Consider the following 40,677-nt stretch of genomic DNA (forward strand, 5'->3'; position numbering starts at 1 on the left):
CGAATTTAGGGCTTGTTAAAAAATCGGCCTCATTGACGGCAGCACAGCCTTCAGCTACAGCCCCTGTAGCCTATGACGCTGCATATATTAAGGGTATGCGTGACAGAACGGAAGATTTGATACAAAAGTTAAAGGATGCCGGAATACTGGCATAATAATTAATAAAAAATATTATGGATAACAATTATACAGACGGATTCTTAATTGGATTGCTTGAGTTCTTTATTTGGGCGAAATGGCTTCTAGTATTGGCTTTTCTTTTGACAATGGCAGATTTGAAGTTTGGTATATCGGCAGCTAAATATCGCAACGAAATAGTTAAGCGATCGAGAGCTGTAAGGCGTACACTCGATAAGATAACAAACTATTGCCTTTGGATAATACTTGCCTATACTTTCGGGCAGGCATTCGGACAACCTTTCGGGATTGATCTAATGCCTCTTATTATCTTACTTGTTATTTATGGAGTTGAGCTTGAAAGTATCTATGTAAACTATTTTGCAACTAAAGGCAAAAAGGTAAAAGTAAATGTCTTTAAATTCTTTGGAAAGAAAGCAGATATCATAGAAGTAGAAGAAAAGGAGGACGATAATGGCTGATATAAATAAATTAATTCCTTTTATTTTCAAATGGGAGGGTGGTTTCGTCGATGATCCTGCTGATTTTGGCGGCGCAACAAATATGGGTGTTACGATTGGCACCTGGCGAAAAGTGGGATATGACAAAGACGGCGACGGTGATATCGATGTAGACGATCTCAAGCTACTCACAAGAGAGGATGTTGTAAATCGAGTACTAAAGCCTCACTATTGGGGTAGATGGAAAGCTGATAAGATAAACAACCAATCCATAGCAAATATCCTTGTGGATTGGGTGTGGGCTTCGGGTGCATGGGGAATAAAATATCCTCAAAGAATACTGAGGGTTACGGATGATGGAGTTGTAGGTACTAAGACATTGGAGGCCATCAACAACTATCCGGATCAGTCAGAGTTGTTTAAAAAACTTTGGCTCAGACGAAAACAACACTTCGAAGATATTGTAGCTGCGAAGCCATCACAAAAAGAATTTATCAAAGGATGGCTGAATAGATTGAATGATTTTAAATATATCTCATGAAATATTATGTTATTGTATTTTTTATTTTGTGTTTTCTTGCTTGCCGTTCTAATCGGAATGTTGATCGCACAATACAGGAAGGATCGAAAACAGAGACTTCAAAATCGATTGATCGCAAAGACAGTTCTACCGTGGATACAGAATACCAGGAATCGAGAACTAAGGTATCGAATGAAGTCCGATTTATCCGCACTACCGCATACCGACCCGATGGAACAATACGATCTATACAAGAAGAATGGTGGGGTTCTGGATCTACTGAGTTGGTTGATAGCCGAGGACGATCATCTGAGAATACCGTAACAGAAATAAAGAACGATAGTACCGCCGTTACCGAATCAAAAAAAGATCTTAAAGAAAAGATACAATCGAGCTCAGATAGTCGTCCTGTTCAGGGCGTAGAATGGTTTTATATTGCACTCGGTTTCGGTGCGCTAGTATTAGTTGCTTTAGCCGTGAGTTTGATTATAAAATACAGAAGTAAAATATTTTCATTCTTCAGAAAATTAGTTTTTAGAATATAGATGTTTTTCATGGTATTAGAATTTAGGTTATTTGAATCGCCTTGCTTGTGAAAGTCGGGCGATTGTTTTATAATATACCTTCATGCTTAGCTATTATTTTGTTTGCTTCTTGTATGTCATGCGGTGTATATTTGTCTGTCATATCTATTGTAGAGTGCCGTGCCTGGTCTCTTACCGTTAGAACATCGTATTGTCGCAGCATACTTGTGATGCCTGTATCTTTTAGAGAATAGAACTGATAACTTGCCGGAAAACCTATTTTCTTTCTTACTGTGTTCGCCCAGTAGTCGGTAAATTGTTTTTCGTGTTTATGCTTATTACCCGGCATAAATTTATCCGAAAACAGATAATAGTGTCCCGGATAATTGAATATCTTCAGGTCTAACATAAGATGTATCACTCTTTCGGGAATAGTTACAGTACCGCCTTTACCGTTTTTCGAATGTTCCGGCTTTATATATAAGGTTTGCTTTTGTATCGATATGTCCGATATCTTGATAAAACTCATTTCTTTTCTTCTTACAAACGTGTAATGTATGATATAGCATGCCAGTAGAAAATATATATTTTCGGTTTTCAGATACTCATATAGCCTCTTTATATCCTTATCGGGTATTGTTGTCCTTATCTTCTTCTGATTGCGTTTGCTGATAGATGCTACGCCTTCCGACGGTTTTACTTTCACGTATTGATGTTCTGTCAGAAAGGAACTGAATATACGTATAAAAGCAAGGTAGTTGTTTCTTGTCTGTACCGAGTTCTTTCTACCTATATATATTTCTTCCAAAAAATCAGAGATAAACGCCCTGTCGAACTGATAAATGTAAACGATCGGTGTTTTTCTCAATTTATTCCACTCTTCTATATTCTTCAGCTTCGATATATAGTCTCTGTAAGTATCTTCTCTGAGTACTCCATCGTTTAAGTATTTAAGAATGATTTTTCGATAATGATTGCATGTATCAGTAAAGGTATGATATGCTTTTTCGTTTTCCGATTCTATCCACGGGTTCCATCCATCTTCGAGTTTTTGTATTAGCCGTTTCATCAGGCCGTCTGCGTAACGTCGTCTTTGCCCTATTTTTTCAATGTGGTTTAGTTTGATTTTTTTTCGGCGCATCTTCTGTTGTGCCGGATCGTATGCATAAAACTTTATATACCAGTCTACACCTTCAACTAGTGAAGGGACAGTATATTTTTTTATAGCATCGATATCTGTTGTTGATTTTATATTGTCAGGTTTCATGTCTTATAGATATTTTACAAAATCTAATTAAAACATACTGACCCGCTACTGACCCGCTAGTGTTATATAAAAAGAAAGGAAACTGTTTGCATAAAACAGTTTCCGCTTATTTTAGTTGCGGAGACCGGATTCGAACCGATGACCTCCAGGTTATGAGCCTGGCGAGCTACCACTGCTCCACCCCGCGATCTTGTGAGTGCAAAAGTATAGAAATAATCATAACATTCCAAATAAAAATGGGTAAATAAATAAATTATTTCTATACTTGTAAGTTACTTATTGATTACAAGGATGTTAAAAAAGAAATATATTACCACGTATAAGTAAGTCCAAAACCTACCATCTCATTATATTGAAAATATCCCCAATCTCCTTTTTTAGTCGGAGGTACACCATCGTCATAGCGCAAGTAGAAATAAATAGAAGTTGATAAAAATCTATTTAGGTTCATTGTGTATTTATTTTCACATTCAAATAGTATTTTCTCATAGTTTGTAAAATACATAATTCGACTTGTGAATTTGTTATATCGGTTAAATGAGTATGATATATCTGCCTTAACAGTAGACCCTAAATCCAGTTTACTTTTCTTCCCTTCATCTACTCCATATCTCGACTTGTCCACCATTGTATCAGCTACTAAAGTGTAGTTAATAGAGGCTGGAGATAGTTCTAACGACAAGTTTAATCGCTTGTATTTATCTTTAGGTGATATGTTTTCTGTAGTGTATCGCATACCAATACCCGAATTGACAACTAAAGGAGAAAATAAAGATCTTACTCTTGATTCACTGTTTACAGGATAACCTCTGAATATTGGTGTTTCTACCTTTAAGTTGACATTGTATGACCATTTTTTAAATGCAGTTATTCCAAAAAGACTACTGTTTCTTACATAATCTTCAATGATACTAATTTTATGGAATTTGTCGGCAGGTGTTCTCTGAACATTTAAACGCCATTCGAAAGTGTTTTCAAAACTAGTCTTGTTTTTCTTATACTTTACATTCAGCTTGTGATAATTAATTATGCTAAAGTTGCTATTCCCTCCATTGTACCAATTGTCTGAAAGCTCATTCTGATTTATCTGCAATGAATGTTCTCCTGTTCTGATCCAATACACCGGTTTTATTCGTATTTTCTCTACTTCCGGTTTATTGATGCCTATCGGATCATCAGTTGTAAGTAAATCTTGGAATATACTCTTTTTCTCGACTATAGTCTCCTTTAAGAGAGGAATGTCTTTAAAATGAAACGCATTCAATTTAACCCTTTGTGGGTTATTCATGTAGTATTGTCTTCTTTCAGCCTCTATCTCCTTAATCCGTGCAAGTTTAGGGGCAAATGTACTATCCGGAGATATCAAATGAAACTCGCTTGTAGTATCATTTTCTGATTTTTTTGATAAGAAGTCCATATCTGATGGTAATATCTTTCCATCAAAAACAACAGGTAAGAATACCGGATCAAAAATCACCGTATCTCTAAATGATACATGATCATCAAATGGCATCCAATCATTTTTTAGAATAAGCAGTCCTTTTTCATCTCTTAAAGGTTGCAGATTACTCGCATTTAATCCTTTTGCATAAGCAGAGTCGATTCTTAACGGAGCCGAAAATCCTTTGGTTGTATCTCGTGTTGAAATCTTCTTGAGTTGCCTGTCTATATTTGTTATATCTTTCAAAATACTATCTTTCTGTTGCCTTACAAGACCTGTATTCTGTGCATTTACAGATGTAGAAAATATAAACAAACATATAATAAAACAGAGGTAGACTTTATTTACTCTCATTTTACTTATCTTTTTCAGAGAAAGTTATCCTTAATAATTTTCATTTTATAAGATGCAAATTTAGTAATTAAATCCTATATTTAATGCTTTAAGTAATCTAAAACGTTTATTGTCGTATGTCGTCCAGGCTGAAAGATGTATTACAAAAAGCTGATGAAAAGAGGTGGATATTATCTTAAGTATGACACACAGTTTTTTTATTGGTATATTATCATTAGCTTTGAGTAAAGTTTATTAAATAAATATTGTAGATATATCTTTTAGAATTTCACAGCATTTACAAAACACTCTACTAGATTCTTCAATTTTAAATTGCAAAAGATTAATATACATTATATTAATTTAATGTTAAACCGAAATATTACAAACTTAAAAACTCATTATCATGAAAAAAATATTTTTATTCTTATTGTGTGCCTTTTTTTTTATTTTCCTGTAGTCAAGAAAATATAGATCAGCTATCAGAATCAGAAAATTATAATGCTCGAAAAAGTGAAAATATTTATGTTTGTACCGCTGACTTTTATGAAGGTAATGATTTTCCTTCAAATCAAAAAGCAGCGATTCTAAAAACGAAGAAATGGGAAGATGAAAGTATTATTACTATAAAGTTTTTAAATGGTAGTCCTTCTCTTGAAGATAAGGTTATGAAATATGTATTGGAATGGGGGAAACTTATTAATCTTGAATTTAGGAAAAATCCTAGAGGAAATGCTGATATCAAAGTGGCTTTTAAATGGAATGGAGATAAGACATCATGGTCTTATCATGGGACTGACAGCAAAACAATACTTCAGGATCAGCCGAGTATGAACTTTGGATGGCTTGATGAAAGTACTTCTGAAGAAGAGTTTAGACGTGTAGTTCTTCATGAATTTGGACATGCATTAGGTTTAGTTCATGAACATTTACATCCAATAAATAATATTCAATGGAATAAAGGCGTTGTATATGCATATTATGCACAGCAAGGATGGAATAAAGCTACTGTTGATCGCAACATTTTTAATAAATTTACGACTACGCAGACAAATTATAGTACATATGATAAATATTCAATTATGCACTATGATATACCTTCAAGTCATACTTTAAATAATTACTCTGTTGGCATAAATAATGTACTATCCCAAAAAGATATTGAGTTCATATCCCAGCAATATCCCATAAAAACGGCAAAGAATGCACTATTCTATGGGAAAGATCATATAAAAGTAGGTGAATCTAGAACATCTGAGAATGGAGTATATTCCCTGACCCTTGAAAATACAGGAGATCTAATTCTAAGAAAGAATAACAATACTATTCTTTGGTCAATTGAAACTGGTTATAATAATGTCACAGCAGTATCTATATCAATTGTTAGGTTTCAAATAAATTTAGATTTTAAACTGAGTTCTATCAGTAGACCTCTATCAGTACCTCTTTATATTGGAGATCGAATTTCATATGATTCATCGTTAAATCTTCGGATAGAAAATAATGGAAATCTTGTACTCGATACTGGGAATAAAATTATATGGAAGTCCAATACGGATGGGAAATAGTAATTTCTTATGGCATACCTTTTTAATTCAAATCTCCAAAATATTATATGAATATAATATTTTGGAGATTTTCTCTTTATATTGTTCATTATATGTTATACCATTATGTCCTTCATTCGTTAATATGACTAACGAATCTTCTTTTTTGAACAAGGAGCTAAGCATTATCGAATTCTTATAATTTATAACCATGTCTGCGTCTCCATGAAAAATAACAATGGGCATTTTACAATTAGTAATATATTTATATGTCTCTAATTTATATTTTACCAAAAAGCGAGGGATGACGGGGCAGATACCATGAATGATATCAGTCATAGAATAGTACGGAGCTTGTAGGATTAATAAGTGAGGATTATTGACTGATGCCAGCCAAGTTGCGGGGCATGTACCTATCGAATAGCCTAATACAATAATGTTATCTTCATCATACAATTCTTTCATTTTATTATAGGCCGTTTGTACATCTTCGAATAATCTTCTCTGACTACGAATTTCTCCTTCACTTTTGCCAAAACCTCTATAATCCAATAAAAATACATCGTATCCTAACTCTGTATAAAGAGAAGCCACACTTCCCCATGAATCTAAAGCTCCGGCGTTGCCATGCAGATAGAAAATTAACCCTTTAGATTCATGTGCTCTGAAAAGTAGTCCATTCAGCTTTAATCCATCGTCTGTTTGTATATATAGCCCCTCAAAATTTTCTTTAAAATTGAATTTATAATCTTTGCCTAACTTATCAGGATAGAACAAGAACCTTTCTTGGTAAAAGTAGAAAGCACCGCAAAATATTATATAAAAAGCTAATGCTATAGCAAGAAACCGAATCGCAATTTTTACCATTATATCGTATTCGTTATGTAATCAATAGGTAATAAAAAAGCATACATGGATAATTCATGTATGCTAAGTTAATATTAAATATAGAAAAGAATAAGCAGATATTACAAATTAAACTCTACACTTACAAATAAATATCTTTGTGATTTTGAATGATCAGGATTCAGATTTCTAAAGTTAGGAGCAATTTTCAATTGCTTTACCGGTTGAAATTCTACTCCGATCATCATCAACTGACCATCAAGACTATTCCATTCTGTATTAAAACTATTCGGAGCCGAAGAGTCTACAAGATCGTAACGAGCAAATGTTCTCCATTTAGGAGCCAGTGCGATTGATGTATAGACAGAATACCCGAAATAATCTTTCTTCTCAACAAATCCTTTGTTAAAAACGCGGTTGTATTCAGCACCGGCAGAAATATTTTTGTCTTTGTATCCTGCTAACACAGCCATTGTATATTGATCTTTAAAGTTTACATCTGTAACTCCTTCGGGTAAAGCATCTCTCAAGTTTTCACTTTCATTATAAACATCTCCGTATATGCGGAGTATCGTATTTTTTGTAGGATGAAGGCTCAGCCCGGCAGCATATTTCATACTATTATCCTTTTTGATCTTCTTATATCCTTCTCCGTTAGTGATCCCTAAATCTGCCGATATATACGGATTGAACGCATATTCTGCCGTTACTCCCATATCTACACTTGGTCCCATTTTGTTTAAGTCCTGAAATGATTTCATCACATAACGGTGCATCCAGTATGTTTCTTGTACGCTAAAGCCCATTAGCCCAATTAATCCGGCATTAACACTAAAGCCTTTATCACTCCAGTTTACAAAAGCATTTCGTAGATATACTTCGAGTCCATCGGAAGATGTTTTTCCTGCAGCGCCATCAATAACGACTTGAGCCTGTAACGTACGTGTGAATTTATAATTATATCCAAGGAGAGCTCTTGTGATATCAAACCCTGACTTATCATCATCACCAAAGCCTTTACTAAAATCAAGAAAGCTTCGAGCAATAACCTTCCCCGATGGCTTAAAGGCTAAAGAATCCTGAGCATAAGAGGTGGCACTACAAAGTATAGAAAATAGAAAGAAAATAGAAAAATATCGTTTCATACTCACAGTTTATAATTTCTCACAAAGTAAAATGAAAAGATTTGAAAATATAATCTTCACATTATTAATGTTTTGTTAAGATAATATGACGAAAAATATACAGAATGTGTATATTTGTGTATTGCGCTGTATTCTAAGTGAATAGTAAGTGCTTTTTATTTTATTTAAAATCACAGAAAGATTATTTGTCGCTGTGTAAAACTAAATTTAAAAAGCAAAGACGACTTCATTATAAAACACTACTTTTGCAACAACGCAAATTAATATTAATATGAAATATACAGAAGTAACTTTTACGTGCTCTCCCAACGACGAGATAGTTAACAGTATTCTATCTGCAACTATTGCTGATATAGGCTTCGAGAGCTTTGTTGAGAACGAACTGGGGACTACGGCATACATTCAAAGCGATTTGTTTGATGAGGCTCAATTGAACGAAATTTTAGAAAATTTTCCTTACGAAGCAAAGATAACTTATACCTATAAGGAGATTGAAGAGAAAAATTGGAACGAAGAATGGGAAAAAAACTATTTTCAGCCTTTGATTATCGATGATAAATGTATAATACAAAGCACCTTTCATAATGCTCCGGCGATATATGACTATAACATATATATAGATCCTAAAATGGCATTTGGAACCGGTCATCATCAAACTACCGAGCTGATGATAAGAGAAATATTGAAAGAAGACTTCACCGGAAGATCTTTGCTTGATATGGGTACCGGGACAGCTATCCTGGCTATCTTAGCCTCAATGCGTGGAGCCGGACCGATTGAAGCAATAGATATTGATCAGTGGGCATACGACAATGCGATGGAGAATATAAAATTGAATGGCATAGATAATATTACGGTTAGGATAGGAGGGGCAGACCTGCTCGCGGATATGGCTTTTGATGTTATATTAGCCAATATTAATCGAAATATCCTGCTGAATGATATTCATGCTTATGCATCTGTTTTAAATAACGGTGGATGCTTGTATATGAGCGGATTCTATATTGATGATATCCCCGTTATAACCGAAGAATGCAAAAAACATGGGTTAACATTCTGTCACAATACACAAAAAGACAATTGGACTGCAGTGAAATTCCAAAAGGCCTAAAACGACATACGAGGAGGCTTCTGAATGAAACCTCCTCGTATGTTTGAGTTAATTAGGTATTAGGCTTTAAGGTAAATAAAGATTGTTTGGTTATCATTACAAAGGAACTACATTTATGAGTCCTCGCCAAAAAAAAAAACATATTATAAAACATATTTTTTATAAATTTTGCTAACCATACATGCCGATCTCTTTAATATTTTAACATTTAAAATAGCCTAGTTCCCATAGATACTTGTTTCCAAATAACTAAGAACAAGATTATTATAAATAATTTAACAAAAGGGCTAGTTCATATAATCCCACATTGGTAACTGTATCGGTTTTTGAGTCAAACAACTTTGAGCCTTAGCATCCAAATACTTCTTATGTACCACTATACGAAACATATACTCGCTAAACCATTTATCTGTAAAGGTTAAGTATCCCTTGTTTCCTGATGCTGCACCCCAACTATTTTCAAACTCCCATTTAATAGGCTGATCGCTCATATCCGTATCACATCCAACAAGAGTCATGGCATGCGTGGATCCACTTTGACGGGTTAAAATGCGCGCTTTTTTGTCCATCGACAAGTTTACACCCAGCAATGATTCATAATCATACATTTCGGGATCTAATATACCTGATTCTCTATTCATTTGTTTGCCAACATCGCATGAAGCGTACATCGGCTCATTGCTTTTTATAGAGGCTAATGCTGCTTTCTTAATATCTTCATTTGGCAAGTTCAGATATATCCAGTTTATACCTTCTATTGTGTTTTTATAATTCTGGATCTCATACAACTTGTAATATTCGCGTGTAGGATCATTCATTATCATTATATAGTTGCTCGGAGAATAATCTTCCGGTGTAATCTCTTTATAAAACTGTTGAGGCGTATAGCTGCTGAGTTCTTTTACGCTTCCGTTTTTATCCTTATATCTCCATGTAAACTGTTTTGGGGGCTCGCCAAGGCAAAGAACCAGAATTCGGTATACATCTTTCAGTATAGTTGCTTTTTCGTTTCTTAACTCCTGTATCTTTTTTCCTGAAGCTGCTTGTTCACGAAGATTATATCCTCCTCGACGCAGTTTTTCGTTTACAAGGTTAATCATCTGTCTCGTGTTATTCGAGTGTGCTGTTTCCGGCATTACTTCTTGAGGTACAACACCATATTTTGGTCCAAGATTGTAATATAGATTCCAAACCCCACCATCACTTACAGGTGACTTGAAGAGATATTCTACGGTGCGATCATCGAAAGAATCTTTGCTTGTTGCGATTATATTTTCTAAAAATAAATTTGATTTTTCAAATATATCCCAGAAATATAGATAATTGTGAGAGAAGTCAAATTCACTCAGATTGTATTTTTCGATGATGGAAGGGCGCAATACATTCATGGACGTAAACATCCAGCATCGTCCCGAACTTTTTTGATCAGTGATACCTTTAACATTTACCCGATATTTAAAGTAATGGTCTATTTTCCCTTGAAGGCTGTTGTTTAACGCATTTGCAGTAATGTTGGCATTTGATGTCAGAACGTTTTGGATAGCCTTAGTAGCGGGGTCTTCTTTAAAGCTAGACTGTATTTCCTGTAATTCTTTCTCGGTGATACTTTGAGAAGAAACAGCAAGAGAAAAACATAGCAAAAATCCCGTGAATAGATGTTTTTTCATAAAATATGTCTTTTATATTTGAATGTATAATAACTAATTATGCAAAAATACGAAATATTGATAGATATTTGTTCTACATACTGATTATAATAAATATTTGTTTAAACATAATGCTTAATCTTCATCAAAGACTTTTATCTTTGCATCGTTAAAAAAAATATCTAAGAAATGACTTCAGAAATACAACCGGCATATTCGAAACAAAGAATTAGATATGCTGTTTTATCTATTTTTATTGCTCAAGGATTATGCTTTGCCAGTTGGGCTAGCCGCCTTCCGGATATAAAGAAAGATTTTAATGTCGAAAGTTATCTACATTACGGACTATTAATGTTTCTGCTTCCGATGGGAAAGTTTATCGCTATTCCTGCAGTTGGTTTTCTGCTTCCTCGTTTAGGTAGCAAAAAAACTGTTTTAATTAGCATTATCGGATATGCGCTGTCCTTGTTTTTGGTTAGTATTGTACCCGGAATTACAGGATTAGGGATAACATTGTTCTTATTCGGTATATTTTGGAATATGACTGATATTTCGTTGAATACGCAGGCTATTGAAGTTGAACGTATTTACGGAAAGCCCATAATTGCTACATTTCATGCGAGTTGGAGCTTATCTGCGTGTATCGGAGCTATTATTGGTTATTCGATGATCAATCTGAATGTTATTACTTTCTATCATTTTCTAGGTATGACTTTGCTTGCTATAGCTATTGTTATGCTTAATTACAAATATCTTCAAGAACCTGCTAAAGCTGTTGAAAAGGAAGAGAATTTAAATGTTGCACAAGGTTCCAAAGCGAAAACAGGCAAATTGCATCTTCCTGAGTCGCTTCTCATACAGCTTGGATTGGTATGGTTATTGGCTCTTATCGTTGAAAATACAATGTTTGAATGGAGCGATGTGTATTTTCAGTCTGTGATCAAGGCACCGGAATCATTGCAAGTTGGATTTCTTGTATTTATGGTGATGATGTTTGCGGGGCGTATGCTCACTAACTTTGCATATACTATTTGGCAGAAAAAGACCGTATTGCAAATAGCAGGGGCACTTATTTTTGCAGGATTTATTATTTCCTCCCTTTTCATCGGATATTCCGACGCTTTAATCACCAAAGTAATTATTACGTCTATAGGGTTTATGCTCATCGGTTTAGGGATTTCTTGTGTTGTGCCTACTATCTACAGTATTGTAGGAGATAAGGCTAAAACTCCGGTGGGAACGGCGTTAACTATCATGTCGAGTATTAGTTTCGTTGGTCCATTTATCTCTCCATTGCTTGTAGGTTCTGTATCCGATGCTTACGGACCCAAATGGGCATATCTTATTATGAGTGTAGTTGGATTACTGATAATAGCGGCAGTATCGTTCGTGAAGAATTTAAGAAAATAGATAATTCGGTCTTATAAATAGAAAAAGGCTTTTAGTTGTTATCTAAAAGCCTTTTTTATGTATTATAAATTCAGAATAATTAAAATTCAGGTATAATCTGTTCGGCATTCTTAATCCGATCTTCAACATCTTCTTTTGTTCCGTTGAAAGGGCCCGATCCTTCTATTTTTATGGTCGCCATAGCTGCCGCAAACTTTCCGGCATCTTCTATTGTTGCTCCTTTAGCTCTCTGATATAAGTAGCCTGTAACGTAAGTATCGCCACATCCTGTTGCGTCCACTATATCTTTCGGCTTATAAGCAGGTATTTTATAGAAGTTGTTTCCATCATAGATAACAGATCCCAGACTGCCTAAAGTAACCAAAACTTCTTTTACTCCCCAAGCGTGAAGCTGTTTTGATGCCTGTTTAATGTCTTTCATGCCTGTAAGAACTTCCATTTCCAGGTCATTCACTTTCAGAACATGAACATGTTTTAGTATCTCTTCTTTATTAGCCCAGTCTATAGGGTAGACATTTTGGTCTCTCACCTCTCTTAAATACCCTTGAGAGTCTATCGCTATCAAGCCTTTTTTAGAAAGATATTCTACCAGCTCCAATGAGAAATCATCGGCAAGTAAAGCACCTAAAAGGAATATGTTGGCATCTATATCTTTTAGTGCATCAACAGAAAAAGGATCAGCTTTTGCCAACACTCGTTGAGTTCGGTTATTCTGATTCTCTTCATAGATGTTTTCAAAATAGACAGAGTGCTTACTCGGTACTACATGCACATCTACGTCTTTTGAACGTAAATCGTCCACTACAGACATTTCTGACTGAGCCAGCGATGCTACCAATGTATAATTTATATCGGTAAAATGACGAATAGCGTGTGAAAAATAAAAAGCCGTACCGCCGGGCATATGCACTGTGCTTTTGGGTGTAACTACTTTATCTAAAGTAATATGCCCAATGCAACAAAGATCATGTTTTTGCATTACTTATTTTTTTGAAATGCAAAAGTAGTAAAATTAAGTTATACCGAAGTTCTCATTTCAATTTTATTCTCTTTTTTGATAATACTAAGAGTCAGCAAAAAATGTATTTTATCTTCAATTTTTTTTGATAAGTTCAGATTATTTCCATCCTGTTAAACGATTTTCACTAGACTAATAAAGCCAATTATATTTTATTTATTCATACTTTTTTCTTTTCTTTGTTTTTGGCTTGGATACAATATCTGAACCGATACGCAATAATAGGAAATGAAAAAGTATTTATTTATAATATTAGGCTTAATCTCATTAGGCCTTGGACTATTGGGAATAGTAACTCCGGGACTTCCAACCACACCATTTATCCTTCTTACCGGCGTCTTATTTGCTAAGAGCTCGCCTCGTCTTCATCAGAAATTGTTAGATCATAAGATCACAGGACCATATATAAGGCGCGTCAATAATGGCTTTAGTACAAAAGGGTTGATTATATCTATTAGTATCATGTGGACTATGATAATCCTTACTACATTAGTTGTGTTTAAAAGTAATCAGACAATGCAATTCGTAATGTTGGGATTAGGTTTTGTCGGTACTGTTTCTCAAATAATTGTTTTACGTAAGAGAAAAAAGAAAGAAAAGGTTCTGTTAACACTTGATAACGAAGAAAAAGATAATAATAAGCTGAAGGCCTCTTAATGGGCACAAAAGAGAGTATTTATATTATAAAAATGTTGATGTTATATTTTGTTATTTTATGATATTTATTTTCCTTTGTATATGAAGGGTTATAGACTAAAAAAACAATCTAATTAAATTATGGAGAACAACGATCAGAACAATCAAATTCAAATAGAACTGCCAGATGATATTGCACAAGGCATATATTCTAATCTGGCTATTATAGCCCATTCGTCATCAGAATTTGTTATCGATTTTGTACGTATTTTGCCCGGTATGCCCAAAGCCAAAGTACAATCGAGAATAGTAATTACCCCTGAACATGCTAAACGTCTGTTGTATGCTCTGAATGAAAACATTAACCGATTTGAATCTCAAAATGGATCCATACAAGTTGATAATTCGGCAGGTTTTTTACCACCGATAAACGGTCCTATTGGAGAAGCTTAAATCAGGTATTTTATAAATAAATACAAAAAGCAAGAGAAATGAAAATTGGTATTCCTAAAGAGCTGAAAGCATTTGAAAATCGCGTTGCCGTTACGCCGGCAGGTGTGCATGAGTTGGTTGTCTGTGGACATGAGGTATATATAGAAGCCGGAGCCGGACTTGGCAGCGGAATCAATGATACTGATTACACAGCTTCCGGTGCTAAAATATTAACTACGGCAGAAGAAATTTATGCCATTTCGGATATGATTGTGAAGGTTAAGGAACCTATCCCGCAAGAATATCATCTTATCCGCGAGAATCAAATAGTGTTTACGTATTTCCATTTTGCATCTAGTCTTGAGCTAACAGAAGCTATGATAAAGAGCAAAGCTATCTGTATAGCATACGAGACCGTTGAATTGCCCGACCGCTCCTTACCGCTACTTATACCGATGAGTGAAGTGGCCGGACGTATGGCTATTCAAGAAGGAGCTCGTTTCCTTGAAAAGCCGCATCTGGGAAAAGGCGTCTTGCTTGGTGGTGTTCCGGGTGTGAAACCTGCGCACGTAATTGTAATAGGTGGTGGTATTGTTGGAGCCCAGTCGGCTAAAATAGCTGCCGGAATAGGTGCAAAAGTAACCATTCTGGATAAGAGTCTTCCGCGTCTTCGCTATTTGAGCGATATTATGCCGGCCAATGTTACAACAAGATATTCTGATACGCATACAATAAAAGAGCTGATAAAGGATGCTGACCTTATAGTGGGTGCTGTGCTTATTGCTGGCGATAAGGCTCCTCAGGTAATATCTAGAGCGATGCTTAAAGATATGCAGCCGGGAACCGTTATGGTGGATGTGGCTATCGACCAAGGAGGCTGTTTTGAGACATCAAAACCAACAACGCATTTAGATCCTGTGTTTGTTATTGATGATGTAGTGCATTACTGTGTTGCCAATATACCGGGAGCTGTTCCGATGACTTCAACGTTAGCTTTGACTAATGCTACTTTGCCGTATGCATTAAATCTGGCTAATATGGGCTGGGAGGCAGCATGCCGTGAGCATAAAGATCTACGCAAAGGATTGAATATTGTAAAAGGAGACGTTGTATATAAGGCCGTTGCTCAAAACTTCGGACTAGAATATAAAGAGTTTCAATTTTAAAAAAATAAACAGACATAATAGAGCAGATATCTGAATTCAATTTTTCCTAACTTTTTGGCAAGCTAACTTATAAATAAGGTAAGGCTGATTGTGTAAGTGAAACGTTGATCAAGATATCGACAATAAACGAGTAAAATAAAATCCTCATATATTTACTAATATAAAATTATTATTTATGGAACTACTAAATGCATCGTTAATAGACTGGTCTAGAGGTCAGTTTGCTATGACAGCAATGTATCACTGGTTGTTTGTTCCTTTGACATTGGGTCTGGGGGTCATTATGGCAATCATGGAGACAATGTATGTGCGTACAGGCAATGAAGAGTGGAAAAAAACTGCGAAATTTTGGATGACTATTTTTGGTATCAACTTTGCTATCGGAGTTGCTACAGGGATTATCATGGAATTTCAGTTTGGTACCAACTGGTCAAACTACAGCTGGTTTGTAGGAGATATTTTTGGTGCGCCATTGGCTATTGAAGCTATTGTTGCATTCTTTATGGAGGCAACATTTATTTCCATCATGTTCTTTGGATGGAAACGTGTAAGCAAGAAGGTGCACTTGGCTGCCACTTGGTTAACTATTACAGGTGCAACCCTGTCTGCTGTATGGATATTGGTGGCTAATGCTTGGATGCAATTTCCTGTTGGCATGGAATTTAATCCGGACACAACTCGTAACGAAATGGTTGACTTCTGGGCTGTAGCCTTGTCGCCGGTAGCTATAAACAAATTTTTCCATACAGTCCTTTCCAGCTGGATCTTGGGAGCTGTATTTGTGATGGGTATAGCAGCATGGTATATGCTTAAGAAAAGGGACACAGAGTTTGCTCAACAAAGTATGAAGGTTGCTACAGTTTTCGGATTGATAGCATCGTTACTTACTATTTATACAGGTCACGGTTCGGCTGTACAAGTAGCAGAAAAACAACCGATGAAACTGGCTGTAATGGAAGGTCTCTATGAAGGGGGCACAAACGAAGGATTGGTACTTTTTGGTATTCCGAATCCTTCTAAAAAATCATTCAATGACGGAGAAGATGCGTTCTTATTTCCTCCAATTAAACTTCCGGGTGCACTCTCTCTAATCGCATTCTATGATACGGAGGCATACGTGCCGGGTATTAAAGATATCATAGATGGGGGGTATCCAAAACCGGATGGAACAACTGCCTTGTCTTTTGCCGAAATGCAATCTAAAGGTAAAGCTGCTATACAGGCATTGGCAGACTATAAGAAGGCTAAAAAAGACGGAGATGATGCTTCGGCAACACAATATAAAGAAACATTGAAAGCTAACTTTGCTTACTTCGGGTATGGCTATCTTGATAGCCCCGAGCAGTTAGTTCCTAACTTATCTAAAACCGTATATTGGAGTTTCCACATTATGGTTTATCTGGGTGGATATTTTATCCTATTGTTCATGGTTATGACATTCTTTGTTTATCGAAGAAAAGATCTTGAGCAGAAAAAGTGGCTTTTGTGGATTTGTCTTTGGACCATCCCATTGGTATATGTTGCAAGTCAGGCGGGATGGTTAGTTGCCGAAGTGGGGCGTCAGCCTTGGGCTATACAAGATGTACTTCCTCTACAAGCTGCAGTGTCTGCGGTATCTACTCAATCTGTAGTGATAACATTCTGTTTGTTTTTGGCATTGTTTACCGCACTGCTTATTGCAGAGATACGTATTATGCTGAACCAAATTAAAAAAGGACCGGCAGGCTCACACTAAAACTTGATTTTTTAACTAAAAAAAGATATAACTATGGATTATTCATTTTTACAACATTATTGGTGGTTCCTTATATGCCTGATCGGGGGGATATTTGCATTCCTCTTGTTTGTTCAGGGTGGACAGTCGATGCTTTTCTCATTAGCTAAAGACGAAAAGGAACGCATGATATTGGTAAATGCATTAGGCCGTAAATGGGAATATACATTTACTACCCTTGTGACATTTGGAGGTGCATTGTTTGCATCCTTTCCATTGTTCTACTCTACCAGCTTTGGTGGTGCATATTGGGTATGGATGGCTATTTTATTCTGCTTTGTATTGCAGGCTGTATCATACGAATTTCAGTCGAAACCGGGCAATGTGTTTGGGCGTAATACTTACAGATGGTTCTTGTTTTGCAACGGACTATTAGGTACTTTTCTTGTAGGTGCGGCATTAGCCACATTCTTTACAGGATCAGATTTCACGGTGAATAAAGGAAATATGACAGATGTTTTGAATCCTGTTATCAGCCGTTGGGGTACTGAATGGCACGGACTTGAGGCTCTTGCTGACGCTCGTTGCTGGTTGCTAGGATTGACAGTGTTTTTCCTTGCCCGTACATTGGCTTGTTTGTTCTTTATCAACCGTCTTCAAGATGCTACTTTAGTAAGTCGTTCCAGAAAATATTTATTACTTAATGCAATTCCTTTTGTCGTGTTCTTCCTTGCATTTGTTATATGGACGTTTTTAGCAAAAGGTTATGCTGTAGATCCTGTGACGAAAGTAGTGGAGCTTGTACAATACAAATACTTCTTAAACATGATAGAAATGCCAATCGTAGGAGTTGTATTCCTTGTTGGGGTTCTGCTGGTATTGTTTGGTATTGGTAAAACATTATTAAGTAAGGAATATCATTCCGGTATTTGGTTTAGTGGCGTGGGTACAGTGCTAACAGTGTGTATGTTGTTGCTTATTACAGGCTTTAACAATACTGCTTACTATCCATCTTCTACAGATCTTCAGAGTTCTCTGACTATCGAAAATTCTTCATCGAGTGAGTTTACCCTTACTGTGATGAGTGTAGTTTCTTTATTTGTTCCATTTGTATTAGGATATATTATCTATGCTTGGAACTCTTTAGAGAAGAAAAAATTCGATGTCAAAGATTTGAAAGACGACGGACACGTGTATTAATATTGTATAGATATAATATAGATAAAATGGATGCCATTATAAATGGCATCCATTTTTTTTATAAAGCTGAAGGAGATTAGCCCTATAAAAAAGAGAATTTGTAAGCTTTTATATATTTTATTTATCTTAAAATTGAAATTATATTTTCAATTTTCTATCAATCTATTGAATATTTTATCAAAATATTCAATTTGTCTAAAATGTGTAAATATTCAGATACTTATAACTATTCGTAAATATTAGGTTGAATGAACATTTGATCTGATTATTTTGTTTATAATATCGAATCAAATAGTGAACATGTTTACACTCCGTCAAATAGAAGACGCTCATTCTAAAGTTAAGAGTGGTGCTGATTTTCCTCAGTATATCCGCGATCTTATTGCCATGGGGGTATCAAGGTATTCTATTTATGTGAATGATGGTCATGCCGAATACATCAGCAATGATGGACGCATAGTTTTGTCGGAGGCTGAGTATGAAAAATTACATATAATATCTGATACTGATATTATAAAATTTAAGCAGTATCTGAGAGCACATCAACAAGGTAAGACTAATTACTTTACTTTTTGTGAGAATTCGGCAGAAACAGGTATTTATAAATGGGAAATAGATACAGCAAATAAGACTTGTATTTACTATGATTCATTTGGGAACTTTGTCCTAGAAGAAAAAATACCGATATGAGAATTATTCTGAGCTCTGTTACTCTTATTAGGTCTTAAAGAAGAACTAAAACTTATAACGACTAAAAGAACAAAAATAATGATATAAATCTATTTATCTATTTCATTCTTAGATATTATGCGTAATTAAAAAACTGGAGAATGAAATTCAGGTATTCTATACTATGTATTAACAGATCGCAGTAGTACCCTTACTCATCAAAATAATTTATTCAAAAAAAATAATTATTCAAAGTGAGAATTGAGAAGAATATCTATAATAGTCGGACTTTCCAACCTTTTCAATTTGACTCCGTATTCTTCTATTTACCTATTAGAATACGGAGATTTAATATCTACACCTTTCTTATAATTAACTAAAAACATTAACTTATATACTTTTTAGGTAGTAGGATCGTTTATATTACGTAATTTGCCGAATAAAACTTGTTAAATGTTTCTTATTGCTAGAATTTTAAAGTATTGTAAATTTATATTTCTTCTAATATTTTTATTAACTCCTTTTATAATCCGGGCTCAGGTAGATAGTACATACATTCAACCGTATGAACATGAGCTGTCTCTGAAACCTCATGTATATTATAAATATACTTCACTAACTCATGAGATAGATGATAATAATGAAATAACCTATATGCCCAATAGTCCTGTGAGTTTGGGACTAGGCATCACGTACAAAAATTATTCTATAAGTGGGGGATATGGGTTTGGATTTATGCGCGATAAGGATCGGGGAAAGACGGCGATATTTGATTTTCAATATCACTATTATGGACGAAAATTTATCGCTGATGTTTTTTTTCAACAATATAAAGGTTTTTATACTGAGCAAAATGATGAGGTGTTTACTCTGTATCCCGATATAAGTATAATCCAATATGGAGTGTTTGGACAGTATGTATTCAATAATAAGAAATTTTCTTATAAAGCAGCATTTAACCAAAGTGAAAAGCAACTCAAATCTGCCGGAAGCTGGCAATTGGGTGGAGGAATATACTACAATCAAGTACGCTCTGATAGTACATTACAGCTAAACCAATATAAGAGATTAAGAAACTATCAATTGAGTGTTAGTGGAGGATATGTTTATAATTGGATAATCAGTAAAAACTTCTATTTATCGGGAGGCGTCTCAGTGGGTTTGAATATAGGAAGCGAGAATCTGAGCTCTTTCAAAAAAGTTGAAATCTCCCCATCCGTATTTCCTCGTATATCTATGGGGTATAATGCGGAGGATTGGTCTATTTGTTTGTCTGTGGTTGTGAATCAGATATATGTTGCTAATTCTAAGCTGTTGAAAATGACTTTAAATACGGGAACTATGCAGATGAGCTACACTAAACGATTTAGTGTTACTCCTAAATTTGTGAAGAAAATAAAATATATCAATTAATATCTGAAACTATAATATATAAAAAAGCTCCTTAGTAATAAGGAGCTTTTTTAATATCTAAAAGTTGTTTTTTTCTTAATAGCGAGCTTCTACTGCATTCCAGTCGATAATCTTCCAAAGCTCAGCAAGATGGTCTGCGCGACGGTTTTGATAGTCTAGATAATATGCATGTTCCCATACATCAAAGCCCAATAGTGGAGTTAATCCTTTTGTAATCGGATTTCCTGCATTAGGTTCTTTTGTTATTTGTAGTTTTCCTGCATTATCTTTTGCAAGCCATACCCATCCTGAACCAAATACTCCTGTACCGGCTGTTACAAATTCTTTCTTGAAGTTTTCGAAAGATCCCCACTCAGCATTGATCGCTTCGGCAAGTTTACCTTTAGGTTCGCCGCCACCGTTAGGACTGAATGAAAGGAAATATATGTTGTGGTTCAATGTCTGGCCGGCATTGTTAAAAATAGCTCCATCGCTTTCTTTTACAATTGTTTCTAGGTCTGCATTTTCAAACTTAGTACCTTGAATCAGATTGTTCAGATTTGTAATATAAGTCTGAAGGTGTTTACCATAATGTAATTCAATTGTTTGTTGACCAATTACAGGTTCTAGAGCATTTGTTGCATACGGCAACTTTGGTAATTCAAATTTCATAGTTCTTGTTTTTTGATTGTTATTATTTATATTTTGTGCGTTTACAGAGCTGATTATCAGTCCTGAGAGCATTATACACGTGAATAAAATCTTTTTCATATATAGTGTTCTTTATCTTTGTATATAATATGTAAACAATTGTCCTCCGTATTTGTTTATTACAGAACTCTAGATTTGCTATCGATTGTTTTTAACAGATTATTGTTAAAATCTATAAGCATTGAGTAATAATAGGTTTAATATAAAATTACTGGTATAAAATAGAAATATGTTTTCAGAATTAATCTGTACTTTTGCTTACGGAAAAAACGAAAACCTAAAGTTATGCTTTTTTTAGAATCATCATCCATTTTATCGGAAGTAATAGAAGATAATCATCAGCTGATACCTGTTGTTAATCGTTTTGGAATCAAGCTCGGACTTGGTGATAAAAGTATAGGCGAGATATGCGATTCGGTTGGAGTAAATACAGAATTTTTTCTTGTAATACTGAATACTTTTCTTAACGAAGATTATTTTCCTCAAAAGAAGCTTCAGAAGTTCGATATCCAGCTTGTTATTAAGTATTTGAAGCAGACAGATGCATATCTGATTCATGGGCAGTTATACAACTTTGAGAAGCATCTGAAAGCTTTCATCGGTATGAGCGACCCCAACAATGCTCAAATGAAACTCATCAGTAGACTGTTTTCCGAATTTAAAGAGGAATTAATGGTTCAGATAGAGCAGGGAATGGTAAATGGAGATGCTCCTCTTGCCTTGTTGACCGATCTCAAGAGCATCATAATAAGGCATATATCGGGTAATTTTAATGAGAATATGTGTTATGCTGTTATATTTACAATAGACAGCTTTCAGAAAGATCTGGAGAAGCATAATCGCATAAGAGAAAAGGTGCTGAAACCAATGATTGACGAATTGTCCGAATCGGGAATTGAAGACCTGCAAGAACTTTTTGTTAGTGGCCGCATTACGCGTGATAACAAGAGGCAGCCTCTATCTGAAAGAGAACTGGATGTCCTTCGTCTTATTGCATTAGGCTTTTTAAATAAAGAGGTGGCAGATAAATTAAATATAAGTTTGAACACAGTGCTTTCGCACAGAAAAAATATAACAGCTAAGCTCGGAATAAAAACAGTTTCTGGACTTATCTTTTATTGTATAACACATGGCTATATTTCAGCCGATGAAATTGAATTATAGAGAATCGTATGGAAAAGAAAAACAGGTATTTGTCGTTTGAGCTTATTTTTGCTCTGCTTTTTATTATAGCTTTCTTTCTTCCCTGGCTCGATAAGTGGGGTGTTAAAATTGTAGGGTGGGATGTGCCCGATTTACAAAAAAAGATAACGAAGGCTACCAACTTTATTAAGTTCTTTTCCAAGAATAAAGAGTGGGTATATAGTACTCATGTGGTCTATTTAGTACCTTTGTTTAGTGTAATTACAATTGGTTTTTGGATTATGCTAAGACAAAAAACGGCAAGAGTTCTTTTACTAATAACAAGTATATTTGCTTTCATTGTTTCTCTGAACTTGTTCTACAAACTGCCGGGAGCGGGTAGTGGCGTATATTTGTTGTGTGCTGCTTCTATCTTGTCGATAATTTATCTGGTTGTTGTTTTCCGAAGCAAGAAAGAGAATAAGAAAGACTTGATTGAGACTACTCCTGAGATTGATGGAAAAGAAATAGAATAAACAATACTCTCATATATTATAAAATCACCCCGATCATACAATATGACCGGGGTGATTGTTTATATATAATTTTATAATTCCTACTTTGTTATACGTTCAAGCCATTTCAGCATTGCAAACATAATAATCATTGAGACAAAACATGCTGCGATAAATACAGCCCATGTAGACCATAATGGAGTACTTGTATATAAAACAGCTCCGATCCAAAGGAATGAATTGGCTAGAGCTGTTGCGCCAAGCCAACAACCTTGCATAAGTCCCTGATATTTAGGTGGTGCGACTTTCGATACGAATGAGATTCCAAGTGGACTGATAAATAATTCAGCTATTGTAAGAATAAGATATGTAACAATTAACAATAATGGAGTTATTTTCATTGTTGCAGGCAATCCTCCAGCCATAGCTTTAACTTCTGAAGCTTCGGGCATACTTATGGTTCCTATTAATAGAACAGCGTATGCTATAGCAGCAATACCCATACCTATCGCAATTTTTTTAGGAGTTGAAGGTTCCTTCCCTTTTGATCGTAACCAACCAAATACAGCAAGTATAATCGGGGTTAGGAATACAACGAAGAAAGGATTTATTGATTGAAATAATTCAGCTCCTTCAAGAACGAAAATACCAAGGTCAATTCTAATACTTTCTAAATTAATATAATCTTTTGCAAAGTAGGTGAGGGTTGCGCCATTTTGATGGAATGAAAGCCAAAAGAAGACAACTACAGCAAATACAGCGAACAATGCATATAGACGTTGTTTAATTTCTTTTATATCCATTTCTTTTTCGGATATGGATTCAACTGTATTAGCAGCCTCTTTTTTCTGAGCTGGATCTGGAAATCTTTTTTTGTTTATCATATAAACAGTAAGAGAGATTAACATAGCTAAAATAGCTACGCCAAACGCATAGTGAAATCCAGTCGTAAAAACATTCAAGTACTCATTTGAGAAACTTGTTAAATCAGCAGGCAGAGTATTATTTACTGTGGCACTAGAAACTAATTTTTCAAAATCAGCAATTTTATCTGATCCAATATTGCCATTTAAGTATTCGTGACAACGTTCAGGTAAAGCTCCATTATATAGGAATCCATGGGCTTTTAGCCACCAGTTTCTCATACCTACGGCTATAACAGGTGCAAAAATGGCTCCAACATTAATAAACATATAAAACAATGAAAATCCTGAATCGCGCATTTTCCCATATTCTGGATTGTCATACATCTGACCGACTAGAGCTTGTAAATTACCTTTAAATAAGCCGTTTCCAAAAGCAATAGCAAGGAGACCCAAACACGTTATAACCAAAAATAAAGGCATATTTGAAACAGGAGTCGGGGTTGGTATGGCTATTATTAAATAGCCAATGGCCATAATGATGATCCCCATTTGTATGGTACTTTTATATTTTTTTGTTCTATCTGCAATGATACCACCAACAAGTGCTAGCCCATAGATAGAACCATAGAATATAGAGTAAACTACAGTTGCGGTTGTTTCATTTAATCCGAACTTCGACATCAGGAACAGAGTTAATATAGCCATCATAATATAGAAGCCGAAACGTTCTCCCATATTTGATAATGATGCTGCTAATAAACCTTTAGGATGATTTTTAAACATACGATCGTATTTAAGATTAATATTATTATATTTTTATAGATTTTGAGTGGACTAAACTTAAAGCAGTACAAATATAACCAAACATAGTTTAAAATCTTCTAGCCATAGTATATTAAATAACATAAAACGCCAGAATATTTGTACTTTATGAGAATAAGATAGTCTTATTTTTATATACCAATATGCGCCGTTTCAGGTGACTTTCTATGGCATGAGAGAGTACAATTTTCTCTAAGTCCTGACCTTTGCGTACCAGATTCTCAACGCTGTCACGGTGAGTGATACGTGTAATATCCTGTTCTATAATCGGCCCCGCATCAAGCTCGGTTGTTACATAGTGGCTTGTAGCCCCTATTATTTTTACTCCTCGTTCGTAAGCCGCATGATATGGTCTTGCACCTACAAAGGCGGGTAAAAAGGAATGATGTATATTGATTATTTTGTTTGGATATGACTCAATAAACTTATCGGTCAGTATCTGCATATAGCGAGCTAAAACAATAAAGTCGATCTTCTTTTCTTCTAAGAGAACGAGTTGTTTTGCTTCTATTTCGTCCTTATTGTCTTTGTTGAGCTTTAGTACATGATATTCAATTCCAAAGCGTTCTGCTACCCAGCGTAGGTCTTCGTGATTGCTGATGATGAGAGGTATCTCTACTTTCCATTCTCCGGCTGTGTAGCGAGCCAGTATATCAAAAAGGCAATGCGACATTTTGGAAACAAAAACGGCCATACGAGGTGTATGGTCGTTAAAGTATAACCTGAATGTCATGTTATACTTGTTCGCATATAGGGTTTGGAAGTAGTCACTTATTTTCTCCTTCGGAATAATGAAGTTTGAGAGATCCCATTCTATACGCATAAAGAACGTATTTTCCTGTTTATCTACATGCTGCTCCAAATTGATGATATTTCCACCGTTTATATTGATAAAGTCGGTAACTGCGGCTACCAGTCCCGGACGATCGGGCGATGAAATAAGGATAATTGCGTGTGCGTTGTTATTCATATAATGATGTTAATCTTCTTCGATTACAAGATTGTCGATAATAAACTCTTGTCTTTCGGGTGTATTCTTGCCCATATAGAAGTTGAGCATGTTGCTTACCGAGTCTTCTTTTTTCATCGATACACGGTCGAGGCGAATATCTTTTCCTATGAAATGAACGAATTCATCGGGAGATATTTCCCCCAATCCTTTAAATCGTGTTATCTCCGGATTCGAACCCAGTTTTTTGATTGCATTCAGTCGTTCTTCTTCTGTATAGCAATAGATTGTCTCTTTCTTGTTACGCACACGGAAGAGAGGTGTTTGAAGAATATATACATGGTTTTTCTTTATCAGATCGGGGAAGAACTGTAAGAAAAATGTGAGTAACAACAAGCGTATATGCATCCCGTCGGTGTCGGCATCGGTTGCAATAATTATTTTGTTGTAGCGTAATCCATCCAATCCGTCTTCTATATTCAAAGCAGCCTGTAGAAGGTTGAACTCTTCATTTTCGTAGACGATCTTCTTTGTTAGCCCAAAACTGTTTAGTGGTTTACCTCGCAGGCTGAATACAGCTTGCAGATTAGGATTGCGGCTTTTTGTAATCGATCCACTCGCAGAGTCGCCCTCGGTGATAAATATGCTTGTTTCTTCCAGATTGTCTCCTTTGGCATCACTGTAATGTATACGACAGTCACGTAACTTTTTATTGTGCAGGTTCGCTTTCTTGGCACGTTCGCGAGCCAGTTTTGTTACGCCTGCAATAGCTTTACGCTCTTTTTCCGATTCCAGGATTTTTTTCAATAAAGCTTCTGAAGTATCCGCATGCTTGTGTAAATAGTTATCCAGTTCTTTCTTTAAGAAATCACCGATAAATTTCTGAACAGAAGGACCTCCGGGTCCCATATCTTTAGATCCGAGCTTAGTCTTTGTTTGTGACTCAAAAACCGGTTCTTCTACTTTTACACTTATTGCCGCAACTATTCCGCTACGGATATCTGCGTAATCGAAATTCTTGTTATAGAATTCTTTTATCACACGAGATAGTGATTCGCGAAAAGCCGACTGGTGTGTTCCCCCTTGTGTTGTATGCTGTCCATTCACAAATGAGTAATATTCTTCTCCATACTGATCTGTATGTGTGATCACGACCTCTATATCTGCCTCCTTCATGTGGATGATAGGGTATAAAGGCTCGGAAGTCATATACTCATTAAGCAAATCTACAAGACCATTTTTGGAGTGGAATTTCTTTCCATTGTATGTTATTGTTAATCCTGTATTGAGGAATACATAGTTTTTAAGAAGGCTTTCTACATAGTCATCCCTAAAGGCGTATCCTGTGAAAATTGTAGGATCCGGAATAAATTCGATAAGAGTACCATTCTCATCATTTGTAGGGTGTATTGCTTCTTCCTTTTCTACAATAGCTCTACAGTATTCAACAGAAGTTGTTTGACCATCACGATAACTTTGGATAAGGAAAAAAGAAGACAATGCATTTACGGCCTTTATACCAACACCATTCAATCCGACAGACTTCTTAAAAGCTTTAGAATCGTATTTAGCACCGGTATTCATTCTCGAAGAAACATCTTTTACTTTTCCCAATGGTACACCACGCCCGTGGTCGCGTACCTTGACAACCCCGTCGGTGATAGAGACATCGATGTTTTTGCCAAATCCCATCATATATTCGTCAATGGAGTTGTCCAGCACCTCTTTGAGAAGTACATATATACCATCATCGGCAGATGAACCGTCGCCTAACTTTCCTATATACATACCCGGACGACGGCGGATATGTTCCTGCCAGTCGAGGGTTTTTATATCATCGTCAGAATAATTTATTTCGGGTAGTACTATCTTTTCTTCTTCCATATAATCTTTTGGTACTCTTTAAGTAAATGCGGTGTAAAAATATAAAAAAAAATTGGGAACAAAAAGTCTTAAATTTCCCCATTTCATCTTATTTTTTATTTAATAAGTATTTAGTCTGTGTATTATTTGTAAAGCTGCATCTTTTATTATTTTAGGTTATCATTCACTCTCTTCAACATGTTTTTTGTTATATGCCATTAGTGAATTGATATAATCACTATTGAAAGAAATGATACGAACATTGGCTTTGCGAAAAGCGTAATATAAAGACCTGTCCCATTCTCCTTTAGGCGTAAGCGGTGTAAGGAATATGGACTTCTTGGTCGAGTCTAATATTTTACCTATCCAGCATTGGTTCTCATCCCTGTTGTCTATCTGAAAAACAATATGTTTGTCTTCAAGCCATTTGAAAAGAGAGTCTATCGATAAGTGAGGTATATCTATGTATGGTACAATGTCGGTTTTATCAGAAGCTTTCAGCACCTTTTCGGTAAACATCTCTTTTTCGGTTCTGTGTATAGATGTTATATATTTTTTATTAATGAGCATATAACCATCCACAATATAATCAGAAAAAATACTGCTGATCAGTACCCAATCTTCTCCTTCAACGAGGAGAATGCCCGATTCTAATCGTTTTCTGTCTTTTATCTTAAATGAATAGAAAACACCTTTGTTTATATGTATATGCATAAGAGCCATTTTATTGCTTGAAGATACGGCATTTTTATCATTTCTGATTATATTTATCTAAATTAGATAAAGGTTGTTACTCCCTTCGTTAGTGAGGTAAAATTGATCTGTAATTACCCAAAGTGACACGGTAGAAACCGTGTAATATGTGTTACTTTTGTTACCTTTTGTCGTATCTTTGTAAGAGCTAATATATATAATATTGAACAAATACAGGAGATTATGAAAAAAGTAGCTATACTGGGTGTTGATATCCAAAATGATTTTACCTTACCAACAGGAGAACTGTTTGTGAAAGGTGCGGATGCCGACGTGAAACGTATGGCTGATTTTATATTAAAGAATCAGGAGCAAATCTCTTATATAGCACTTACATTGGATTCTCATCAGCCGATTCATATTGCTCATCAATGTTATTGGAAAGGAGAGCTAGGCAATCGTCCGGCTCTGTTCTCTTCGATAACCGCTTCTGATGTCAGAAAAGGAGTTTGGATTCCTCAATTTAATAAAGAAAAGGCGCTTCCTTATCTTGAGCAACTGGAGGCCAAAGGAGGTGTTTGCACCATATGGCCTATGCATTGTATATTGGGTACAGAGGGATGGGCAATCAATAAGGTGTTGACAGACAGCCTGACCCAGTGGGCTATTGATAATGCACATTCGTATGAGTTGTTCTATAAAGGATATTCGCAATCAACAGAACATTATAGTATTTTTAGAGCTGCAGTAGAGTGGGAGAATGAGGTGGGAACCCACTTCAATAGAACCCTGTTATCGGTACTGAATGCTTTCGATGAAGTGTTGTTGATGGGTGAAGCGGCAGACTATTGTGTTGCAAGCTCTTTGAATGATATTCTCGATGAAAGCGATGAGTTGGCAAAGAAAGTTACTGTTCTCACAGATTGCATGTCTTGGATAAATCCGGGTAATGAGAATGCCAAGGCTATTTTTGATAAAGCAAAAAAGAAAGGGGTAAAATTTGTATTATCAACGGAATATGTTTTTGACTGATGCTTTAGTTTGGTTTTAGTCTTTTTCTGAAGCTTGTTTGTCAATAAAAATCTTTTTGGCCACTTTGCCTACTACTCTTGTTGTTATCGCATCGTATGAACCGCCTACTACGCCCCCCAATACCGGCACGGCTTTACCTAAGGAGGTGACACTCTTTTCCCCTGTTTTGCTTGCTATGCTGGTACTTACTTTTTCTGCTATTTTGGCTGCGAGCCTTTCTCCCGCTTTTACACTCACATCTTTCAGTAATTCTTTGGCTCCGTTGCCTACCATACATATATAAATTAGCGACTTTACCCTGTCTTCGCGAATATCGTGTCCTCCCATGTATGCTATGGCTGCAATCATTCGTATCTGAACATAAATTACGCTGGCTATATTAGCCGGCACCGTCAGCGGCATTATCATAACTCCTCCCAGCCCTGTCACAAAACCGCTTGTTGCTGCTTTGGCTACTTGCCATTTAATCAGAGAGTCTACCTGGGCTTCGAGTGACCCTTGTTGTGCGAGGTAGCTATTGCCCAAATCGTACGCAGAGTCTACTCCGGTAAATCCGCTTACGGCTTTAGAGTATGCCCAGTCTAGTGTTTTTGCTATTATGCCTTTGTTGACTTGTGTATTTTGTCGCTTTGCCATTCTTGTTGTGATTTACGCTGCAAGATAAAAATAAAAAGAATAAAGCGTCTCATTTTCTGGAAATGAAACGCTTTATAATAAATGAAATCAATTAATTCTTTTTCAATAACTGATCTAAATCGTTGGGTGAAAGATTCATTGCCATAATTACTCCGTTTTCATCGATTAAGTAATTCTTAAATCCTTTCCTCAATTGGTAATGATCGTATAAGCTAGAATAAGCATCGTTTTTTGCTATAAACTGATACTTCGCATCTATGCGATCCATAGTCAGCGTTCTTTCAAATACAGATTCATTCTTGTCGAAAGATACTGACACCATTCTCACAGGATACTTTTTGTTCTCTATTACATTTGCAAAAAGTACATTGTCCTTGTGTGAAGGGGCGTCATAAGCAGCCCAGAAATTTACCAATATTTTTTGACCTTTCAGATCAGACAGGTTCATTTTTGTCCCTGATTTGTTTTCTAAATTCTTGATATCAGGGAACAGGTTTCCCGGATAAATACCTTCCGAAGAAAGCCCAGAAGTTCTTGTTGTATTCGATGATAAGCCGATTAAAGCAATACCTACAAACAAGAAATACTTCGCATACTTCATAAAATAATTATTTGGTTACCACTAAAGCCTTATCCCAATGCCTCACAGAAATAGAATATGGCTCTCCCAATTTTTGGGATACAAAACAAATTATACTACGCTTAGTATATCCTTGTTTTGATTTTCGGCTGCAAAGGTAAAGTCTTTTTGTTAAATACAGAAATATATTAACTGTAATTTGATGTTTTATAATGTTAATATACTTATAATAAGGATGTTGGCTGTTTGTTTGTGTGGTGGTGTAGTTGTTTTAAGCTATCGCTTTGAATTAAAATAGACTATTGTGTATTTTTTTGATAAAAATAGAGCTTGATTGTAAATATATGTGTAAATCTGAAATGAAGGCTCAAAAATTTTTGTATTTTTGCATCTTGGTTACGGCTAATATTTATAAATAAGGTACTAATATGAAAGTTCAAAAATTTGGAAGTGCATCTATAGCTACTGTTGACAAAATAAAAGAAGTGGCTGATATTGTAGTGAAGGATAATGGCAATATTGTTGTGTTATCTTCTATGCGTGGCACGGCCGAAGCTTTGACTGAGATATCCGATTACCTATATAAAAAGAACCAAGAAGGAGCAATAGAAATAATAAATAGGCTCGAAAAGCAATATGTAGAACTGGTTGATTCTCTTTTCGAGAATGAAGAGTCTAAAAAACTGGCGCATGAGCTTTTGACTTCCAAGTTTGATTATATCCGTACATTTACCAAAGACTTGTTCACACTCTTCGAAGAGCGTGTGGTGTTGGCTCAAGGTGAATTGATAAGCTCCGAACTATTCCATCTGTATCTGTTGGATAAGAAGGTAAATGCTGTATTGATCCCTGCGCTAGAGTTTATGCGCACAGATAAAAACTCAACTCCCGATCCTGTATATATTAAAGAGAAACTATCGGCATTGCTTGAAGAGTCTAAAGATGCTGATTTGTATATCACACAAGGCTATATTTGTAAAAATGCTTATGGCGAAATAGACGACTTGCGTAAGGGCGGAAGTGATTTCAGTGCATCATTGATAGGTGTAGCTGCAAATGCCGAAGAGATAGAAATCTGGGCGGATGTAGACACTATGCAGAACAATGATCCTCGTTATGTAAAAACAACAACGCCTATCCGCCAGCTGAATTTTGATGAGGCGGCAGAACTTGCGTACTTTGGTACTAAGATACTTCATCCATCAAGTATTCTCCCTGCTAAACTTGCTGATATTCCTGTTCGTTTAAAGAATACGCAATATCCTGATGCGGCAGGTACGCTTATATCTAATAAAACAGAGGCAAATGTGATAAAGGCGGTCGGTGCAAGAGATAATATTACTGCGATAAAGATAAAGTCGGGGAAGATGTTGCTTGCCCATGGATTTTTACGTAAAATAGCAGAAGTTTTCGAAAATTATCAGACATCACTCGATATGTTGGCAACTTCGGAGGTAGGAGTATCATTGACAATTGATGACGACCGTAACCTTCAGGCCATTGTGGATGATCTGAAAAAATATGGAACTGTATCAGTAGACCCTGATATGGTAATTGTATCGGTAATTGGCGATCTGGAGTCGCAAGACTCGGGTATATCGGTAGATATTATGGGAGCCATGAAAGAAATTCCGGTGAGAATGTTGTCTTACGGAGGTAGCAGATATAATTTTTCGTTCCTTATATATAAAAAAGATAAAGAGAGAACACTTCAAATATTAAATGATAAATTGTTTAATTAATTTTTCTAATTTCAAATGACAAAAGGAAATTTTCCTGTTGATAAACTGAAAGGTATAGAGACACCTTTTTACTATTACGATACAGACTTGTTGAAAAGAACACTGAAAATCGTAAAAGAAGAAACTAAAAAATATGGATTTATTCAACACTATGCCATAAAAGCAAACGCTAATCGCAGGATATTGGAATTGATCGCCTCAGAAGGCTTTGGTGCCGATTGCGTAAGCGGAAATGAAGTGAAGGCAGCAATAACAGCAGGGTTTCCTGCGTCGAAGATTGTTTTTGCCGGTGTTGGGAAAACCGATAAAGAAATAAATTTGGCCTTAGACCTCAATATCTTCTGCTTTAATGTAGAGTCGATGCCTGAGCTCGTTGTTTTAAATGAGTTGGCAGCCAAGAAAGGTAAAACAGCGCAAGTAGCTCTTCGTATCAATCCGAATGTAGATGCGCACACTCACGAATATATCACTACAGGGCTAAATGAAAATAAGTTTGGATTCAGCATGGCTCACCTTGATAATGCAATCGAGGTACTTAAGTCATTGAAGAATCTTAAGCTTATCGGAATTCACTTTCATATAGGTTCACAAATCGAAGATGTGCATACATTCGACCCTTTGTGTGAGCGTATAAACGAACTACAGGACTTGTTTGAAGCTAAAGGAATGAAGCTTGAAAATATAAATGTCGGTGGTGGTTTTGGTATAGACTATGACGATCCGGACGCAAATCCTATTTCTGATTTTCAACGCTACTTTGAGTTATTCCATAAAGGACTAAAGTTGAGAGACGGCCAAGTTGTTCACTTCGAATTGGGAAGAGCTATTGTTGCTCAGTGCGGTTCCTTGGTGACCAAAGTTACTTATGTAAAACACGGCGAAAGCAAAACTTTTGTTATCGTAGATGCAGGTATGACAGACCTTATACGTCCGGCTCTTTATCAGGCGTACCATAAGGTGGAAAATATATCTTCCGACTTACCCATACAGAAGTATGACGTTGTAGGCCCTATTTGCGAATCATCGGATGTGTTTGTAAAAGACTACGAACTGAATGAGTCTAAAAGAGGAGATTTGTTGGTGTTACGTTCTGCCGGAGCATACGGTGAAATAATGGCATCTCAATACAACTGCAGAGATATCCCTAAATCTTATTTCTCTGATAAAATTTAATAATGTACGTTATCATATAATGTTTCAAGGGTCGTACTACGGTATGACTCTTGTATCGTTTAAAGGCCTTTCATAATACACACTATAGGAATGACTGAAATACTATCATCTTTCGAATTTAATCTGACTGAGATTGTTGGGTTCTCTATCTTTGTTCTTTTATTTATAATACAGTTGCTTTATTACTTCCTGTATTATAGAAAGCCATATAGACGGGCTACAAAAGAGACTGAGGATACAGGTAAAGCAACTCAGCTTATGCAGAAAGTGTCGGTCATTATTGTCTCTGAGAATGAGGTCGATAGTTTGTCTGAGAACTTACCTGTTATATTAGAGCAAGAATTTTTTGATTATGAGGTGATTGTGGTCAATAACGGGTCTACCGATGAAAGTGATGTTTTGTTAAGATCATTAGAGCTGCGTTATCCTAATTTATACCATACCTATCTTCCTTATTCGAATGATAAAAAGATGGATAGGCGTAAATTGGCTTTGACGATAGGTGTTAAAGCCGCAACGGGAGATATTCTGCTTTTTACCGAGCCGTATTGTAAGCCTGTATCCAATAACTGGATTTCTTCGATGGTCAATGAATTGTCTTCCGATAAAGATGTTGTGTTGGGGTATTCGTGCTTCAAAGAGAACAAGAAGTTCTTCAATCGCTTAGCTCGATTCGATAACTTACTATTTAGTATGCAGTGTATATGTTCTGTATTCAATAAAAAACCATATATAGGCAATTATCGCAATCTTCTTTTTCGTAAGCATTTATTCTTTGATCATAAAGGATATGCCTCGTTGTTGAACATAGAGAGTGGGGAAGACCTCTTTATAAGCCGGATTATGGATGAGTCAAATACATCTGTTTCTCTAGTGCAAGATAGCTTTATGGAAACAGATATAGAAGGCTTATCTCTGTGGAGACAAATAAAAAGATCGTTCTGCTCTATACGTCCATATCTGAATAAGCGAGTGACGGCATTGTTTTCGCTTGAAGCAATTACGCGTAGTGCTTTTTATTTATTGTTTATTGCCTTAGTGGTATATAGTATATTTTTCAGCCAGTGGGCTTTGCTCGGACTTTCTGTTTTCTTGTTCTTGCTAAGATTAACGACTCAACTGATTATCCTGAACAAATCTTCTCAATACTTTTTCTCGGGGAAATTCTATTTTTCTCTTCCGCTTCTGGATATAATTCAGCCTTTGTACAATATGCGCTTCAGAGGTAGACGATTCAAATAGTATCGTAAAGATGTTAATTTGATATTTTATCTTTCAGTCTGGAGAAAGGCTTGTTTATCTTTTCTTCCCATATAAGCCAGAGGATAAATATAACACCATCATAATATATCCATGTGAATATATCGCGGTGGAATACATTGAACCAGTCTTTGTAGAACTGGTAATAATTTTCTCTCGTGTTACTCCATGTACGGTTATTGTACCATTCGTTTACCGATATAAACCACTCGGGAAATGGATCTTTTATAATGTAGAAGATAAAAATAAGGCGAAGGATATTTACAATCAACAGAATAAGCAATGCCATGGGCAAATACCACAATTTCTTCTTTATCGGCCCAAAGTAAAATGTGAGAATAAATGTGAACATGAATAGTTGTTTCAGGCCCGTACAGCCCCAAACTATATCGATGGGTATAGAGCCTTCAAACTGAAGTACAGTTCCATTGATGAAAAAATTATGATTGCCTAAAACATCATGAATCAACCAGAAAATTGTTTCGGCAGTCCATAAGCAAAAACCTTCGGTGTATCGAGTGAGGTCTTTACCCAATACCAATAGTATTTTTTCATCATCTCCTATATGGACAAAAAGCTTCCATATGAATTCGAATATCAGGAAAAGTGCCAAGAACCAGATGATGTCCTTAAACGGTTCTAGTTTTTGATAATACTTATTGTTTATGAAGTTTTTATCTCGTATTCTCATTATTTTTCAAGTCACTCACAAAGGTATCAAAATAAGGATAATTAACCTTTTTAAGGCAAAAAAAATATGACATTTTATTTAAAAACTCGCTTAACTAAGTTTTTTTAATTTACTTTGCACAAATTTGATTAAGATCTGAAGAGACTTTGTGACTGGATTATAGAATTATGGCATATACTATATTTATGTTTTAACTTTCATAGTATATTTTCTTTCGAACCATAAAAAATCCAAGATAATTTATCCTCTATAAATAATAAAGTGTTCGTTTTTTTGTTATAGAATGGTGAATTATAGTTTGACAAGAACAGATGTAATTTTCATCGGGATCATAATACCCCGATAGAGTAAAGATAAATTGTATATTATATTTTATAATGTTGAAGAGAAAAGTACTTCTTTTATTTGCCGTTTCGGCTATTATGGTATGCTCAATAGAGGCACAAACAAATTCCCCTTACAGTAGGTATGGTTATGGAGTTCTGAGAGATCAGTATGTAGGTGCGTCTAAGGCGATGGGAGGCATCGGATATGGTTTGCGTAATAGCCAAAGTGCAAACCCTCTCAATCCGGCTTCGTATTCGAGAGTAGACTCTCTTACATTTTTATTTGATATGGGAGTGTCATTTAATAAGGGTAAGCTTAGTGACGGCACAAATTCAGATTCTCATTACAGCGGAGGATTGGATTATATCACAATCTTAGTACCACTCAAAAAGGGACTTGGTATGAGTTTTGGAGTAATTCCTTTTTCTTCTGTAGGATATAAATTCGGATCAACAGAGACTGCAAGCGGAGGTACTACTGTAACTTATACAAAATCGTTCACCGGATCGGGCGGCCTAAGCCAGGTCTATGGAGGACTAGGTTACTCTACACCATTGAAAGGATTCTCAGTAGGAGCAAATGCGTCTTTTCTTTTTGGTACGATGAACCACACAAGAAGTCTTCCTTCTGTAGGCTCTAGTGGTACAAATAGTTATACTTCTACCGATTATACCGAACTGTCTATAAAGTCAGCTAAATTTGATATTGGTGTTCAATATGAATTCCCTGTTTCGAAGAAAGATGTCTTTACTGTCGGTGCTGTATATTCTCCTAAGATAAACTCAAAAGCAGATTATACAAATTATCATTATGAACTGAATGTAGCAGGAGGTATTGCCAGTGGTGACACCATTACTCAGAATGGAATCAGTGCAGGTCTTCCTGAAACGTATGGAGCCGGATTTACTTGGAAACGTAACGAAAGGCTTGTTGTAGGAGCTGATATTACCTATCAGAAATGGGATGGAGTGAAATACTCTTCACTCATGGGAGATGAACTGTCCGACAGTGAACGTTTCAATAATAGATGGAGGTACAATGTAGGTGCCGAATATATGATTGATCCGTATGACAGAAGTTTCTTCAAAAAAATAAAATTCAGAGGAGGGCTTAACTATAGTAATTCTTATTTGAATGTAACCGAAGCCTCTACGAAAAAGGTAGAAGGATATAAAGAATATGGTGCAACCCTTGGATTTGGTTTCCCGATAAGGGATAATCTGGGAGGAAGGGTTTCATATATTAATTTAAACTTCGAATATAAGAAGATTAAGCCACAGATTAAAACCATGATTGCCGAAGAATATTTTGGAGTTTCTCTAAATGTGAATATTAATGAGTTCTGGTTCTTCCGTAAGAAAATTGACTAACAAAATATAACTCTATATTCAGCCTCAATAATACATTGGGGCTACTTCTTTTTAAAATGCAACAGTTAAAGACACGACAGAATCTATCGGTTGTAACAGTATTTTTATCTGTTATGGCTTTCTTTTTTATATCCTGTAAAGAAGAAGTAAAGAGTACTGTCGACCTCCATTATGATGCTGATAAGGTTCCCTCTTTGAATACGGATAGTGTAACCATGTTAATATCCGATTCGGGGCTCATACGATATAAAGTGATTGCTAAAACATGGGAAATATTCGACAGGGCGAAAGATCCCCACTGGTTTTTCCCTGACGGCCTTTATGTTGAGCAATTCGATACTATCTTTAGCATAGTTGCTACAGTAAAGGCTGATACAGCTTGGAACTTTACAAGTAAAAAGCTATGGCAACTGAAAGGACATGTTGTGATACGTAATAAGTTAGGAGAGACTTTTAAGAGCGAAGAATTATTTTGGGATCAGCGTCAGCAGAAAGTGTATTCAAAGAAATATGTAGAAGTTTTCAGACCTGATAAAATGACTTTACACGGTATGGGTGGGTTTGAGGCAAATCAACAAATGACAGAATATCGATTCTGGAATGTGAAAGACTCCCCAATAACATACAATGAAGATCAAGAAGCGAATGCAGATGATCAAAACAATGAGGAAAAGAAAGAATAGTTATTCAATTATGAATGAAATTCAATCTCAATTTATTATCTTCGTGCGCAAAAAGTTATAAATTGTAAATAAAATAACTAATAATATAAAATAATAATTTATTTAAATGGCTGCTTTACAGAAAATTAGAAGCAAATCGAGTCTCTTGATCGGAGTTATCGCTCTCGGACTATTGGCATTCGTCCTCCCTTGGAGCGAAATATCTTCTTTTATAAACAAAAGTAAGGATAAAGCATTCACTGTAGACGGTGAAGTTGTTACAACTAAGCAGTATGCAGATAGGATTGCGCAGTGGGAACATTTTCAGAAAATAATGTCTGGACAGAACTCATTGGACGAAAATGCTACTTTGCAAATTCGCGAAATGGTTTACCAACAAATGGTGAAAGAGATTATTCTCGACAAGCAGGCTGCTCAACTTGGCTTAAATGTGACCAAAGAAGAATTGAATGATATGGTTACAGGGCCTAACGTAGCTCCGATACTTCATCAGATACCATTCTTCGTTAATCCTCAAACAGGTCAATTCGAAAGAGCGGCTTTAAATCAGTTCATACAAACTATCTCTCAGGATGATACTAATTTGCCTGAGAATCAAAGAGCTGAAATACAGGCAAGGAGAGAAATCTGGACATTTATCCAGAATATGATGAAATATCAACGTCTCGAAGAAAAATATTCAGCTATAGTTGCAGGTATTGTGATTCCTACAGCCACAGAAGCTAAATCGGCTTTTGATGACTCTAAGACACAAGCCAGCATCTCGTATGTTGTACAAAAATATACTTCTATCGCAGACTCTTTAGTTGCTAAGGATGTAACAGATAAGGATATTAAAGCGTTATACGATCAACGTAAAAACAACTTTAAGCTTGAATCTGAATTACGTAAGATCTCTTACTTTGTAAAAGATGTTGTTCCGAGTGATGAAGATTATGCTGCTGTAGAAAAAGAAATCAATGCTATTCATGATAAATTTGTAGCAACAGATAATCCTGGACTACTTGTTAATGAATATTCAAACAATCAGTATGTAGATGCATTTATCTCGGTAAATACATTACCTGCAGATATGAAAGAATTTGCTCAAACAGCTACAATTGGTCAAGTAAACGGACCTGAACGCAACGAGCAATCATATATAATGTATAAGCTGGTTGACAGAACTTCTGCTGCTGACTCTGTAAAACTACAGATGATTCCATTACCTCAGGGCTTGGATCAGGCTACTGCAACTCATATCTCTGACAGTTTATTGAATGTAATTAAAGGAGGTAAAGATTTTTCTGCTCTAGCAAATGAGTTGATGCCGGGATCAAATGGCGGTAATATTGGCTGGGCTACAGAAATGGCTTTGGCTAGTGCCGGTGGAGATTTGATCAAAAAATGCTTCGGAGCAGCTAAAGGCGATGTCTTCAATGTGTCAATAAATGGTCAGACACAAATCGTACGTGTTGAAGATAAAACCAATCCTGTTGCAAAAGTTAAGATTGCACTTATACAAATGCCGGTGATTGTTAGTGATAAGACTCAAAACTTGGTAGATAACGAGTTGAACCAATTTGTTGCTGAAAACGGAAATGTTCAGAATTTCGATAATGCTGCATTAACTAAAGGATATAATATTATATCAAATGCAGTTGTTTCTCCGTCTGATATGTTATTGGGGCAGGTTGCAGGTTCTCGTCAAGTTATATCTTGGGCTTTCAATAATAAAGTTGGGTCTGTGAAGAAATTTGATAATCTTACCAACAAGAGAATCATTGCTGTAGTTAAGAATGAAATAAGCGGTGATTATATGCCGGTATCAGAAGTTTCAGCAATGTTGAAAGCTGAATTGATTAATGATAAAAAGGCAGAAAAAATAATTGCTGATCTGAAAGCTAAAAACTTGACTTCACTAGATGGATATGCTCAGGCTATAGCAGGAAGAGTTGATACTGTAAACTTTGTTACTTTCCAAACGAATAATATATCGGGTGTTGGTTACGAGCCGTTGTTGAACGTATATGCAAAACATGGGCAAGTAAACAAGCTGGAAGCTCCTAAGAAAGGTAAATCGGGAGTGTACGTGATAGATGTAACAAGTAAGACTGAAAATACAGCGACATTCGACCCGGCACAGTCAAAACAAATGATACGTCAAAGCAACATGTATCAATTGATGTCTCAGGCAATGTTGGTTTTGAAAGAAAAAATGAATGTAAAAGACAACAGGGTTGCATTCTGGTAATTATTAAAACTTAAATTATAAAAAATCCCTTATAGTTATAACTATAGGGGATTTTGTGTTTTTATCTAATTATTATATGACAAAGAAAGAACGATACGAACGTGTGATAGACTGGTTTGATAAAAATATGCCGGTTGTGGATACCGAACTCCACTATGATAGTCCATTCCATCTTTTGATTGCGGTTATTCTATCTGCTCAATGCACCGACAAGAGGGTTAATATGGTTACTCCTGCGCTTTTTGAAGCATTTCCAACACCCGAGGTTTTGGCAGTATCTTCTCCGGATGATGTTTATGAATATATCAAAAGCATTTCATACCCCAATAACAAGGCGAAGAATCTTGTTGGGATGGCAAAGAAGGTTATGGCTGATTTTAACGGCCAAATCCCCGATACTTTGGAGGAGTTGGAGTCAATACCCGGGGTTGGGCGCAAAACTGCCAATGTAATGCTTATAGTCGCTTTTAATAAGCCGGCTATGCCTGTTGATACCCATGTGTTCAGAGTTTCGAATAGGATAGGTTTGACTGATAATTCAAAAAATCCGGCTCAAACAGAACGGGAATTGATAAAATATATCCCTTCTCGATATTTATCGAAAGCACATCATTGGCTGATATTACATGGCAGATATGTATGCTTGGCTCGTAAGCCAAAATGTGAAGAATGTGGATTGACGCCATTTTGCAAATACTTCACAAAAAAACAAATTTTCATTAAGTAGTTTTGTTTAAGGGTTTTGTATATTTCGGTTAAAATATTTTGAAAAAAAGGCATTAAAATATTTGGAGATGTATAAATAAAATGCATA

Annotated in this window: 37 protein-coding genes and 1 tRNA gene; 23 read left to right on the forward strand and 15 right to left on the reverse strand. The window is 35.8% G+C overall.

The genetic code is table 11. From position 1 onward, the window contains the following. Nucleotides 1-173: 173 nt before the first annotated feature. The 3 genes from BGO84_RS16915 to BGO84_RS16925 are packed head-to-tail and all read left to right on the forward strand — an operon-like array spanning nucleotide 174 to nucleotide 1,643. Nucleotides 174-599 (forward strand): phage holin family protein, encoded by a 426-nt coding sequence (locus BGO84_RS16915; protein WP_291030971.1) that lies wholly within the window; start codon nucleotides 174-176, stop codon nucleotides 597-599. Next, nucleotides 592-1,119 (forward strand): glycosyl hydrolase 108 family protein, encoded by a 528-nt coding sequence (locus tag BGO84_RS16920; protein WP_291030973.1) that lies wholly within the window; start codon nucleotides 592-594, stop codon nucleotides 1,117-1,119. The genes BGO84_RS16915 and BGO84_RS16920 overlap by 8 nt, the downstream gene beginning before the upstream one ends. After that, a complete protein-coding gene (locus BGO84_RS16925; protein ID WP_291030975.1) occupies nucleotides 1,116-1,643 on the forward strand; it encodes a hypothetical protein in 528 nt (175 codons plus the stop codon). The genes BGO84_RS16920 and BGO84_RS16925 overlap by 4 nt, the downstream gene beginning before the upstream one ends. A gap of 67 nt (nucleotides 1,644-1,710) precedes the next feature. Here BGO84_RS16925 and BGO84_RS16930 read toward each other — a convergent pair whose 3' ends face one another. The 3 genes from BGO84_RS16930 to BGO84_RS16940 form a co-directional block, all read right to left on the reverse strand. Further along, a complete protein-coding gene (locus BGO84_RS16930; protein ID WP_291030977.1) occupies nucleotides 1,711-2,889 on the reverse strand; it encodes a site-specific integrase in 1,179 nt (392 codons plus the stop codon). A 115-nt stretch (nucleotides 2,890-3,004) separates the two neighbouring features. Next, nucleotides 3,005-3,076, reverse strand: a tRNA-Met gene (locus tag BGO84_RS16935). A gap of 123 nt (nucleotides 3,077-3,199) precedes the next feature. Then, complete coding sequence (locus tag BGO84_RS16940; protein ID WP_291030979.1) at nucleotides 3,200-4,684, reverse strand: DUF3078 domain-containing protein; 1,485 nt, start codon at nucleotides 4,682-4,684, stop codon at nucleotides 3,200-3,202. A 413-nt stretch (nucleotides 4,685-5,097) separates the two neighbouring features. On the opposite strand from BGO84_RS16940, the gene BGO84_RS16945 reads away from it, so the two are divergent. After that, on the forward strand, nucleotides 5,098-6,231 hold the full coding sequence (locus tag BGO84_RS16945) for a matrixin family metalloprotease (protein WP_291030980.1): 1,134 nt from the start codon (nucleotides 5,098-5,100) through the stop codon (nucleotides 6,229-6,231). Between the two features lie 27 nt (nucleotides 6,232-6,258). On the opposite strand, the gene BGO84_RS16950 is transcribed toward BGO84_RS16945, so the two are convergent. Together BGO84_RS16950 and BGO84_RS16955 are read right to left on the reverse strand one after the other, a co-directional pair. Further along, the gene (locus BGO84_RS16950; protein WP_291030982.1) at nucleotides 6,259-7,077 is read right to left on the reverse strand and encodes an alpha/beta hydrolase; all 819 of its coding nucleotides are present in this window, start codon (nucleotides 7,075-7,077) and stop codon (nucleotides 6,259-6,261) included. A gap of 101 nt (nucleotides 7,078-7,178) precedes the next feature. Beyond that, a complete protein-coding gene (locus BGO84_RS16955; protein WP_291030984.1) occupies nucleotides 7,179-8,201 on the reverse strand; it encodes an outer membrane beta-barrel protein in 1,023 nt (340 codons plus the stop codon). Between the two features lie 271 nt (nucleotides 8,202-8,472). Between BGO84_RS16955 and prmA the strand changes: the two genes are divergently transcribed. Beyond that, nucleotides 8,473-9,312, forward strand: a complete 840-nt coding sequence (gene prmA, locus BGO84_RS16960) for a 50S ribosomal protein L11 methyltransferase (protein ID WP_291030986.1) — start codon at nucleotides 8,473-8,475, stop codon at nucleotides 9,310-9,312. A gap of 287 nt (nucleotides 9,313-9,599) precedes the next feature. On the opposite strand, the gene BGO84_RS16965 is transcribed toward prmA, so the two are convergent. Continuing rightward, complete coding sequence (locus tag BGO84_RS16965; RefSeq protein ID WP_291030988.1) at nucleotides 9,600-10,979, reverse strand: C1 family peptidase; 1,380 nt, start codon at nucleotides 10,977-10,979, stop codon at nucleotides 9,600-9,602. A gap of 168 nt (nucleotides 10,980-11,147) precedes the next feature. Here BGO84_RS16965 and BGO84_RS16970 point away from each other — a divergent pair, with 168 nt between their 5' ends. Continuing rightward, nucleotides 11,148-12,368: an MFS transporter gene (locus tag BGO84_RS16970; protein WP_283687118.1), complete on the forward strand. Its 1,221-nt coding sequence runs from the start codon at nucleotides 11,148-11,150 to the stop codon at nucleotides 12,366-12,368. 79 nt (nucleotides 12,369-12,447) lie between these two features. Here BGO84_RS16970 and BGO84_RS16975 read toward each other — a convergent pair whose 3' ends face one another. Further along, the gene (locus BGO84_RS16975; protein WP_291030990.1) at nucleotides 12,448-13,347 is read right to left on the reverse strand and encodes a PfkB family carbohydrate kinase; all 900 of its coding nucleotides are present in this window, start codon (nucleotides 13,345-13,347) and stop codon (nucleotides 12,448-12,450) included. A 267-nt stretch (nucleotides 13,348-13,614) separates the two neighbouring features. On the opposite strand from BGO84_RS16975, the gene BGO84_RS16980 reads away from it, so the two are divergent. From BGO84_RS16980 to BGO84_RS17010, 7 genes are all read left to right on the forward strand, one after another. Then, complete coding sequence (locus BGO84_RS16980) at nucleotides 13,615-14,043, forward strand: YbaN family protein (protein WP_283687115.1); 429 nt, start codon at nucleotides 13,615-13,617, stop codon at nucleotides 14,041-14,043. A gap of 120 nt (nucleotides 14,044-14,163) precedes the next feature. Next, nucleotides 14,164-14,475, forward strand: a complete 312-nt coding sequence (locus BGO84_RS16985; protein ID WP_006842800.1) for a DUF3467 domain-containing protein — start codon at nucleotides 14,164-14,166, stop codon at nucleotides 14,473-14,475. A gap of 38 nt (nucleotides 14,476-14,513) precedes the next feature. Further along, entirely contained in the window at nucleotides 14,514-15,620 is a 1,107-nt protein-coding gene (gene ald, locus BGO84_RS16990; protein ID WP_291030992.1) for an alanine dehydrogenase, read from the forward strand. A 175-nt stretch (nucleotides 15,621-15,795) separates the two neighbouring features. Further along, nucleotides 15,796-17,355: a cytochrome ubiquinol oxidase subunit I gene (locus tag BGO84_RS16995; RefSeq protein WP_291030994.1), complete on the forward strand. Its 1,560-nt coding sequence runs from the start codon at nucleotides 15,796-15,798 to the stop codon at nucleotides 17,353-17,355. A gap of 33 nt (nucleotides 17,356-17,388) precedes the next feature. Continuing rightward, entirely contained in the window at nucleotides 17,389-18,534 is a 1,146-nt protein-coding gene (locus BGO84_RS17000; protein ID WP_291030996.1) for a cytochrome d ubiquinol oxidase subunit II, read from the forward strand. A 300-nt stretch (nucleotides 18,535-18,834) separates the two neighbouring features. Beyond that, a complete protein-coding gene (locus BGO84_RS17005; RefSeq protein WP_291030998.1) occupies nucleotides 18,835-19,224 on the forward strand; it encodes a DUF1398 family protein in 390 nt (129 codons plus the stop codon). Nucleotides 19,225-19,656: 432 nt separating this feature from the next. Continuing rightward, the gene (locus BGO84_RS17010; protein WP_291031000.1) at nucleotides 19,657-20,616 is read left to right on the forward strand and encodes a DUF4421 domain-containing protein; all 960 of its coding nucleotides are present in this window, start codon (nucleotides 19,657-19,659) and stop codon (nucleotides 20,614-20,616) included. Between the two features lie 75 nt (nucleotides 20,617-20,691). Here BGO84_RS17010 and BGO84_RS17015 read toward each other — a convergent pair whose 3' ends face one another. After that, on the reverse strand, nucleotides 20,692-21,267 hold the full coding sequence (locus tag BGO84_RS17015; RefSeq protein ID WP_185091201.1) for a superoxide dismutase: 576 nt from the start codon (nucleotides 21,265-21,267) through the stop codon (nucleotides 20,692-20,694). A gap of 324 nt (nucleotides 21,268-21,591) precedes the next feature. Between BGO84_RS17015 and BGO84_RS17020 the strand changes: the two genes are divergently transcribed. Both BGO84_RS17020 and BGO84_RS17025 read left to right on the forward strand, forming a co-directional pair. After that, the gene (locus BGO84_RS17020; protein ID WP_291031002.1) at nucleotides 21,592-22,470 is read left to right on the forward strand and encodes a LuxR family transcriptional regulator; all 879 of its coding nucleotides are present in this window, start codon (nucleotides 21,592-21,594) and stop codon (nucleotides 22,468-22,470) included. Nucleotides 22,471-22,478: 8 nt separating this feature from the next. After that, the gene (locus tag BGO84_RS17025) at nucleotides 22,479-22,964 is read left to right on the forward strand and encodes a hypothetical protein (RefSeq protein WP_291031005.1); all 486 of its coding nucleotides are present in this window, start codon (nucleotides 22,479-22,481) and stop codon (nucleotides 22,962-22,964) included. An 80-nt stretch (nucleotides 22,965-23,044) separates the two neighbouring features. Here BGO84_RS17025 and BGO84_RS17030 read toward each other — a convergent pair whose 3' ends face one another. The 4 genes from BGO84_RS17030 to BGO84_RS17045 all read right to left on the reverse strand — a co-directional run bounded on the left by BGO84_RS17030 (nucleotide 23,045) and on the right by BGO84_RS17045 (nucleotide 28,157). Continuing rightward, on the reverse strand, nucleotides 23,045-24,592 hold the full coding sequence (locus BGO84_RS17030) for a peptide MFS transporter (RefSeq protein ID WP_291031007.1): 1,548 nt from the start codon (nucleotides 24,590-24,592) through the stop codon (nucleotides 23,045-23,047). Nucleotides 24,593-24,737: 145 nt separating this feature from the next. Continuing rightward, a complete protein-coding gene (gene purU, locus BGO84_RS17035; protein ID WP_135105258.1) occupies nucleotides 24,738-25,601 on the reverse strand; it encodes a formyltetrahydrofolate deformylase in 864 nt (287 codons plus the stop codon). A gap of 9 nt (nucleotides 25,602-25,610) precedes the next feature. Beyond that, nucleotides 25,611-27,464, reverse strand: a complete 1,854-nt coding sequence (locus tag BGO84_RS17040; protein ID WP_135105259.1) for a DNA topoisomerase IV subunit B — start codon at nucleotides 27,462-27,464, stop codon at nucleotides 25,611-25,613. A gap of 159 nt (nucleotides 27,465-27,623) precedes the next feature. Next, nucleotides 27,624-28,157 (reverse strand): hypothetical protein, encoded by a 534-nt coding sequence (locus BGO84_RS17045; RefSeq protein ID WP_291031009.1) that lies wholly within the window; start codon nucleotides 28,155-28,157, stop codon nucleotides 27,624-27,626. Nucleotides 28,158-28,379: 222 nt separating this feature from the next. Here BGO84_RS17045 and BGO84_RS17050 point away from each other — a divergent pair, with 222 nt between their 5' ends. Next, entirely contained in the window at nucleotides 28,380-29,168 is a 789-nt protein-coding gene (locus BGO84_RS17050) for a hypothetical protein (protein ID WP_291031011.1), read from the forward strand. A 15-nt stretch (nucleotides 29,169-29,183) separates the two neighbouring features. Here the strand turns inward: BGO84_RS17050 and BGO84_RS17055 are convergent, their stop codons facing one another. Together BGO84_RS17055 and BGO84_RS17060 are read right to left on the reverse strand one after the other, a co-directional pair. Then, nucleotides 29,184-29,804, reverse strand: coding sequence for an EcsC family protein (locus BGO84_RS17055; RefSeq protein ID WP_291031013.1), 621 nt, complete (start codon nucleotides 29,802-29,804; stop codon nucleotides 29,184-29,186). A 91-nt stretch (nucleotides 29,805-29,895) separates the two neighbouring features. Continuing rightward, the gene (locus BGO84_RS17060; RefSeq protein ID WP_006842786.1) at nucleotides 29,896-30,405 is read right to left on the reverse strand and encodes a thioredoxin-like domain-containing protein; all 510 of its coding nucleotides are present in this window, start codon (nucleotides 30,403-30,405) and stop codon (nucleotides 29,896-29,898) included. 407 nt (nucleotides 30,406-30,812) lie between these two features. Between BGO84_RS17060 and BGO84_RS17065 the strand changes: the two genes are divergently transcribed. The 3 genes from BGO84_RS17065 (at nucleotide 30,813) to BGO84_RS17075 (ending at nucleotide 34,541) form a co-directional block, all read left to right on the forward strand. Beyond that, complete coding sequence (locus BGO84_RS17065) at nucleotides 30,813-32,126, forward strand: aspartate kinase (RefSeq protein WP_291031015.1); 1,314 nt, start codon at nucleotides 30,813-30,815, stop codon at nucleotides 32,124-32,126. 15 nt (nucleotides 32,127-32,141) lie between these two features. Then, entirely contained in the window at nucleotides 32,142-33,299 is a 1,158-nt protein-coding gene (lysA, locus tag BGO84_RS17070; RefSeq protein WP_291031016.1) for a diaminopimelate decarboxylase, read from the forward strand. A 90-nt stretch (nucleotides 33,300-33,389) separates the two neighbouring features. Continuing rightward, nucleotides 33,390-34,541, forward strand: coding sequence for a glycosyltransferase (locus tag BGO84_RS17075; protein WP_291031018.1), 1,152 nt, complete (start codon nucleotides 33,390-33,392; stop codon nucleotides 34,539-34,541). A 13-nt stretch (nucleotides 34,542-34,554) separates the two neighbouring features. Here BGO84_RS17075 and BGO84_RS17080 read toward each other — a convergent pair whose 3' ends face one another. After that, nucleotides 34,555-35,250, reverse strand: coding sequence for an archaeosortase/exosortase family protein (locus tag BGO84_RS17080; RefSeq protein ID WP_291031021.1), 696 nt, complete (start codon nucleotides 35,248-35,250; stop codon nucleotides 34,555-34,557). 377 nt (nucleotides 35,251-35,627) lie between these two features. On the opposite strand from BGO84_RS17080, the gene BGO84_RS17085 reads away from it, so the two are divergent. The 4 genes from BGO84_RS17085 (at nucleotide 35,628) to nth (ending at nucleotide 40,590) form a co-directional block, all read left to right on the forward strand. Further along, complete coding sequence (locus BGO84_RS17085; protein ID WP_252638048.1) at nucleotides 35,628-36,947, forward strand: outer membrane protein transport protein; 1,320 nt, start codon at nucleotides 35,628-35,630, stop codon at nucleotides 36,945-36,947. 56 nt (nucleotides 36,948-37,003) lie between these two features. Continuing rightward, entirely contained in the window at nucleotides 37,004-37,630 is a 627-nt protein-coding gene (lptC, locus tag BGO84_RS17090; RefSeq protein ID WP_252638047.1) for an LPS export ABC transporter periplasmic protein LptC, read from the forward strand. A gap of 106 nt (nucleotides 37,631-37,736) precedes the next feature. Then, a complete protein-coding gene (locus BGO84_RS17095) occupies nucleotides 37,737-39,863 on the forward strand; it encodes a peptidylprolyl isomerase (protein WP_291031023.1) in 2,127 nt (708 codons plus the stop codon). 76 nt (nucleotides 39,864-39,939) lie between these two features. Further along, on the forward strand, nucleotides 39,940-40,590 hold the full coding sequence (nth, locus tag BGO84_RS17100; protein ID WP_291031025.1) for an endonuclease III: 651 nt from the start codon (nucleotides 39,940-39,942) through the stop codon (nucleotides 40,588-40,590). Nucleotides 40,591-40,677: the final 87 nt, after the last annotated feature.

Origin of the sequence: Dysgonomonas sp. 37-18 (genome assembly GCF_001899125.1) — a bacterium.
Taxonomy (GTDB): domain Bacteria; phylum Bacteroidota; class Bacteroidia; order Bacteroidales; family Dysgonomonadaceae; genus Dysgonomonas.

Coding starts and splice junctions, on each gene's coding strand:
- BGO84_RS16915 (WP_291030971.1), top strand. CDS start 174: ATGGATAACAATTATACAGACGGATTCTTAATTGGATTGCTTGAGTTC.
- BGO84_RS16920 (WP_291030973.1), top strand. CDS start 592: ATGGCTGATATAAATAAATTAATTCCTTTTATTTTCAAATGGGAGGGT.
- BGO84_RS16925 (WP_291030975.1), top strand. CDS start 1,116: ATGAAATATTATGTTATTGTATTTTTTATTTTGTGTTTTCTTGCTTGC.
- BGO84_RS16930 (WP_291030977.1), bottom strand. CDS start 2,889: ATGAAACCTGACAATATAAAATCAACAACAGATATCGATGCTATAAAA.
- BGO84_RS16940 (WP_291030979.1), bottom strand. CDS start 4,684: ATGAGAGTAAATAAAGTCTACCTCTGTTTTATTATATGTTTGTTTATA.
- BGO84_RS16950 (WP_291030982.1), bottom strand. CDS start 7,077: ATGGTAAAAATTGCGATTCGGTTTCTTGCTATAGCATTAGCTTTTTAT.
- BGO84_RS16955 (WP_291030984.1), bottom strand. CDS start 8,201: ATGAAACGATATTTTTCTATTTTCTTTCTATTTTCTATACTTTGTAGT.
- prmA (WP_291030986.1), top strand. CDS start 8,473: ATGAAATATACAGAAGTAACTTTTACGTGCTCTCCCAACGACGAGATA.
- BGO84_RS16965 (WP_291030988.1), bottom strand. CDS start 10,979: ATGAAAAAACATCTATTCACGGGATTTTTGCTATGTTTTTCTCTTGCT.
- BGO84_RS16970 (WP_283687118.1), top strand. CDS start 11,148: ATGACTTCAGAAATACAACCGGCATATTCGAAACAAAGAATTAGATAT.
- BGO84_RS16975 (WP_291030990.1), bottom strand. CDS start 13,347: ATGCAAAAACATGATCTTTGTTGCATTGGGCATATTACTTTAGATAAA.
- BGO84_RS16980 (WP_283687115.1), top strand. CDS start 13,615: ATGAAAAAGTATTTATTTATAATATTAGGCTTAATCTCATTAGGCCTT.
- BGO84_RS16985 (WP_006842800.1), top strand. CDS start 14,164: ATGGAGAACAACGATCAGAACAATCAAATTCAAATAGAACTGCCAGAT.
- ald (WP_291030992.1), top strand. CDS start 14,514: ATGAAAATTGGTATTCCTAAAGAGCTGAAAGCATTTGAAAATCGCGTT.
- BGO84_RS16995 (WP_291030994.1), top strand. CDS start 15,796: ATGGAACTACTAAATGCATCGTTAATAGACTGGTCTAGAGGTCAGTTT.
- BGO84_RS17000 (WP_291030996.1), top strand. CDS start 17,389: ATGGATTATTCATTTTTACAACATTATTGGTGGTTCCTTATATGCCTG.
- BGO84_RS17005 (WP_291030998.1), top strand. CDS start 18,835: ATGTTTACACTCCGTCAAATAGAAGACGCTCATTCTAAAGTTAAGAGT.
- BGO84_RS17010 (WP_291031000.1), top strand. CDS start 19,657: ATGTTTCTTATTGCTAGAATTTTAAAGTATTGTAAATTTATATTTCTT.
- BGO84_RS17015 (WP_185091201.1), bottom strand. CDS start 21,267: ATGAAATTTGAATTACCAAAGTTGCCGTATGCAACAAATGCTCTAGAA.
- BGO84_RS17020 (WP_291031002.1), top strand. CDS start 21,592: ATGCTTTTTTTAGAATCATCATCCATTTTATCGGAAGTAATAGAAGAT.
- BGO84_RS17025 (WP_291031005.1), top strand. CDS start 22,479: ATGGAAAAGAAAAACAGGTATTTGTCGTTTGAGCTTATTTTTGCTCTG.
- BGO84_RS17030 (WP_291031007.1), bottom strand. CDS start 24,592: ATGTTTAAAAATCATCCTAAAGGTTTATTAGCAGCATCATTATCAAAT.
- purU (WP_135105258.1), bottom strand. CDS start 25,601: ATGAATAACAACGCACACGCAATTATCCTTATTTCATCGCCCGATCGT.
- BGO84_RS17040 (WP_135105259.1), bottom strand. CDS start 27,464: ATGGAAGAAGAAAAGATAGTACTACCCGAAATAAATTATTCTGACGAT.
- BGO84_RS17045 (WP_291031009.1), bottom strand. CDS start 28,157: ATGCATATACATATAAACAAAGGTGTTTTCTATTCATTTAAGATAAAA.
- BGO84_RS17050 (WP_291031011.1), top strand. CDS start 28,380: ATGAAAAAAGTAGCTATACTGGGTGTTGATATCCAAAATGATTTTACC.
- BGO84_RS17055 (WP_291031013.1), bottom strand. CDS start 29,804: ATGGCAAAGCGACAAAATACACAAGTCAACAAAGGCATAATAGCAAAA.
- BGO84_RS17060 (WP_006842786.1), bottom strand. CDS start 30,405: ATGAAGTATGCGAAGTATTTCTTGTTTGTAGGTATTGCTTTAATCGGC.
- BGO84_RS17065 (WP_291031015.1), top strand. CDS start 30,813: ATGAAAGTTCAAAAATTTGGAAGTGCATCTATAGCTACTGTTGACAAA.
- lysA (WP_291031016.1), top strand. CDS start 32,142: ATGACAAAAGGAAATTTTCCTGTTGATAAACTGAAAGGTATAGAGACA.
- BGO84_RS17075 (WP_291031018.1), top strand. CDS start 33,390: ATGACTGAAATACTATCATCTTTCGAATTTAATCTGACTGAGATTGTT.
- BGO84_RS17080 (WP_291031021.1), bottom strand. CDS start 35,250: ATGAGAATACGAGATAAAAACTTCATAAACAATAAGTATTATCAAAAA.
- BGO84_RS17085 (WP_252638048.1), top strand. CDS start 35,628: ATGTTGAAGAGAAAAGTACTTCTTTTATTTGCCGTTTCGGCTATTATG.
- lptC (WP_252638047.1), top strand. CDS start 37,004: ATGCAACAGTTAAAGACACGACAGAATCTATCGGTTGTAACAGTATTT.
- BGO84_RS17095 (WP_291031023.1), top strand. CDS start 37,737: ATGGCTGCTTTACAGAAAATTAGAAGCAAATCGAGTCTCTTGATCGGA.
- nth (WP_291031025.1), top strand. CDS start 39,940: ATGACAAAGAAAGAACGATACGAACGTGTGATAGACTGGTTTGATAAA.